The sequence below is a fragment of the Pseudomonas sp. RT6P73 genome (genome assembly GCF_054897715.1).
In genome coordinates this window covers 3756373-3812603 of record NZ_JBUBUV010000002.1, presented here as the reverse complement: position 1 = coordinate 3812603, position 56231 = coordinate 3756373, and the positions used below count along the sequence as shown (strand labels likewise).

The following is a 56231-nucleotide window of genomic DNA, read 5'->3' as shown; positions in this document are numbered from 1 at the left end:
CGCAATCGCGGCTTCCAGACTGATCATCGGCGCGGGCGAGCCATCGGTGCTCACCGGCACGCTCTCACGCGGGACCACGAGCGTCACGGGCGCGGTGGAAATCGACACCTGGTTATCGAACAGGAAGGCTTGAATCAGGAACCAGGTGCTGGTGATCGAAATCACCGCGATGAACCAGATCGACCAGATGCCGCTGAGGCGGTGAAAGTCGCCCCAGAAAATCCGCGCGCCATGACGGATGCGCAACGTCGGTCGCAAGAAACCCTTCCAGAAACGTTTATAGACCACCAGCCCGGTCACCAGCGACGCCAGCAAGGGCAGGCTCAGGAACGACACCAGGTACCAGCCCCAGCTGTAACCGTTGGTGAACGGCACCAGCCACCAGCCATGCAATGCACGGGTGAAGGCCTGAAAATTGAATTGCGGCGCGGTGCCCTGAATCACGCCGGTGTACGGGTTGACGTATACCGTCAACGAGCGACCATCGGGGTAGCTGACACTGACATCGAGCGCGAAGTGCGACTCGTCGGGCCGGCTGATGGCCTCGACCAGCGTGTTCGGTTCCGCCTTCTTGATGGCGGCGATGATCTGGTCATAACTGAGCAGCGGCGCATCGTCCGTGGGTTGGCTGGCGCGCATTTGCGGGTTGGCCAGCCAGACGATTTCCTGACTGACCACCGCCAGCGTGCCGGTGACACAGACGATCAGCACGAAAAACCAGATCGGCAATGCCAGCCAGCTATGGACCAGAAACCAGAGTTTTGAGCGGGATTTCTTCGACATGATTAAAGGTCTTGTATCGATGAGAGGGCCTCTGCTGCGGGCTTCCCAGCGATGAGGTCCATGAAAGGCCGGCCCTTGGCTTTTGCCTACGCGGACTGACTGCATCTATATAGGACGGATGAGGATCGGAAATCCCGAAGCGGCATATGAAAGTAAATGTTTCGCGTTCCCGCCAACCCATAACCCCTGTAGGAGTGAGCCTGCTCGCGATAGCGGTGTGTCAGTCACGTTGATGTTGGCTGAACCACCGCTATCGCGAGCAGGCTCACTCCTACAGGGGATTTGTATGCACGTGGGGCAGCGGGTGTACCGATCCAACACGAACCATGGTTCACGGGATCACTGTCCGGCCATTGATGGCGATGGCCCACTCCCTAAGATGGAGCTCAGACGCCTTTCACCCGCGAGCCTGAGCGAGCCCCTCCATGACGCCAGCAAGAACCCTCTATGACAAACACATCGATTCCCACACGGTGTGTCGCCTCGATGACCAGGGCCACGTCCTGTTGTACATCGATCGCCAGGTCATCAACGAATACACCAGCCCCCAGGCATTCAGCGGATTACGCGAGGCCAAGCGCGGGGTCTGGCGTGCCGGAACCGCGTTGGCGGTGGTCGATCACGTCAACCCCACCGCCCCGGTGCGCGTTGCCGCGATGCCGGACCCCGGTGGCGCGCGGCAAGTGTCGTACCTGGCGGAAAACTGTCGGGACTTCGGTATCGAGTTGCTCGACATCCTCAATAAACGGCAAGGCATCGAACACGTTATTGCGCCGGAGCAGGGCTTCATTCTGCCGGGCATGGTGATCGCCGCTGGCGACAGCCACACCACCACCTATGGCGCCCTCGGTGCGTTCGGTTTCGGCATCGGCACTTCGGAAATCGAGCACCTGCTGGCGTCCCAGACCCTGGTCTACAAACGCCTGAAAAGCATGCGCGTGACGGTGGATGGCGAGTTGGCGCCGAGGCTGACGTCCAAAGACGTGATCATGGCGCTGATCGGCCAGATCGGCGCGTCGGGCGCTACCGGGTACGCCATCGAGTTTTGCGGTTCGACCATCGATGCCTTGAGTGTCGAAGCGCGCATGACCATCTGCAATATGGCCGTCGAGGCCGGGGCGCGAGGCGCATTCATGGCCCCGGACGAGAAAGTCTTCGCCTACCTCAAGGGCAAACCCCGCGCACCCAAAGGCGAGTTGTGGGAGCAAGCGGTCGAGAAATGGCGCGCCTTGCACAGCGACGCGGACGCGCATTTCGACCGTGAAGTTCGGGTGGACGCCAGCACCCTGGAACCGATGGTGACGTGGGGCACCAGCCCGGACCAGGCCTCCCCAATCGGCGCGTGCGTGCCAGACCCGCAAGACATCAGCGACCTGATCCTGCGTCAGGACATGCGCCGTGCCCTGAATTACATGGGCCTCGAAGCGGGTATGCCGCTCAGCGACATCGTCATCAGCCACGCCTTTATCGGCTCCTGCACCAACGCGCGCATCGAGGACCTGCGCGATGCCGCCAGCGTGGTGCGGGGCAAACACGTCGCCGGGCACGTGCGGGCGATGATCGTGCCGGGCTCCACCGAAGTGCGAAATCAGGCTGAAGCCGAAGGCCTGGCGGCGATCTTTATCGAGGCCGGGTTCGAGTGGCGGCAGTCCGGCTGCTCGATGTGCCTGGCGATGAACGACGACGTGTTGGCGCCGGGCGACCGCTGCGCCTCCAGCACCAACCGCAATTTCGAAGGCCGTCAGGGCGCGGGCGCACGCACGCACCTGATGAGCCCGGCCATGGTCGCCGCCGCGGCGATCACCGGCCGCTTGACCGACATCCGTCACTTTGGAGACCGCGCATGAGCTTGCAACCCTTTACTCAGGTCACCGGCAAGGCCGCACCGATGCTCGCGGCCAATATCGACACCGACGTGATCATGCCCAAGCAGTTTCTCAAGGGCATCGACCGCGCTGGGCTGGATCGTGGTTTGTTTTTTGACCTGCGGTTCTTGCCGGATGGGTCGCTTAATCCTGAGTTTGTGCTGAACAAACCGGCATGGCAGGGCGCAAGTTTCATGGTGGTCGGGCCGAACTTTGGCTGCGGGTCGAGCCGCGAGCATGCGGTGTGGGGCTTGAAGCAGATGGGGATTCGGGCGCTGATCGGCAGTAGCTTTGCCGGGATTTTCTATGACAACTGCCAGCGCAATGGGGTGTTGCTGATTACTCTCGATGAGGCGGTGCTACAGCGGCTTGGGCAAGTGTTCAGTGAGCCGGACAGCGCGCTGATCAATGTTGATCTGGAAGCTCAAGAGATTCGGCTCTACGACGGTCGTTTCATCCCGTTCGAGATCGACACCTTGCGCAAAACCGCTTTGCTCCTCGGCCTCGACGCCATCGGCAGCACCCTGCAGCGCAGCGAGCAAATCAAAACCTTCGAACGCAATCACCTAGCCGCCAACCCTTGGCTGAGCTGAAATCGCCTTCGCGGGCAAGCCTCGCTCCTACAGGATCACCGCTGACCCTGTAGGAGCGAGGCTTGCCCGCGAAGGGGCCCGCCCTGACACAACCAATCAAACCGACAACCCTTTGAAATGCTCCTGCAAAAACTCCACACACGCCCGCAGCTTCCCCGAATACGCCAGCCGCGTCGGGTACACCGCCCAGACGTTGGCGCTCTGGGTGTATTCGGGCAGCAACTGCACCAGTCGCCCTTGTTCCAGCAACGGCTTCACATCCCACAACGAGCGCAGCAACACCCCGCGCCCATCCAGGGCCCACTGCAGGACAATCTCCCCGCTGTTGGACGACAACGGCCCACTGACCCGCACGCTCTCCAGAATGCCATCGCGTTCCAGGTTCCAGACGCCGAACGCGTTGTCGCGCTCCTTGAGCACCAGGCAGTCGTGTTGCTCCAGATCGCTCAGCAGTTTCGGCGTGCCCCGGCGTTGCAGATAGGCCGGGGCCGCGCACAGCACCCGCCGATTACTCACCAACTGCCGGCCAATGTGCTGGCCGGGAATGTCATCGCCGACACGGATCTCCAGATCAAAGCCTTCACTGACGATGTCCACCACCCGATCGAACAGGTCGAGGCGAATCTCCAGGTCCGGGTAGCGCTCGGCCAATAACGAGAGGGCCGGCGCCACATGAATGCGGCCGAAGCCGAAACTCGTGCACAAATGCAGGCGCCCGCGAGGGCTGTCGTGGGCGTCGGAGAGTTCGTCGTGCAGTTGCTGGAAGTCATCGAGAATGCGCAGCGCCCAGCGCTGGACCCGTTCACCGTCCTCGGTCAGGGCGATGCGGCGACTGGTGCGATGGAGCAGACGGGTGCCGAGGGTGGTTTCGAGAATCTGGATGCGCTTGCTGACATAGGCGGGCGACAGGCCCAGCTCATCGGCAGCGGCGGCAAAACCGCTCTTGCGGATCACGGTGAGGAGTACACGCAGGTCTTCGGGTAGGGGCACGGTGTCTTTCTTGGTGGTCATGGCAGAACGAACACTGGCGGCATTAGCCGCCAGCATAGCAGCGAGACGCAGCGATCAGCGCAGGAAACCCAGCACTTCGGCGAGCAGCAGTTCGGGGGCTTCTTCGGCGATGTAATGGCCGGCGGGCAGGGCTTTGCCACGGACGTCGGTGGCGACGTGTTGCCATTCCTTGAGCGGCGCGAAACAGCGCCCGACCGTCCCTTCGGCGCCCCACAGGACCAGCAACGGCAGGTGCAGATAATGACCGGCCTTGATATCGGCGCGGTCATGTTCCAGATCGATGCTGGCGCTGGCGCGGTAGTCCTCGCAGATGCCGCGTGCGGTGCCCGGCAGTTTCAGGCAGCGCAGGTATTCGCCGAAGGCCTCGGGCGTGAACGGTTTGAGCCCGGCGCTGCGACTGCCCATCACGCTGCGCAGATAGGCTTCGGGGTCGGCTTCGATCAGGGTTTCCGGCAGCGGTGCCGGACGGATCAAGAAGAACCAGTGCCAATAGGCGCGGGCAAAGGCTTCGTTGGTTTGCGCATACATCGACAGGGTCGGGGCGATGTCCAGCAGCACCATGCGTTGCACGGTATCGGGGTGATCCAGTGCCAAACGATGGGCCACGCGAGCACCACGGTCGTGGGCCAGTACCGAGAACTGTTCGAACCCCAGGGACTTCATCAGCTCGACGGAGTCGCGCGCCATTTCACGTTTGGAGTAGTGGGTATGGTGATCATTGGCCGGTGGTTTGCCGCTGTCACCGTAACCGCGCAAGTCGGCGGCGACCACGGTGAAATGCTCGGCCAGTTGTTCGGCGACCTTGTGCCAGATGACGTGGGTCTGCGGGTGACCGTGCAGCAACAGCAGGCCCGGCCCGCTGCCGCCGATGCGGTAGGCAATGTCCACACCGTTGACGTGGCGCTGGTCTTTCAGGAATCCGGCGAACATGGGGCGAGTCCTTGTTGTAGTTGCCTGCATCCTGAAAGTGTTGCGCGCCGGGGACAAGATGCGAAGCGTGGTGCGCTTGTTCATGAAGTGTGTGCGGTGCCTGTCAGGGCCTCTTCGCGGGCAAGCCCGCTCCCACAGGGTTTTGTGTCGTTCGCAAATATCAGGAACAACACAAAACCTGTGGGAGCGGGCTTGCCCGCGAAGAGGCCCGCTCAGACACCGAAGGACTCAACCCTGCTGAAACATCTCCTTCGCCCGCTGCTCAATCTGTTCCTGAGTCAAATCCTCCTTGCGCGTAGCCAGAAACCACAAATGCCCATAGGGATCTTTCAGCGTCCCCGAGCGGTCGCCATAAAACTGATCCTTGACCTCGGACACCACCGTGCCGCCCGCTGCAATCGCCTGTTTATAAGACTTGTCCACATCATTCACATACAGGTGTAGCCCCACGGAGGGCGACGTGTCGGGATTGCTCAACGGCCCCTGATCGCAAGGCGTACCCAGCATGATCGGGCAATCGCCGATGCGCAGTTCGGCGTGGCCAATGCTGCCATCAGGCATCGACAGGCGCATGACTTCGGTGGCGCCAAAGGCTTTCTTGTAGAACTCGATGGCTTCGGCCGCTTTCTGAATGCCCAGATAGGGTGTGATGCTGTGATAACCCTCTGGAATGGGTTTGACGCTCATGGCGGTGCTCCCTTGTTGTTGTGAGTTGAAGGTGTTCCTTCGCCGATTTCCGGTCGGATAACTATAGGTCAGCGCCTTTTGCCCAACCGAGTGCCCGACGAGCAGCAGCGCCACTGTTCAGCCATCAACCGCGCAGGGTACTAAGCTTCTGTTGACCATGAGGACGCCTTCCCGGGCAAGCCACGCTCCCACAGGTTTTGTGTCGTTTATAAAAATTGCGAACAACACAAAAACCTGTGGGAGCGTGGCTTGCCCGCGAAGGCCGCACCGCTATTTCGGATCTGTCCCCGATTCAAGCAGCTGCGCTCCCGACCCCTGTTCCCCCAGCACATCGCCAAAATTACGCAACGGACACGCCTCCATCGACAAACACCCACACCCGATGCAGCCATTGAGCCGATCGCGCAGCAGCACGAGCTGGTTGATCCGCTCATCCAGATCCCGACTCCACTGCGCCGACAACACCTTCCAGTCCGTCGCCGTCGGCGCGCGGTTATCCGGCAAGGCTTTCAGCGCCTCACCGATCTCCGCCAACGGAATCCCCAACCGCTGTGCCACTTTGATCAACGCCACCCGCCGCAACACTTCCCGTGGATAGCGGCGCTGGTTGCCCTGATTGCGATTGCTTTTGATCAACCCCTTGGATTCATAAAAGTGCAGCGCCGTGACCGCCACGCCGCTGCGCGCTGCCAATTGGCCGACGGTGAGTTCCTTGTGCAGATGTTCCGAGGTGATCATTTAAAAATGCCTCTTGACCTCTAGTTAACTTGAGGTTTTACCCTGCAGGCCTTCGGATCGCAAGGTCCGGCTTTCACGTCAGTGGGGATTCTTCATGCAAGCGCCAGAGAAAAATCGCAGCTTCACCCAATTGATCGAATTCGAGATCGAACCCCATCAGCAGCCCGCGTTGGTGTCGGCATTATCAACGCAGACTGAACGTCTGGCCCAAGGCTATAGCGGGTTCTTGAGTGCGAGCATCCAGGCCAGCGACGACGGCCGGCGGGTGCTCAATTACCTGCAATGGCAAACTCGCGAGGCGGGGGAGGCCGCGTTTCAGAGCTTTGAAAGCGGCGAGCAGGATTTCTGGCAGCTGATTCGCGCCCATCAGGCGAAGACCGTGACGTTCGGCTCGTTCCAGGTGCTGCACAGTCTGGAACGCAGCCACGACGATGCGCTGCACTGCAATCTGGTGCATCAGGGGTAAGCGCTTAGATCGACAACTGCATCAAGCGCTCACCCTGAACGTTTTCCGTGGGCCGGCGTTTGTTCACTGCCAGTTCGCCGATCTTGATCAGCCGCGTGCGCGTGACGTTGCGGCTCAAGCCCAGCAGGGCGGCGGTGTGCACCTGGTTGTAATGGCTGAAGCGATAAGCCGCTCGCAACAAGGCGTCTTCGACTTTCTCGTGGAGCGCACCGGCCTGTTCTTCGAAGAGCTTTTGAAAGGCCCGGTCGAGCAAGGCTTCCGGTGAGTCGTCGACGTTGCTGTGGTGATCGTCCTGACGCTCGATACGCATGTTCGACAAACGCAGGTCATCGCGTTCGATCACGCCGTTGCGGCAGATCAGCAGGGTGTGGTGAATCACGTTTTCCAGTTCACGGATGTTGCCCGGCCAGCTGTAGCTGCGCAGTTTCAGTTCAGCCTCTTTGCTGATGGTGATGGTGCCGTAACCCAGGCGCTGGCTGTAGGCTTCGACGAAATGTCGGGTCAGCGGCAGGATGTCGCCGGGACGGTCGCGCAGCGGGCTCAGTTCCAGGCTGACCACGTCGAGGCGGTAGTACAAGTCCTCGCGAAAATGCCCGGCGTTGATGGCTTTTTCCAGTTGCACGTTGGTCGCCGCCAGCACCCGCACGTCGATGGGAATGCTCTTGCGCGAACCGAGGCGCACCACTTCACGCTCTTGCAGCACGCGCAGCAACTTGACTTGAATCGCCATCGGCAAATCGCCGATCTCGTCAAGGAACAACGTGCCGCCATCGGCCTCTTCGAACCAGCCGGCCTTGGCGCTCAAGGCGCCGGTAAAAGCCCCTTTTTCGTGGCCGAACAACTCGGCCTCGACCAGGGATTCGGAGAACGCGCCGCAGTTCACCGCCACGAACGGTCGGTTGCGCCGGGCGCTGAGGTTATGGATATGTCGGGCCACCAGCTCCTTGCCGGTGCCGGTTTCACCGATGATCAGCACGCTGGCTTCACTCGGCGCGACTTGTTGAATGTGGGCGAGCAAGGCCTGGGATTTAGGGTCTTCGAACACCTGCGCGGTCGCGCGGATCGAAGTGGCCAGAGCGGGCGAGGGCGGTAAGGTCAGCAGTTGCATCAGGCAGGCTCCCTGAATAGAAGGCTATGAATAGAAAGTCGGGATCGGCAGGGACTGGTTCAGCGCCCAGTCACCCAGTTCATGGAGTTTGTAATCCATCGGGTCGTGCAGGGTCTGCGTGCGCAGGTTGCGCCAGTGTCGGTCCAGTCGCAGGGAGGCATGGGTCGAGCGCGCTCCGGTGACTTCAAACAAACGACTACAGATTTCCAGGCCATTGCGTGTTGAGGCGACTTTGGCGGTGGCGATGGCGGTGGCGAGCTGTCCGCGTTCTTCGGCGCTGAGATTCGGGCCTTTGGCCCACGCCTTGTCGAGCAACTCGGCGGCACGTTCCACCAGCAGTCGAACGCCTTCGAGGGCGACCCAGAATTCGCCGTAATGGCCGAGTACATACGGATCCTGACGTACATCCTGCGCGCTGGATTTGTGCCACGGACGGGTTTCGGTGAGCGTGTAATGCCGCGCTTCTTCGAAAGCACCTTCGGCAATGCCGAGGAACATGTGGGTAAAGGTCAGTTGGGCAATCAACGGCCGCAGGCAGGCAAACGGTGTGCTCAGCGGACCCGGATCGAGCAGAAGTTCCGATTCCTCGACTCGTACTCGCTCGAACGTCGCGCTGCCGCTGTCGGTCTGGCGCTGGCCCATGTTGTTCCAGTCATTGTGCAGGGTGATGCCGCTGCGACCGCTGGGGATGGCGGCGATCAACAATTTGCCGCCGGCACTTTCGTCAACGGCCGAGGCGATCAGCATTTCCGAGTCGCTGGCACCGGAGCAGAAACTTTTCTTGCCGGAAAACTCGCGCCAGCCACCGAGGTTTTTCACCACGGTGCGGGTGTCCAGCGGGTTGAGGGCGTTGCCCCAGAACCAGTTCTTGCGCGCGGTTTGTTCAAACCACGGTTGCCACTGCTCGGGCTTGGCGAACAGGCGCACGGTGGCGAGCATCAGGTGATGGAAGCCGAAGACATGGGCGATCGAACTGTCGACCTTGGCGAACTCGCGCACGATGCCCAGGGTGTCACTCCAACTGGCGCCGAGGCCGCCGTACTGGACAGGAATGCTTAACGCGAGCAGACCGCTGTGGCGCAGCGCGTCACGTTCGGCCTTGGGCGTACCGCCGCGCTCGTCGCGCTCGACGGCGGTCAGGGCAAACCCGGCGGCCAATTGGCGGGCGGTCTGCAACGGGGATAACAGTGCGCTTTGCGGCTTGGCAGTCACGCGGGGTTCCTCATAAAAATCGACACAAAACCTCTGTAGGAGCGAGGCTTGCCCGCGAAGAGGCCATCACATTCAACAGAAATGTCGACTGTCAGAACGCCTTCGCGGGCAAGCCTCGCTCCTACAAGGGGCGGGTCAGGCCGTGGCTTTGGTGGGCAGTACGTCATTGGCGATCATTTCGCCAAACGGCCCGGTGAGGTTGGTGACACCGCGTCCCGCGAGACTCGCGTACGGCTCGGGCAGCAACGGGAACACCAGCTCGGCAAAGCGATAAGCCTCTTCGAGGTGCGGGTAGCCAGAGAAGATGAAACTCTCGATGCCCAGGTCCGCGTACTCCTTGATCCGCGCCGCCACTTGCTGCGGATCACCGACCAACGCCGTCCCGGCACCGCCGCGCACCAGACCGACACCGGCCCAGAGGTTGGGCGAGATTTCCAGGTTGTCGCGGCGCCCGTCATGCAACGCGGCCATGCGTCGCTGGCCTTCGGAGTCGAAACGCGAGAACGATTTCTGCGCCGCGGCGATGGTCTCGTCACTGATGTGCTCGATCAGCTTGTCCGCCGCTTTCCAGGCCTCCTCGGCCGTCTCACGAACGATCACATGCAAACGAATCCCGAACTTCACCGTGCGACCGTTTCGCGCCGCACGCTCACGCACATCAGCGAGTTTTTCCGCGACGGCGGCCGGCGGTTCGCCCCAGGTCAGGTAAACATCAACCTGCTCTGCTGCGAGTTCATGGGCAGCTTCGGAGGATCCGCCGAAGTACAGCGGCGGATACGGTTTCTGCACCGGCGGATACAGCGCCTTGGCGTTCTGCACTTGCAGGTGTTTGCCTTCAAAATCCACCGATTCGCCTTGCAGCACGCGGCGCCAGATCTTCAGGAATTCGTCGGTGACTTCATAGCGTTCGCTGTGATCGAGGAAGATGCCGTCACCGCGGTTTTCATCCGGATCACCGCCGGTTACCACGTTAATCAGCAAACGGCCATTGGACAGTCGATCCAGCGTGGCGGCCATGCGTGCCGAGACCGTCGGCGAGATGATCCCGGGGCGGATCGCCACCAGGTAACGCAAGCGTTCGGTCAACGGCACCAACGCCGAGGCAATCACCCATGAATCCTCGCAGGAGCGCCCGGTAGGAATCAGTACGCCGTGATAACCGAGGCTGTCAGCGGCTTGCGCCACTTGTTTGAGGTAGTTGAGGGTCACCGGGCGCGCGCCTTGCGTGGTGCCCAGGTAATGGCCGTCGCCATGGGTCGGCAGGAACCAGAAAACATCCATGAAGAAATCCTTAAGCGATTTTCAGCAGATTTTTGGGGTGCACGCCAAACAGCGGCGCAGCGCGTTCTGCAGCAAGACGAATGCGGGCCTTCAAGGGCTCACTGGTTATTTGGTAATTGGAAAAATCGGCTTCGGTGGCGTAGACGCCAATCGGCAAGGTCAGGGCCTGGAAGAAACTGAACAGCGGCCGCAACTGATGATCGAGCACCAGCGCATGCCGTTCGCTGCCACCGGTGGCAGCCAGCAATACCGGCGTGTCGATCAGCCCATTGAGGTCGATCAGGTCGAACAGATGCTTGAGCAGGCCTGGGTAGGAGCCGCGATAAACCGGCGCGGCGACGATCAGCAGGTCGGCGTTCTCGATGGCTTGCAGCTCGGCTTCGATCTCGGCGCTCAATTCCTGGCGGGACAGTGCGGCGCCCAGTGGCCGGGCGATGTCGCCCAACTCGATCAGCTTGCTCTCGATCGGCAGTTGCTCGGCCAACTCGGCCAATAGCGCTTGGGTCAGCACCAGGGTGCGAGACGGACGCCAGGTACCGCCGGAGAGGGCAACGACTTTCAATGGACGCGACATGATCAGTTCCTTTTTAAACAGTTGCTCAGCGAGCAGTGAAGAGTCACTGACTTGAGCAAGAGCTGTACCAATCCATACAGGCCCCGTTTTACGGGGCTTGCAGCGCATCGGCCAGTTAACGCTGTGCGATTTGGAGTGCTGTTTGTTGAATGACTGTTGCCTGGCAAACAGTTGCGTGAGCAACAGTGCGTGGAGGCGATGGAGCTGTTATAGAGGCTCTCTGTTATTCCGTAAAAGACCATAAATTAATATTTATAGATCATTTGGAGATATAAATGACGCAGGCCGAACGTTATTAGCCAAATTCGATAGCCACTATCGAGAGCGTTGATTTCTGCCCATTGAAGGGCGCGAGTAGCCTGTGTTCATTGCCCCGAACCCAGATACCAGGACGCCACAGATGAAACCTCTACTCGCCACTTTCTTGCTGCTTGCGGTCTCCGTTCTCGCCGGATGTGCCAGCCATGTTTCGCCTGAACTGCGGCCATACACCGCTGAAGAAAGTCGCGAACTGGCGTTGGAAGCCTTGAATCGTCGTGGTTTGTCCTTCGACGAGTACCATGCGAAAAAAGCCGAATTGCTCGGCCAGCCGCAAAAGTCGTTCAGTTTCGACAAACAAGGCGAGATGAACGCCGAACGTGCTGTACAGCTCCACGGTCGTCCAAGCTGATCGCAAACTGTACCGTTCGAAGTTTCACGTAACTGTCCATGGGTTTCCCCCGGGGCGTGCGATAGGGTCAACACCTGACTGACCCTGATTGGACTGCCGCTCATGCTCTCGCTCGATCTGCTGCTGGGCTTCGCCCTGTTTGCCCTCGTCACCTCGATTACCCCCGGCCCCAACAACACCATGTTGCTGGCATCGGGTGTGAACTTCGGCTTTCACCGCACCATCCCGCACATGCTGGGCATTACTTGCGGCTTCTTCGTGCTCGTCGTGGCGGTCGGTTTCGGCCTGGGCGCCGTGTTTCAAACTTATCCATTGCTCTACACGGTGCTGCGTTACGTCGGCGCGGCGTACTTGCTGTACCTGGCGTGGAAAATCGCCCATTCAGGTCCCGTCTCCGAGAGTGAAAAGGGCGACAGCAAACCGATAACCTATCTGGGTGCGGCGGCGTTTCAGTGGGTCAATCCGAAGGCCTGGATCATGGCCATCGGTGCCATCAGTACCTACACGCCGATGCAGGGCTACTTCACCAATGTGATCGTGATTGCCGCGGTGTTTGCCGTGATCAACCTGCCGAGCGTCGGCGTCTGGGCTGGTTGCGGCACGTTGTTGCGCAATGTGTTGAAGGATCGTCGCTGGTTGCGACTGTTCAACTGGGGCATGGCCTTGCTGTTGGTGGCTTCGCTGTATCCGTTGTTGCTCGAGAGCTTTAGCTGACACATCGCTTCAACCGGTTGGCCGATGCCTGTTAAGCTCGACTTCAGGAGCGTTCCTACGCACTTTTAAATGAAGTTGTTCTTCTTTAACGGCCTCCGATCAGGTATTTCTAACGCTCTGAACGATCGGCGCAGCTCACGAGGCTGCGCTTTGATGTTTCAGTGACGAGCCTCCTGATCCCGGAACATGCTCTGCGAGTTTTCTATGAATAAACGTCCTCTGTATTTTGACTATGCCGCCACCACGCCGGTGGATGAGCGGGTCATCAAGGTCATGGTCGAGTGTCTGGGTTTCAACGGAAACTTTGGCAACCCGGCGTCCAGCTCCCATGCCTTCGGCCAACAGGCCCGGCAAACGGTCGAGCAGGCGCGGCGTCAGGTCGCCGAGCTGGTCGGCGCCCAGGCGGAACAGATCGTCTGGACCTCCGGCGCGACCGAATCGAACAACCTTGCCCTCAAGGGCGTGGCCCAGGCCCGCGGGGTGTCCGGTGGCCACATCATCACCAGCCAGATCGAACATAAAGCCATCCTCGACACGGCGAAGCAATTGCAGGACGCCGGCGTTGCCGTGACGTATCTGGTGCCTGACGCCGAGGGGCTGATTACTCCGCAAGCGGTCAGCGAGGCGATGCGTGAGGACACCTTTCTGGTGTCGCTGATGCAGGTCAACAACGAACTGGGCACGGTCAATGACATCTCGGCCATCGGCCAGATCGTGCGTGATCGTGATGCGTTGTTCCATGTCGACGCGGCCCAGGGCGCGGGCAAAGTCGCGATCGATCTTGCTGTATTGCCTGTGGACCTGATGTCGTTTTCGGCACACAAGATTTACGGCCCCAAAGGCATCGGCGCCCTGTACGTCGGCCCGCGTGCGCAGCAGCGTTTGCAGGCGCAGATTCACGGTGGCGGTCACGAGGGTGGTTTGCGCTCCGGGACCCTGGCGACTCATCAGATCGCCGCCATGGGCGTGGCCTTCGCCTTGGCGGCGGCCGCGTTCGAGGAAGAAAAAGCCACGATCGTGCGGTTGCGCGAACGCTTGCTCGAGCAACTGCTGAGCATCCCCGGCGTTCGGCTCAATGGCAGCCCGACCCAGCGCATTCCCCATACCTTGAGCCTGACCTTCAACGAAGGCGAGTTCAATTCCGCGGCGTTGAGCAGCTCGATCGCGTTTTCCGCGACCTCGGCCTGTAACTCCGCCAGCAATGCGCCTTCCCATGTGCTGCTGGCCCTGGGGCATGACGCCCGCTCGGCGAGTCGCACCATCCGCTTGAGTCTCGGCCGGTTCACCACCGAGCAGGACATCGACCAAGCGGTGCAACTGATCAAAGCAGCCTGCGCCAGTGCCCCGGCATTCTGGCAATAAGGCCTGACAGTGCCGGCGTTGATCGGCACTCAACAATAATGATGAAGTGATTAGCAGGAGACATGATGAGTACGCAGCTTTCGATCAATGGATCGGTGCCCGAGCGCCTGGCGCAAACCCGCGAACTGATGAGCCGGGAGGGCATTCATGCCCTGCTGGTGCCGTCGGCCGACCCGCACCTGTCGGAATACCTGCCGGGCTATTGGCAAGGGCGGCAGTGGTTGTCGGGCTTTCATGGTTCGGTCGGCACGCTAATCGTTACCCCGGACTTTGCCGGTGTCTGGGCCGACAGCCGTTATTGGGAACAAGCGACCAAGGAACTCAACGGCAGCGGCATCGAGCTGGTCAAGCTGCAACCGGGCCAGCCAGGCCCGCTGGACTGGCTCGCCGAACAAACCCCTGAAGGCGGCGTCGTCGCGGTGGATGGCGCGGTAATGGCCGTGGCGTCGGCGCGTACACTGGGTGGCAAACTCGAAGAGCGCGGTGCACGTCTGCGCACCGACGTCGACCTGTTGAGCGAAGTCTGGAGTGACCGTCCGACGCTGCCGAATGAGCCGATCTATCAGCATTTGCCGCCTCAGGCGACCGTCAGCCGGGGTGAAAAACTCGCCAAGCTGCGTGAGGTTTTGAAGGCTCGCGATGCTGACTGGCACTTCATCGCCACCCTCGATGACATTGCCTGGCTGTTCAACCTGCGTGGCGGCGACGTGTCGTTCAACCCGGTATTCGTTTCCTTCGCCTTGATCAGCCAGGAACAGGCCACCCTGTTCGTGGCCCTGAGCAAGGTCGATGCCGAGCTGCGTGCGGTCCTCGAACAGGACGGCGTGACGCTGCGCGATTACAGCGAAGTGGCAGACGCCTTGAGTGCCGTGCCGAGTGGCGCGAGCCTGCAAGTCGATCCGGCGCGCGTGACCGCCGGTTTGCTGGATAACCTGAACAGCGGCGTAAAACTGGTCGAAGGTCTGAACCCGACCACCCTGGCCAAATCACAGAAGAGCCTGGCCGATGCCGAGCACATTCGTCAGGCCATGGAGCAGGACGGCGCGGCGCTGTGCGAATTCTTCACCTGGCTGGATACGGCGCTGGGTTGTGAACGCATCACCGAACTGACCATCGACGAACACCTGACGGCCGCGCGTACCCGACGTCCGGGGTATGTTTCGCTCAGTTTCAACACCATTGCCGCCTTCAATGCCAATGGCGCGATGCCGCACTACCACGCCACCGAAGAAGAACACGCGGTGATCGAGGGCGACGGTCTGTTGCTGATCGACTCCGGTGGTCAATACCTGGGGGGGACCACCGACATCACGCGGATGGTGCCGGTCGGTACGCCGACAGATGAGCAGAAGCGCGATTGCACGCGAGTGCTTAAAGGCGTCATTGCGTTGTCCCGAGCTCAATTCCCTCGTGGCATTCTCTCGCCGTTGCTCGATTCGATTGCCCGCGCGCCGATCTGGGCCGAAAGCGTCGACTACGGTCACGGCACTGGCCATGGTGTTGGCTATTTCCTCAACGTGCACGAAGGCCCGCAAGTCATCGCCTATCAGGCCGCCGCTGCACCGCAAACTGCGATGCAGCCGGGCATGATCACGTCGATCGAACCGGGTACTTATCGCCCGGGCCGTTGGGGTGTGCGGATCGAAAACCTGGTGTTGAACACCGAAGCGGGCAAGAGCGAATTCGGCGAGTTCCTGAGATTCGAAACCCTGACCCTGTGCCCGATCGACACCCGCTGCCTGGAGCCATCACTGCTGACTTTGGACGAGAAGCAGTGGTTTAACGCTTACCACGCCGAGGTGCGCGAGCGCTTGAGCCCGTTGCTGGATGGCGCGGCCCTTGAGTGGCTGAACACCCGCACTGCGGCTATTTGATCGGTTGGAGTTCAGGCGCTGTTTCGAGCGCCTGACTCATGTAGTCGACAAAGGCTTTGACCCTGGTGGATTGGCGACGATTCGCCGGACCGGCAAGGGGGGCGAGCATCACGGACAGATTCTTCGGGACGCCGCGCAGTTGATTGAGGCCGGTAAGCTGAAGCCATTGCTCGACCCGCGGCAGTTCACATTGCAAACCGCCGGGGCCGCCCATGAACTGCTCACTACTGGAGCGGCTCAAGGTCGCTTGGTCATCGAGATCTAACTCAGGGCTTCAAGGACGAAGTCCAGCCGATCCTGGCCGAAGAACAACTGGCCACCGACGAACATGCTTGGTGCGCCGAATACACCTCGTTGGACCGCATTCTCGGTGTTGTCCTTGAGTGCAGTTTTGACTTCCTCGTCGGCGGTGAGCGCCAGTACTTCGTTCGGATCGAAACCGTTTTGCATCAGCACGGCTGCAACGGTCGCCGGATCATCGAGGCTGCGTCCCTCGACCCAGAGCGCGTGGAACAGGCAATCGATAAACGCTTGGAAGCGTTCGGGATGACGCAATTGCATACCCGTGACGGCACGCATCAGCATCAGGGTATTGATAGGAAAGTGGGGATTGAACTTCAGTGGCACGCCGTAACGTTTGGCGTAGCGGTCCAGGTCCTGAAACATGTAGCGACCTTTGGCCGGGATGGTCGCCGGTGAAGCGTTGCCGGTGGCTTTGAAGACCCCACCCAGCAGCATCGGTTTGTAGATCAGCTGGCTGTCGGTCTGCTCGCAGATTTTCGGCAACTGGGTATAGGCCAGGTAGGTGGCGGGGCTGCCAAGATCGAAAAAGAACTCCACGGTTTTGCTCATGGTCGGTGCGCTCTGCTTATTGTTGTAGGGGAGGTGGGCTTACCAGCGTTCGTTCCAGGGGCGCAGATCCAGCTCGAAAGTCCAGGCGTCCCGGGGCTGGCTGTGCAAGTACCAATAGTTCTCGGCGATGTGCTCGGGATTGAGGATGCCGTCCTCCTCCTTGGTCGCGTACTTTTCCGGAAAACTGTTGCGAATGAAGTCGGTATCGATGGCGCCGTCGACGACGACGTGGGCGACGTGAATGTTCATCGGTCCCAGTTCGCGAGCCATGCTTTGAGCCAGTGCGCGAATTCCGTGCTTGGCGCCGGCGAACGCTGCAAACCCCGCCGCCCCGCGCAGGCCGGCGGTGGCACCGGTGAACAGAATCGTACCGCGTTGGCGCTTGGCCATCCGTTTGGCCACTTCACGGGCATTGAGAAAACCCGAGAAACAAGCCATTTCCCAGATCTTGAAATACTTGCGGGCGGTTTCTTCGAGAATGCTGCACGGCACATTGGCGCCGATGTTGAAAACGAACGCTTCGATGGAGCCGATCTCGGTTTCAATCTGCTCGACCAGCGCGATCACGTCCTCTTCCTTGCGTGCATCACAAGCAAATCCGTGGGCGTCACCGCCATTGGCCTTGATTGCATCAACCAATGGCTGGAGTTTGTCCGCGCTGCGACGAGTGACGCAGGCAACGAAACCTTCCTGGGCAAAGCGCTTGGCAATGGCGCCGCCGGTGGCATCACCTGCGCCGACAACCAGTACGACCTTCTTGTTATTCATGGGTAGATCCCTTTGCTAAACGATCGTTAACTGAACGAACGTTATGCTAGGATTTGGCAGGCGTCAAGACGATCAATCCAGAGGGCAAGGCAATGCGTTACTCGGCCAATCACAAGCTGGAAACCAAAGAGAAACTGCTGAGCAGCAGCGCGGTGTTGGCCAAGAAATCCGGTTTTTCCACGGTGGGTGTCGACGGCTTGATGAAGGCGATCGGCTTGAGTGGCGGCGCTTTCTATAGTCACTTTTCGTCGAAGGACGAACTGTTCGCCTCGATCGTCGAGCGCGAGTTGTGCCAAAGCCTGGAGCGATTGGGGGCTGATCAGGATCGCGACAGACTGGAACGTTGCCTGAAGCATTATCTGAGCATGGCCCATGTCGAGCACCCGGAGTCCGGTTGTGCGTTACCGGTATTGGGAGCCGAAATTGCCCGTTCAGATATCGCTGTTCGCCAACAGGCAGAGATCTGGATTTGTCAGTTGCAGGAGAGTTGGGCGAGGATTCTGGAAAGCGACAGCCAGGCATGGTCGGTGCTGTCGCAATGCATCGGTGCTTTGGTCGTGGCGCGAATGTTGGCCACTCCAGACATTCAGCGCACCGTGCTGAAGTCCAGCTACGATGAGATTGGCCGCCAGATTGCCGGGCGGCCTCAATCTACTTGCAGATAACGATCATGCTTCGGCTGGTATAACCGGCAGGGTTGAGACCAAATGGATAATCGCCTGGCTCTTCCACGGCATCCCCCGACTTGGCGATGACCTTGTAACCCTTTGGCGCGCACGAGTTGGCGGCGCTGGTGTAGCACTTGTCCCAGGATGACGAGAGCCCTGAACAGTTGATATGCAGCCCTTTCTTGCCATGTTTGACTTGTGTTTTCGATGTCGCCGCGCAGCCCGCAACTGCAAGTACGGCGATCAGTAGCAAAATTCGTTTCATTACTGTCCTTATAGCGTTCCCGGATCTCGTGCCCGGGTCTGGCTGCATTCGCTTTCGATTGAAGCGTTCTGATATCCCTATCCTGAAAAATCCATGCCTGACACTGGGTTACGAGCCTAAACATGGCCTAATTGAGCGGCAAATACCAGACCTGAGTCAAATCCTGTATCAATCCGCCGCTACCGCAGGCTTGGCAGCACTGCCCATGGTCATGGTCGCCCCTACGGAGGCCAAAATGATGCACAGGATCGCCATCCACTGCGACAGCGTGAGGTACTCGTTCAGGAACAGCAGGCCGGACAGCGCGCCAATAGCAGGTTCAATGCTCATCAATGTGCCAAAGGTTCTGGTCGGCATTCGGGTGAGAGCGACCATCTCCAGCGTGTAGGGCAGGGCCGTGGACAGAAGGGCGACACCGATCGCCACGGGGATCAATGACGGAGTCAGCAGGGCGGCACCGGCATGGACGATGCCGATAGGGGCGACGAACAGTGCGGCAATCATCACTCCGAGTGCTGCGGTCTGGACGCCATTGTCGGCGCCCGCTTTCTGGCCGAACAGGATGTACAGCGCCCAGCAGACACCAGCGCCCAAGGCATAACCGGCACCTACTAGGTCGATTCCCGCAGTCGTCGCTCCTATCGGTATCAATAGCAGCAAGCCGATGGCAGCCAGGGCTATCCACAAAAAGTCGATCGCGCGGCGCGAGGCATAGATAGCCACCGCCAGTGGTCCGGTGAATTCCAGGGCTACGGCGATACCCAGGGGGACGGTGCGCAAAGACATATAGAAGAGGAAGTTCATGCCACCCAGTGCCATGCCGTAGACGATGACGGTACGCAGGGACTTTTTGGTGAGCTTCGCCCGCCACGGGCGCAACAGGAGCAGCATGATCACGCTGGCGAAGATCAGCCGCAGGGTAGTAGTCCCTTGAGCGCCGATAATCGGGAACATGCTTTTAGCCAGCGAGGCTCCGGACTGGATCGACGCCATGGCTATTAATAGCAGGCCAACCGAGAACAGGGTCGAGGCGAGGCTGCGGGGATGGTCATTCATTGCGTGGCATCGTCCGAAGTGGGAAGCGAGAGTGTTGTACTGTGTATTGGGCAATATACTGCGCATTCGCGAAGGTTGCGTCTATATGTAAGCATTGATTTTGAACATCCTGATAGAAAGGCGTAATTAGGGGTTGACGGCAGATTCTGGAAGTCTATAATTCGCCCCACTTCCGGCGCAGTCGAAACGGAAAACTCTTTGGTAAACAATGAGTTACGCAGTTTTCGGCAGCGAGTTGCTTCAGGTCATCGAAGCCCAGAAGGAGTTGATCAGGCAGGGTTGTTTGGCTTGATTGACGGTTCGATCTTCTCGGTCGAAAGCGGAGAAAAAGAGGTGTTGACAGCAGCGAGTAACGCTGTAGAATTCGCCTCCCGCTAACGAGAGATCGGAAGCGCAAGTGGTTGAAGTTGCAAAGGAAGCTTTGAAAACTTCTGAAAATAACCGCTTGACAGCAACAGAGGCTGCTGTAGAATGCGCGCCTCGGTTGAGACGAAAGATCTTAACCAACCGCTCTTTAACAACTGAATCAAGCAATTCGTGTGGGTGCTTGTGGAGTCAGACTGATAGTCAACAAGATTATCAGCATCACAAGTTACTCCGCGAGAAATCAAAGATGTAACCAACGATTGCTGAGCCAAGTTTAGGGTTTCTTAAAAACCCAAAGATGTTTGAACTGAAGAGTTTGATCATGGCTCAGATTGAACGCTGGCGGCAGGCCTAACACATGCAAGTCGAGCGGCAGCACGGGTACTTGTACCTGGTGGCGAGCGGCGGACGGGTGAGTAATGCCTAGGAATCTGCCTGGTAGTGGGGGATAACGCTCGGAAACGGACGCTAATACCGCATACGTCCTACGGGAGAAAGCAGGGGACCTTCGGGCCTTGCGCTATCAGATGAGCCTAGGTCGGATTAGCTAGTTGGTGAGGTAATGGCTCACCAAGGCGACGATCCGTAACTGGTCTGAGAGGATGATCAGTCACACTGGAACTGAGACACGGTCCAGACTCCTACGGGAGGCAGCAGTGGGGAATATTGGACAATGGGCGAAAGCCTGATCCAGCCATGCCGCGTGTGTGAAGAAGGTCTTCGGATTGTAAAGCACTTTAAGTTGGGAGGAAGGGCATTAACCTAATACGTTAGTGTTTTGACGTTACCGACAGAATAAGCACCGGCTAACTCTGTGCCAGCAGCCGCGGTAATACAGAGGGTGCAAGCGTTAATCGGAATTACTGGGCGTAAAGCGCGCGTAGGTGGTTTGTTAAGTTGGATGTGAAATCCCCGGGCTCAACCTGGGAACTGCATTCAAAACTGACAAGCTAGAGTATGGTAGAGGGTGGTGGAATTTCCTGTGTAGCGGTGAAATGCGTAGATATAGGAAGGAACACCAGTGGCGAAGGCGACCACCTGGACTGATACTGACACTGAGGTGCGAAAGCGTGGGGAGCAAACAGGATTAGATACCCTGGTAGTCCACGCCGTAAACGATGTCAACTAGCCGTTGGGAGCCTTGAGCTCTTAGTGGCGCAGCTAACGCATTAAGTTGACCGCCTGGGGAGTACGGCCGCAAGGTTAAAACTCAAATGAATTGACGGGGGCCCGCACAAGCGGTGGAGCATGTGGTTTAATTCGAAGCAACGCGAAGAACCTTACCAGGCCTTGACATCCAATGAACTTTCCAGAGATGGATTGGTGCCTTCGGGAACATTGAGACAGGTGCTGCATGGCTGTCGTCAGCTCGTGTCGTGAGATGTTGGGTTAAGTCCCGTAACGAGCGCAACCCTTGTCCTTAGTTACCAGCACGTAATGGTGGGCACTCTAAGGAGACTGCCGGTGACAAACCGGAGGAAGGTGGGGATGACGTCAAGTCATCATGGCCCTTACGGCCTGGGCTACACACGTGCTACAATGGTCGGTACAGAGGGTTGCCAAGCCGCGAGGTGGAGCTAATCCCAGAAAACCGATCGTAGTCCGGATCGCAGTCTGCAACTCGACTGCGTGAAGTCGGAATCGCTAGTAATCGCGAATCAGAATGTCGCGGTGAATACGTTCCCGGGCCTTGTACACACCGCCCGTCACACCATGGGAGTGGGTTGCACCAGAAGTAGCTAGTCTAACCTTCGGGAGGACGGTTACCACGGTGTGATTCATGACTGGGGTGAAGTCGTAACAAGGTAGCCGTAGGGGAACCTGCGGCTGGATCACCTCCTTAATCGACGACATCAGCTGCTCCATAAGTTCCCACACGAATTGCTTGATTCATTGAAGAAGACGATAGAAGCAGCTTTAAGCTCCAAGCTGATAGCTCACAGCTAACAGTTACGCGCTCGAAATTGGGTCTGTAGCTCAGTTGGTTAGAGCGCACCCCTGATAAGGGTGAGGTCGGCAGTTCGAATCTGCCCAGACCCACCAATTTTGTATGGGGCCATAGCTCAGCTGGGAGAGCGCCTGCCTTGCACGCAGGAGGTCAACGGTTCGATCCCGTTTGGCTCCACCATTAACTGCTTCTGCTGTTAGAGTTTAGAAATGAATATTCTGAAGTGAATATTGATTTCTAGTCTTTGATTAGATCGTTCTTTAAAAATTTGGGTATGTGATAGAAAGATAGACTGAACGTTATTTTCACTGGTAACGGATCAGGCTAAGGTAAAATTTGTGAGTTGCTCTTAATTGAGTATTATCGAATTTTCGGCGAATGTCGTCTTCACAGTATAACCAGATTGCTTGGGGTTATATGGTCAAGTGAAGAAGCGCATACGGTGGATGCCTTGGCAGTCAGAGGCGATGAAAGACGTGGTAGCCTGCGAAAAGCTTCGGGGAGTCGGCAAACAGACTTTGATCCGGAGATGTCTGAATGGGGGGACCCAGCCATCATAAGATGGTTATCTTAAGCTGAATACATAGGCTTAAGAGGCGAACCAGGGGAACTGAAACATCTAAGTACCCTGAGGAAAAGAAATCAACCGAGATTCCCTTAGTAGTGGCGAGCGAACGGGGACTAGCCCTTAAGTGGCTTTGAGATTAGCGGAACGCTCTGGAAAGTGCGGCCATAGTGGGTGATAGCCCTGTACGCGAAAATCTCTTAGTCATGAAATCGAGTAGGACGGAGCACGAGAAACTTTGTCTGAATATGGGGGGACCATCCTCCAAGGCTAAATACTACTGACTGACCGATAGTGAACTAGTACCGTGAGGGAAAGGCGAAAAGAACCCCGGAGAGGGGAGTGAAATAGATCCTGAAACCGTATGCGTACAAGCAGTGGGAGCCCACTTTGTTGGGTGACTGCGTACCTTTTGTATAATGGGTCAGCGACTTATTTTCAGTGGCGAGCTTAACCGAATAGGGGAGGCGTAGCGAAAGCGAGTCTTAATAGGGCGTCTAGTCGCTGGGAATAGACCCGAAACCGGGCGATCTATCCATGGGCAGGTTGAAGGTTGGGTAACACTAACTGGAGGACCGAACCGACTACCGTTGAAAAGTTAGCGGATGACCTGTGGATCGGAGTGAAAGGCTAATCAAGCTCGGAGATAGCTGGTTCTCCTCGAAAGCTATTTAGGTAGCGCCTCATGTATCACTGTAGGGGGTAGAGCACTGTTTCGGCTAGGGGGTCATCCCGACTTACCAAACCGATGCAAACTCCGAATACCTACAAGTGCCGAGCATGGGAGACACACGGCGGGTGCTAACGTCCGTCGTGAAAAGGGAAACAACCCAGACCGTCAGCTAAGGTCCCAAAGTTATGGTTAAGTGGGAAACGATGTGGGAAGGCTTAGACAGCTAGGAGGTTGGCTTAGAAGCAGCCACCCTTTAAAGAAAGCGTAATAGCTCACTAGTCGAGTCGGCCTGCGCGGAAGATGTAACGGGGCTCAAACCATACACCGAAGCTACGGGTATCACTTAGGTGATGCGGTAGAGGAGCGTTCTGTAAGCCTGTGAAGGTGAGTTGAGAAGCTTGCTGGAGGTATCAGAAGTGCGAATGCTGACATGAGTAACGACAATGGGTGTGAAAAACACCCACGCCGAAAGACCAAGGTTTCCTGCGCAACGTTAATCGACGCAGGGTTAGTCGGTCCCTAAGGCGAGGCTGAAAAGCGTAGTCGATGGAAAACAGGTTAATATTCCTGTACTTCTGGTTATTGCGATGGAGGGACGGAGAAGGCTAGGCCAGCTTGGCGTTGGTTGTCCAAGTTTAAGGTGGTAGGCTGGAATCTTAGGTAAATCCGGGATTCTAAGGCCGAGAGCTGATGACGAGTGTTCTTTTAGAACACGAAGTGGTTGATGCCATGCTTCCAAGAAAAGCTTCTAAGCTTCAGGTAACCAGGAACCGTACCCCAAACCGACACAGGTGGTTGGGTAGAGAATACCAAGGCGCTTGAGAGAACTCGGGTGAAGGAACTAGGCAAAATGGCACCGTAACTTCGGGAGAAGGTGCGCCGGTGAGGGTGAAGCATTTACTGCGTAAGCCCATGCCGGTCGAAGATACCAGGCCGCTGCGACTGTTTATTAAAAACACAGCACTCTGCAAACACGAAAGTGGACGTATAGGGTGTGACGCCTGCCCGGTGCCGGAAGGTTAATTGATGGGGTTAGCTAACGCGAAGCTCTTGATCGAAGCCCCGGTAAACGGCGGCCGTAACTATAACGGTCCTAAGGTAGCGAAATTCCTTGTCGGGTAAGTTCCGACCTGCACGAATGGCGTAACGATGGCGGCGCTGTCTCCACCCGAGACTCAGTGAAATTGAAATCGCTGTGAAGATGCAGTGTATCCGCGGCTAGACGGAAAGACCCCGTGAACCTTTACTATAGCTTTGCACTGGACTTTGAATTTGCTTGTGTAGGATAGGTGGGAGGCTTTGAAGCGTGGACGCCAGTTCGCGTGGAGCCAACCTTGAAATACCACCCTGGCAACTTTGAGGTTCTAACTCAGGTCCGTTATCCGGATCGAGGACAGTGTATGGTGGGTAGTTTGACTGGGGCGGTCTCCTCCTAAAGAGTAACGGAGGAGTACGAAGGTGCGCTCAGACCGGTCGGAAATCGGTCGTAGAGTATAAAGGCAAAAGCGCGCTTGACTGCGAGACAGACACGTCGAGCAGGTACGAAAGTAGGTCTTAGTGATCCGGTGGTTCTGTATGGAAGGGCCATCGCTCAACGGATAAAAGGTACTCCGGGGATAACAGGCTGATACCGCCCAAGAGTTCATATCGACGGCGGTGTTTGGCACCTCGATGTCGGCTCATCACATCCTGGGGCTGAAGCCGGTCCCAAGGGTATGGCTGTTCGCCATTTAAAGTGGTACGCGAGCTGGGTTTAGAACGTCGTGAGACAGTTCGGTCCCTATCTGCCGTGGACGTTTGAGATTTGAGAGGGGCTGCTCCTAGTACGAGAGGACCGGAGTGGACGAACCTCTGGTGTTCCGGTTGTCACGCCAGTGGCATTGCCGGGTAGCTATGTTCGGAATAGATAACCGCTGAAAGCATCTAAGCGGGAAACTAGCCTCAAGATGAGATCTCACTGGGACCTTGAGTCCCCTGAAGGGCCGTCGAAGACTACGACGTTGATAGGTTGGGTGTGTAAGCGCTGTGAGGCGTTGAGCTAACCAATACTAATTGCCCGTGAGGCTTGACCATATAACACCCAAGCAATTTGTGAGCTCGAAAGGGCACCAGATTGCGGTGTGTGAAGACGAAACGAACCGAAAGTTCGACTGTACTCACAAAAGCAGCACAAAACACCGAAAGCTATCACCTACCCATTCGCTGGAGCGTGAACCTGCAAAGGCCCACGACCTGGCTACCGAATTTCTTGACGACCATAGAGCATTGGAACCACCTGATCCCATCCCGAACTCAGCAGTGAAACGATGCATCGCCGATGGTAGTGTGGGGTTTCCCCATGTGAGAGTAGGTCATCGTCAAGATTAAATTCCGAAACCCCTATCTGCGTATGCAGGTAGGGGTTTTGTTTTGTCCGCAGAAAAGTGACGTGACTAACCAAGGATAGCCCGACGGCTACCCCAGGTTCCAACAGCACCCTTAGTGAAACTTCGGCAGAACGTATTCAGCGATCTCTTCAATAACTTCAGCAACCGGTCGCTCGCTACGGCGCAGATGTAAGCCAACGTGCTGAACGCCCACGTCACGCAGCGCCTGAAGCTCATCAATCAATGCCAACCGTCCACAACTGCCACCGAAACGCACACGTCGCATCGGTGCATGAGGGTCGGCGGATAAATCCAGGTGAACGAAGCTGATGTAGGGTTTATCGCCGCCGATTTCCCGCCACAGTCCGACTCGGCGTCGATGCTCATCCGGAGTGCCTGGATAGGCGAGCCAGCCGTCCATGTGTTGGCCAATCCAGGCAGGGGATTGTGGACCAAGACCCGCAACCAGCAAGGGCACCGGCTGATCTCGCTCCGGCAGCAGACGAGCACCTTCAGGCAAACGGCCCTCACCTTGGCTGCGCAATAGCTCAACCGTGTCGCGAAAGATCTCCCCGCGCTGATCGTAGTCCACGCCAAACAACGGGTACTCCATCGGACGGTCACCACTGGCGACCCCAAGGAGTAGGCGCCCGTCACTCAGTTCATCAACACTGTTCGCGGCCTTGAGCGTTAACCAAGGCTGACGCAACGGCAGCACAACCGCCGCCGTACCCAGCATGATGTTGTCGGTAATTGCGGCCAGATACCCCAGATAGGAAAACGTTTCGAAGACCTGTGCGGCATCGCCAAAGTTGGGGTCGTAAACCGGCACATCGCGTACCCAAAGTGCGCGAAAACCAGCGTTGTCAGCCAAGCGCGCCATCGTCGCGTGCTGCTTCAAATCCGGGACACCGAACGGTCGATCCTCAGCAATCCGCAGCCGCTGTCCATCGCTGGACCAATCGTTATCCAGCGGCAGTTCCAGTCCGATGGAAAACCCATTCGAACCGAGCAATCGTTGAAATCGTGGATGCATGAAAAGACTCCCAAACAACAAAATGGAATGACATGCATCGAGTATCTACAGGCCCATCTGCAAGAAAAATGCATGAATCGGAATATCAATCTTGAGCAAAACGCACGAGTCAGACAAATAGCCAACTGTCGTTTTGGCCCTCAAGGACAGCCGTTCGAGAAAATCGCGCTAAAGTGACCGCATGGTTTTTGGTATGGTGCAGCTCGTTTTTTCACGGACTGATTTCAAGCCTACGGATCGGCACCCCCTTTTTTAGTCAAAGAGCTGCTGCAGAAATGCCTGAACCGATACCCATCAAGGACCACGAAAAAGAGACGCGCCTGGTCAACAAGCGGCTGATCGCCTGCGCCTTGTTCGTCGCCGCCATTTCCTGCGCACTCGTGGTGCGCATGTATGTGTTGCAAGTGGTGGAATTCGACTATCACTCGACGATCTCCGAAAACAACCGCGTACATGTCCTGCCGATCACCCCTACGAGAGGGCTGATCTACGACCGCAACGGTGTCGTCCTCGCAGACAACCGCCCCAGTTTCAACCTGACCATCACCCGCGAACGCGCCTCCGACGTCAATGAAGAACTCGATGAGGTGGTCAACCTCCTGCACTTGCCCGCCGAGGACCGGACACTGTTCGCCAAGGCAATGAAGCAGGCGCGCCACCCGTTCGTGCCGGTCACGCTGTTCTATGAGCTCAGCGAGCAGCAAATCGCGGTACTCGCGGTCAACGAATTCCGTCTGCCGGGGATCGACGTCGAGCCCCAATTCGTCCGCCATTACCCGATGGGCGCACACTTCGCACACTCGATCGGCTACGTCGGTCGTATCAACGAAAAAGAATCCAAAGTCCTCGATACGGTGGAGTACCGCGGCACCCAATCCATCGGCAAGACCGGCATCGAAAAATTCTACGAGTCCGAATTGCACGGCCAAGTGGGTTACGAAGAAGTCGAAACCAATGCTCAGGGCCGCGTGCTGCGAGTGCTCAAGCACACCGATCCGATCCCTGGCAAAAACATTGTCCTGAGCCTGGACGTCAAACTTCAGGAAGCGGCCGAGGAGGCCTTGGGCGATCGTCGTGGTTCAGTCGTCGCGCTCGACCCGTCGACCGGAGAAGTGCTGGCAATGGTCAGCAAGCCCAGCTTCGACCCGAACCTGTTCGTCACTGGCATCAGCTTCAAGGAATACGCGGCGCTGCACGATTCCATCGATCGGCCGCTGTTCAACCGCGTCCTGCGCGGCCTCTACGCGCCGGGTTCGACCATCAAGCCCGAGGTGGCTATTGCCGGTCTCGATGCCGGGGTCGTCACCCCTCAGACCCGCGTCTTCGATCCGGGCTATTACCAACTCCCGGACTTCGATCACAAATACCGTAACTGGAACCACAGTGGCGACGGTTGGGTAGACATGGATGCGGCGATCATGCGCTCCAACGACACCTACTTCTACGACCTGGCCCACAAGCTGGGCATCGATCGCCTGCATGACTACATGGCGATGTTCGGCCTCGGCGAGAAGGTCTCGCTGGACATGTTCGAGGAGTCTGCCGGGCTGATGCCATCCCAGGCCTGGAAGCGTGCCACGCGCCGGCAGGCATGGTTCCCGGGTGAGACCGTGATTCTCGGCATCGGCCAGGGTTACATGCAAGTCACGCCGCTTCAGCTGGCACAGGCCACCGCGCTGATCGCCAACAAAGGTGTGTGGAACCGACCGCGCCTGGCCAGGACCGTGGACGGCGTCGCGCCGGTGGACGAGCACCCGATGCCGAACATCCTGCTCAAGGACCCGCGTGACTGGGAGCAGGTCAACCACGGCATGCAAATGGTGATGCACGACGCTCGCGGGATTGCCCGAGCGGCCGCGCAGGGTGCCCAATATCGCATCGCCGGCAAGAGTGGTACCGCGCAAGTCGTCGCGATCAAACAGGGCGAGCGTTACAATCGGGCGAAAACCCTGGAGCGTAACCGCGACAATGCCTTGTTCGTCGGTTTTGCCCCGGCCGAGCATCCGAAGATCGTCATCTCGGTGATGATCGAAAACGGCGAGGCCGGTGGTCGCGTCGCCGGCCCGGTCGTGCGGCAGATCATGGACGCCTGGTTACTCGATCAGGACGGTCACCTGAAACCGCAATACGCCACTCCGAGTAAAGTACCGGGCGACCCCCACGTCTAAGCAATCAAGGATCGATGGTGTCTTGTCAATCGCCATCGCGAGCAAGCTCGCTCCCACAATGGTCGAGTTGAACCGCAGATTTGCGCACGACGCAAAACCTGTGGGAGCGAGGCTTGCCCGCGAAGAACGATAACGCAGTGCAACGGATGAAACACACTTGCCATCGCCCTGACGTTAACGTAAAGATTGCGCCAGGGCGCTGAATTAAAAAAGCGCAAAGCGGACCGATCCGGAGCGCTTGATGACGCTAATAAAAACAACTCCTCCCAAGCTGCACCGCGAAGCCCGGCTGGCCCGGGAAAAGCTCCATCTCGAGGGCGAAGTCCCCGATGGCGTGCTGCGGGCCGAAATCGATGCGTCGTGGCGGCGCAGTCTCAGCCATGGCGTGCACTTCAATGCCAAGCACGAACTGGCGCTTGAATCGAGCGCGGGTCTCGACGTGCTGCTAGCGAGCAATCGCCTGCTGATCGATGCCGCATTGCCGGCGATCGATTACCTGGCCGAACGCCAAGGCAAGGAAGGCCTGATTATCCTGGCCAATTCCGACGCCACCATTCTTGCCGTCGAAGGTCGCGCTGACCGCCTCAAGGGCAGCGGCCTGCAAGACATCACCCTCGGCGCCTGCTGGAGCGAAGCCGCACGCGGCACCAACGCACTGGGCACCGCACTGGTGGAAGCCCGGCCAACGATGATCGATTGCGGCGAGCATTACCTCGATCGTCTCAGCGATTTCTCCTGCACGTCGGTGCCGATCCATTGCCCCCAAGGCGACATCCTCGGCGTCCTCGACCTGACCCGCGAAGGCCCGCTCGGCCGCGTTCATGACAGCACCGCATTGCTGGCCATGGCCGTCAGCCAGATCGAAAGCCGCGTGTTCAACGCCAGCTATCCGGACGAAATCGTCCTCGCCTTCCACAGCCGTCGGCAATACCTCGAATCTCCTTGGCAGGGCTTGTTGGCGGTGAGCCTCGGCGGACAGATTCTCGCGGTCAGCGCCCAGGCCTGTCAGTTGCTGCGGGCTGAGCGTTCGGCGTTGGTCGGTCGACGTTGCGAAGAGTTTCTGGGGGTCGATGGCCTGCAACTGCTCTCGCGTCTGCATCAGGGCGGCGTTGGCAGTTTGCAGACTGCCAAAGGCGAATTCTTCTACAAAACCCTGCGCGCACCACAGCGTTCGATCAACGTCAGCACGCCGCCGCGCAGCACCGCGAAAACCGCCAAACCGCAACCGGATCTCGAATCCCTCGCCGGCAGCAACGTCCGTTATGCGCGAGCCTTGCGCATGGCCCGCCAAGGGCTGGCCAATGAATTGCCGGTGTTGCTGCTCGGTGAAACCGGCACCGGTAAAGAAGTCATCGCCCGCGCCCTGCACATGGCCGGGACCCGCTGCGACAAACCTTTCGTCGCGGTGAACTGCGCGGCGATCCCCGAAGGCCTGATCGAGTCGGAACTGTTCGGCTACCGCGAAGGCGCCTTCACCGGCTCCCGTCGTGGCGGCATGATCGGACGGCTGCAACAGGCCCATGGCGGCACGTTATTCCTCGATGAAATCGGTGACATGCCATTGGCCTTGCAGGCCCGTCTGCTGCGCGTATTGCAGGACCGTAAAGTGGCGCCGCTGGGTGCCGGCGAAGAGCAAGACATCGATGTGGCGCTGATCTGCGCCACCCACCGCGATCTCAAACGCCTGGTCGAAGAAAAGCACTTCCGCGAAGACCTGTTCTACCGGGTCAACGGCATCAGCGTGATGCTCCCGGCCTTGCGCGAACGCGAGGATTTCAGCGGTTTGGTCGCTCGTTTGCTGGCCAAACTTGATGCCCCGGCGATGGTCCTGCATGACGACTTGAGTCGCTTGCTCGACGGCTACCATTGGCCGGGCAACATCCGCCAACTGGATATGGTATTGCGCACCGCGCTGGCCATGCGCGAACCCGGTGACACAGTGCTCACCCTCGACCATTTGCCCGACAGCATGCTCGACGAACTGACCGCCACTGAACGACCGGCGTCGGGCAGCATTCGCGAAAACGAACTGGAGCTGATTCGCCAGTCCCTGGACAGCCATCAGGGCAACGTCTCGGCCGCCGCCGACGCCTTGGGCATCAGCCGCGCGACCCTGTATCGCAAGCTCAAACAGTTGCGTTCGTGATGCAGCGCCTGATCGTCCGGCTGATCGACAGCCAGAACCCCGAAGCCCTGCAAGCGGCATTGCGTTGGCTCTACAGCTTTGTGCGCCCGCATCGATTGGCGATTGCCGGGCTGCTCGGTTTGTCGGCCTGCGCTTCGTCGCTGGTGCTGGTGCAACCGTGGCTGACCAAGCTGCTGATCGACGATGGCTTGTTGGCGAAAAATTTTCCGATGCTGGTGCTGATTGCCGGGTTGATGATTCTTGCCGGCCTGCTGGGCACCGCGTTGTCGGGGATCAATCGCTACCTGCATACGCGACTGTCCGGACGGATTCTGTTTAGCCTGCGTGATGACCTCTATCGGCATTTGCAAACCCTGTCGCCAAGCTTCTACGGGCAGCGGCGCATCGGTGACTTGATGTCGCGCCTCGATGGCGACGTCGCGGAGATCCAGCGCTTCGCTGTGGATTCGCTGTTCTCTGCAGTTTCCAGCGTCATTGGCCTGGTGGTTGCGGTGGCGATGTTGCTGACCCTGTCGTGGAAACTCTCGCTGCTGGCGCTGGTGCTGATCCCCCTCGATGTGCTCTGGCTGCGCTGGATGCGGCGCAAGGTCGAGCGTGATGTGCGGCAGTTGCGCGAGCGTTCGGCGGACATGTCCTCGTTCATGGTCGAAACCTTGCCGGTGATGAAATTCATCCAGTCTGCCGGCCAGCAACACCGTGAATCGCGACGTCTGGAAACGCTCGGTCAAGGCTACATGAGCCAGTTATTGCGCCTGCAAGTCACCGAGTTTTTCACCCAGGCGGTGCCCGGCACGCTGACGTCATTGTCCCGGGCTTGCGCGTTTTTGATTGGCGGTTATTGGGTGGTGCAGGGGACCTGGCAGTTGGGCGCGCTGATCGCGTTTTCCACCTATCTGGGGATGGCGGTCGGTCCGGTTCAGAGCTTGCTCGGGCTCTATGTCGCCATACAGCGAATGACCGTCAGCCTTGGACGTGTCATGGAGTTGCGCGGTGAAGAACCGACCGTTCTCACACCGGTTGAACCCAAACCGATGCCGACGTCCGGCGAGTTGCGTTTCGACGACGTGCACTTCAGCCACCCGGGTCGCCCAACGACCTTGCGCGGCATCGAAGCGCGAATTCCCTATGGCTTGAAAGTCGCCCTGAGCGGTGGCTCCGGGGTCGGTAAATCAACGCTCATCGATCTGCTGCAACGCCATCACGATCCGCAGTCCGGTCGAGTGCTGCTGGGGGAAGTCGATTTGCGAGAACTGGACCTGTTCCAGCTGCGTCGGCGGATAGCCGTGGTCAGTCAGGACATCGTGCTGTTTCGCGGCAGCCTTGCTGACAACCTCGCTTACGCCGTGCCGGACGCCAGCCGCGAAGCGATTGCCGAAGTCGCACGGCTGGCGCAACTCGACAGCTTGATCGAGTCGTTGCCCGAAGGGCTCGACAGCCCGCTTGGCGAACGTGGCCAGCAACTCTCTGGCGGGCAGAAACAGCGCATCGCCATCGCCCGCGCGTTGTTGCAGGATCCACTGATTTTGGTGCTGGATGAAGCGACCTCGGCGGTGGATGAAGCCACCGAGCGCGAAGTGATCGAGGCCATCGACCGACTGTTTGCCGGGCGTACGCGGATCCTCATCAGCCATCGACCTTCCACGCTGGCCGATGCCGATTTGCGCTTTGAATTGCTCGACGGCGTGCTCACTTCGAAAACGGTGCTGCATGAAGCCTGAGTTGCGCATTGGCGTGGTCGACAGCGGGCATTCGGCGGCGCAACGGGTGCAAGTGATCGCGGGGCGACGCTTTTCGCTGCTGGAGGATGGCTTGGCCGAAAGCGACTTGCGTGACGACCCGCTCGGTCATGGCAGTGCGGTGATCGAAGCGATCGGACGACGGGCGCCTGCGGCGGTTTTTTGTGTGGGGCAGGTATTTGATCAGCGTGGCGTCACCAGTGCCTTGCAGATCGCCACCGCCATCGACTGGCTGGTGGCGCAGGACGTTCGGTTGATCAATTTGAGCCTCGGATTACGACAGGATCGAAGCCTGTTGCGCGAAGCCTGCGCAGCGGCGGTGGCGCGAGGCATTTTGCTGTGTGCCTCCAGCCCGGCGCAGGGAGAGGGCGTGTTTCCGGCGAATTATCCCCAGGTGCTGCGAATCACAGGCGATGCGCGTTGCGCCGAGCATGAGTGGTCGTGGCTCAACAGTGCCCAGGCCGATTTCGCGGCGTGCGTGCATGGGACCTATCCGGGGCAGTCGGGTGCAAGCCTTGGGTGTGCGGCGTTGAGCGGGCACATTGCGGGTTTCCTCGTCGCACATCCTGACGCAAGCAACGAACACGTCATCGAATGGCTGCGCGAGCACGCCCGTTATCGCGGCCCTGAACGGCGTTTCGGCCCATGATTCTGATTCTTGGCGCCGGTCCCGCCGGGGCGGCGGTCGCCCTGGGTTTGCGGCGGCTCGGTTATGTGGTGACGCTGGTCAGCGAGTGGCGCCGGTTTGCGGCACTGGAAGGCGTTTCCGTGCGGGTGCTGGAGGCCTTGCGCGGTGCGGGGTTGCATCAGGCGCTGGCGGATGCGGCGTTGCCTTCCCAGCGGCAGGTGTCGTGGAACGGTCAGCAACATGCGCAGAACATCGAATTTCTCTTGGACCGTCCGAGCTTCGACCGAGGCTTGCGCGAAGACCTGCGACTGGCCGGTGTCGAGTTGATCGAAGGTCGGGTGCTGAGCGTTCAGGCATCTGCTTCGGGGCACCGGGTCGAAATTGAAGGGCGTGAGGCGCTGAACGCCGATTTTCTGGTGGAGGCCCGCGGACGTCAGGCGCCTGCGCTTGGCAAAGGCCTGCGCGGGCCGGAGACGGTCAGTCTGCTCAATCGCTGGCAAGGCACGCCGGGCAGTACCGCCAGCGCGGTGGAAAGCCTTGAGGACGGCTGGGCCTGGATGGCGCGGCGGGCCGACGGTCAGTGTTATTGGCAATGGACGGTGGACGTGGCCAGTGCCGAGTTGCCGGGCAAGGCGACGTTGCTGGATTACTGTCGCGCACGACGTCAGGGCTCGGCATTGGCGCATGAGTTTTTCGGTGCCGGGGCTGAGATCGATCTTCAGTTGCATGCGCGCAGCAGCACGGCGATTTTGAGTCCGCAGGTGTGTGGCGATCGCTGGATTCGGGTCGGCGATGCGGCGATGGCGGTGGATCCGCTGTCGGGCAACGGGATTTTTCAGTCGCTGTCTTCAGCGTTACAGGCGCCCACGGTGATCAACACGTTGTTGCGTAAACCGGAGCGCGCGGCGCTGGCCCAGCGCTTTCATCAGCAGCGGGTGGAGCAGCTGTTTTTGCGCTTTGCGCGGATCGGCCGGGATTTCTATGCCGATGAGCAGAGGTGGATCGATCAGCCGTTCTGGCAGGCGCGGCGGCAGTGGCCGGATGCTGAAGTGGCCCATGCGGAGGCGGATTTTTCCTCGTTGAGCATCGAGCGCGCGCCCGTGCTGCGCGAGGGTTTTGTGGATGAGGCCGAGGTGGTGATCACGGTGGATCAGCCGCTGGGGATCTGGCATGTGCAAGGGGTTGAGCTGGCGCCGTTGGTGCGGCGGTTGCGGACCGAGTCGGCCGAGCAGGCGTTGGCCGGGTTGACGGTGGAGCAGGGGCGGGTGGTTCGGGGTTGGTTGTTGGCCCAGGGGTTCAAACCTTGAATGTTTGGTGACTGGTCTGGCCTCTTCGCGGGCAAGCCTCGCTCCTACAGGCTTGCGCAGCCCTTTGTAGGAGCGAGGCTTGCCCGCGAAGGCGGCCTGAAGAACGCCGCAGATCAGAGCTTGATCAACACCGACTTCAACTCAGTGTAATGCTCAATCGCCGCATACCCCATCTCCCGCCCAACCCCGGACATCTTGTACCCGCCAAACGGCAGCGCCGGGTCCAGGGCGCTGTGGCAATTGACCCACACCGAGCCTGACTTGATCCGTGGAATCATCCGGTGCACCGCCGCCAGATCGTTCGACCAGATACTCGCGCCCAGCCCATAAGGACTGTCATTGGCCATGCGCAAGGCATCGGCCTCATCATCGAATGGAATCGCCACCAGCACCGGGCCGAAAATCTCCTCCTGCACCAGCGAGTGCTTCTGATCGACATCGACGATCACCGTCGGTTTGACGAAGAACCCCGGCCCGAACTGCTCACCACCGCAGGCGATGGTCGCGCCACTTTCCCGGCCTTTTTCGATGTAGCCGTAAACCCGTTCCTGCTGCCGCGCCGAGATCAGCGGCCCCATCTCGACACTCGGGTCCAGCCCGTTGCCGAGTTTCATGGCGTTGGCAATGTCGGCGATGTCCGCCACCACATTGTCGAAATGCTTGCGCTGCACATACAGTCTGGAACCTGCGCAGCACACCTGGCCCTGATTGAAGAAAATCGCGCTGGCGGCACCGGCTGCGGCAGTTTTCAGGTCGGCATCGGCCATGACGATGGTCGGCGATTTGCCGCCCAGTTCCAAGGTGACCCGGGTCATGGACTCCATGGCGATCTTACCGATCTGCTTGCCCACGGCGGTCGAGCCGGTGAAGGTCAGCTTGTCCACCAGCGGGTTGTGGGTCAGCGCCGAGCCTGCAGTGATGCCGGTGCCGGTGACCACGTTGAATACGCCCTCGGGATAACCGGCTTCCAGCACCAGCTCGGCGAGTTTCAGCGCGGTCAGCGGGGTTTCGTCGGCGGGTTTGAGCACCACGGTGCAACCGGTGGCCAGGGCCGGGCCGAGTTTCCAGCAGGCCAGCAGCAACGGGAAGTTCCAGGCGACGATGGCGCCGACGACGCCCACCGCTTCGCGGCGGATGAAGCTGTGGAACTGATCGTTGGGCATCAGCGGCAACGATACTTCAACGCTGGAGCCTTCGATCTTGGTCGCCCAGCCCGCCATGTAGCGCAGGAAATCGATGGACAGTTGAACGTCCATCACCTGGGCCACCGCCGCGCTTTTGCCGTTGTTCAGGCATTCCAGTTGCGCCAGCAGTTCGGCGTCGCGTTCCATCAGGTCGGCGAGTTTCCACAACAGGTTCTGCCGCTCCCGTGGGCGAGTGCGGGTCCAGGCCGAATCATCGAAGGCCTGACGAGCGGCGAGCACGGCGCGGTCGACATCCTCGGGCGTGGCTCGTGGCACCACGCACAGCACTTCGCCGGTAGCCGGGTTGTGCAGGGGCATGGTCTGGCCGTCGGCGGCCTCGACCCAGTCAGCGCCGATGAGCATGCGCGGGGCGCGCTGGATGAACGCGGAAGTGGCGGGAAGCAGATAAGGGAGGGGCATGGCGAGACCTCTTGTTGTTCGTGAAAACGTGGCTTTCTTAACGGCTGGCAATGGCTGTGCCAAGTCCCCGCAAAGGCAGGAACGCCCTTGGCCGGTGGGGTTTTGGGACGCTAAAGGGCATCGCGGACGCTGTGGGGCTGTTGCAAATTGCGACAACCATGAGACGACGAGCGACCCGCCTGCGGTCTTGAGGCGCTCAGTGTTCAGGACTAGAATTTTCAGGCTGGGTGGGTGATATGAAGGAGCATTTACCCGGCCACACATCTGGCGTAAGGGAGGTAACGATGTTCCTTTCAACCCTGGAAATTCAAAACATCATTGAACACAGCATGCTGCCCGGCGTCTGCACATGCAGCGTGGAGGCGGACCAGACACTGACGATTCGGGTCTGTGATTGCATGACTGGCAAAGTAGACCTGGTGGCGACCCATGTTCCGCTATGGGAACTGGACAGCCCCCATGCGATCGCCTCGCTGGTGGCGGACATGCGGCTGGAAATCGAAGCTCACAAAGCCATTCAACCGACGTCTTTTAACTAAAGTGGCGACACGCCGCACCACGAAGGTGGTGCGGCTCGCGCCGACCTTTCAAGATGATATTTTCCGCGAAATTTCTTCGAACGTGGCGCCATCTACGGCGGCCAACAGCTTTTGGTCATCTTTGAGCGTCGCCAGGAAGGTCACTTCGGTTTCCTTGCCGGCCAACATGAATCCAGCAATCGCGCCGATAGGTCCCAGGAACATCGCGCCCGCCACGCCGAAGCCGATGGCGTCCTTGATGTTGTTGATCGATTCCTCGTTGGCGACTTCCACGCGCTTGAACGATGAGAGCGGGAGGGTGATGCCGGGCCACGGGTGAAGCGACGTTCTAAGGGTAAAAACGCCGTCTCGGTACTCTCCATCACCCTGCAGAAAGTCCCCCGCCAGGACAGTGATGCTTGCCATTTTGTAATCCCTCGTGGCAATCGGTGAACACCCATTTCGCACCCGCCTGCAACGGCCGTCAATCGTCGGGCGATGAACTGTTCCGGCCGGGACACCTATGCTTGTCTCAGACTGCAACACCTGTCGCGATATTAGACGCAGGTGAACTCGCCCAGGCGCGATTAAACGGCTTTGTCTTTGCGTAACTGCTTGATAAGAAAGGCTATACGTAAGCTGGCACGCTCCGTGTATTGCTCATCGCAGACGTTTCTCTTGCCTCTGTCAGCGGTGCGCCGCCGGCGGTAGAAACCATAAAAACGATAAGCCAAAAAAATAAGAAAGCACCGTGCGAGGTTCGACGTTGATGAAGAGAAGACTCCGATCAGGCCTGAGCGCCAGTCTGTTGGCCGTGGCCGCGTGTGTGGCGCTGCATTCACCTGACAGCCTGGCAGCCCGCGACGCCCAGACCATCCTCAAGGAAACGTGCCAGGGCTGTCACACTCCCGAAGCCGACAATGCCCTGAGCCGCATCAGCCACCAGCGCAAAACCCCGGAAGGCTGGCTGATGAGCATCGCCCGGATGCAGACCATGCACGGTTTGCAGATCAGCGATGACGACCGCCGCACCCTGGTCAAATACCTGGCCGACACCCAGGGCCTGGCGCCGAGCGAGACCGATGGCGTGCGGTATGCGCTGGAGCGTCGACTCAATACCGTCGAGAAGTTCGACGACCAGACCAGCCAGATGTGCGGCCGCTGCCACTCCGGTGCGCGGGTCGCCCTGCAACGGCGTCCAGCCCAGGAATGGGAACGCTTGGTGAATTTCCACCTCGGCCAATGGCCGTCCCTGGAATACCAGGCCCTGTCCCGCGACCGTGACTGGTTCGACCTGGCCCGAAAAGACATGGTGCCGCTGTTGGCCAAGCGTTATCCGCTGGACAACCCGGCCTGGAAAAAATGGCTGAGCAGCGCGCCGAAATCCCAAGCGCTGGTCGGTGACTGGAGCTTCAGCGGCCACTTGCCGGGTAAAGGCGAACTGGCCGGGGTGATGAGCGTGACAGCCGATGGCAGCGACACCTTCAAGGTCAGCGTCAAAGGCCAATACGCCGACGGCAGCCCGTTCAATGGCGACGGCAGCGCGATTCTCTACACCGGTTACGAATGGCGCGGCAACGTGACCATCGACGGTGTGACCATGCGTCAGGTGTTCGCCGCCCAGGGCAATGCGATGCAGGGGCGGATGTTCGAGGCCGAGCATGATGAGCGCGGGCTGGACTTCGTCGCGGCCAAGCAGGGCAGCAGTCGTTTGCTGGCGGTTCAGCCGGGTTACCTGAAGGCTGGCGTCGAGACTGAAATCACCTTGATCGGCAGCGGTCTCACCGGCAAACCGAATTTCGGCAAAGGCGTGGAAGTGGTCGAAGTGCTGGAGCAAAGTCCTGAGCGTCTGCGCGTCAAACTCAAGGCCGCTGCGAATGCCCTACCGGGCCTGCGCAATGTCACCGTCGGCACGCTGAAAGGCCCGACCCTTTCGGTCTACAGCAAAATCGCCGAGGTCAAAGTCGTGCCCGAGTTCTCGGTGGCCCGCGTCGGTGACGGCGGTGGTTCGACGCCGAAAGTCCAGGGCCGTTTTGATGCCGAAGCCTGGGGCAAGGGCGCTGATGGCAAGCCGTATCGCATCGGCGTGTTCCCGGCGCAGTGGTCGGTCGAAGCCTTCGACGATCGCGCCAAGGAAGACGAGGACGTCAAGTTCGCCGGCACCATGCAGGCCGACAGCGGCGTGTTCACACCGGGCGATGCAGGGCCGAACCCGCAGCGCAAAATGTCCACCAACAATGCCGGCAACCTCAAGGTGATCGCCGCGGTCGACGACGCAGGAAAATCCCTGACCGGCGAAGGCCACATGATCGTCACCGTGCAACGCTGGAACAATCCACCCATTCCATGAGTTGCCTGAAACCACAGGCTTCAGACACTTTTTCGGAATGACCGCAGGCCCCATCAAACGGGGTTTGCACAGGAGGTTGCAATGGGCGCTATTTTGAATCTGGTTGAGCGGAACCTGCACGAAGTGCACGTCGATGCCGACCGCATGCTGTTTCACATTCCCAGCAGTTCGCTGTTCGCCAGCGATGAACTGACGGGCACCATCATCGATACCTTGCGTGGTCCCGGCTGTTCGTCGGATGACCTGATCGAGCGTTTGGCTTCGCGTTTCAACGGCGAGGAAATCACCGAGACCCTGCGCGAGCTGATGTCCCTGGAACTGGTCAGCGACGGCTCGCCGCTGACCCCGGACATCGGCACCAAACGGGTCGAGCGCACGGCGATCAACACCGTGGTGCTCAACGTCAACACCGGCTGCAATCTGAGCTGCACCTACTGCTACAAGGAAGACCTCGACAAGCCGTCGGCCGGCAAGAAAATGGACGTCGAAACGGCGGTGGCGTCGGTGGAAATGCTGCTGCGCGAATCGCCGGATGAAGAGCGTTTCACCGTGGTGTTTTTCGGTGGCGAACCGCTGAGCAATCGCAAGCTGATCGAGTACATGGTCGACTATTGCGAGAAGCGTTTCCGCGAGGCCGGCAAGTTCGTCGAGTTCGTCATGACCACCAATGCCACGCTGCTCACCGAAGAGACCGTGGACTACCTCAACGCTCACCGCTTTGGTTTGTCAGTCAGTATCGACGGACCGAAAACCGTGCACGACCGCAACCGCATCACCGTGGGCGGGCAGGGCACTTACGACGTGGTGCGGCGCAAGGCTGAAATGCTGCTGTCGCGCTACAACAGCCGTCCGGTGGGCGCTCGGGTCACGCTGACCACCGGCGTCACCGACGTCGAAACCATCTGGGATCACTTGTTCAACGAACTGGGTTTTGCCGAAGTCGGCTTTGCCCCGGTGACCTCCGGCGACATCAGCACCTTCAACCTGTCCAGCGACGAGCTGATTGAAGTCTTCGCCAACATGAAGAAGCTCGGTCGGCGTTATCTGGAAGCGGCGCTGGAACACCGCAATATCGGTTTCTCCAACCTGCACCAGCTGATCACCGACATCCACGAAGGCCACAAAAAAGCCCTGCCATGCGGCGCGGGCCTGAAGATGCTGGCGGTGGATCACAAGGGTGAACTGAACCTGTGCCACCGGTTTACCGGTTCGAGTCTGCCGACCTTCGGCAACGTCCACAGCGGAGTGAAGCAGGTGGAGTTGAACGATTTTCTGTCCCAGCGCCTGGACCGCACCAACACCGGTTGCGAAGACTGCCAGATCCGCAATCTCTGCTCCGGCGGCTGCTACCACGAGAGCTATGCCCGTTACGGCGACCCGACCCACCCGACCTATCACTACTGCGAACTGATGCGTGACTGGGTCGATTTCGGCATCGAGGTCTACACCCGGATCATGGCCCACAACCCTGCGTTCATCAGCAGCTACATCACTCCGCGCAAGGCTCACTGATATGAAACATCTCAAGGCAATCAATAACAAAGCGTTGAAACTCGATGAGGCCGCGGCCGAAAACCGTATCGAAGAAGTGGTGGCGATGAGCTCTGTTGCGGGCTGTGCCTCGACCACTGACCCGGGTTGGGAAATCGATGCGTTTGGCGGTGTGTCGTCGCTGTGCCAGCCGATGGAAGCCGACCTTTATGGCTGCTCTGACCCGTGCTGGTGGCCGGCCCAGGTGCCCGACATGATGAGCACCTATCCGGACTGGAACAAGGATGCCCAGGCGTCCAACGATAACTGGCGCAACCTCGGAACTGTCTTTCCAAAAGACAAGTGATCGGATTTCAGAAGGATTCCAGCATGCACAGCATCAAAGCCTGCGGCCTGGCCGCGTTTGCCATCCTGAGCGTCTGTTCGCTCACTGTTCTGGCCGATGAAAACACTGCATTGCAAGCGGGTCACGAGTACATGGTGACCACCAATTACCCGAACAACCTGCACGTCATCGACCTGGCCACCGACACCGTGCTCAAGACCTGCAAGATGCCGGATGCCTTCGGCCCCGGCAGCGTCCAGATGTCGCCGGATCGCAAGACCGCTTACGTGCTGAACAACCACTATGCCGATGTCTATGGCGTCGAGCTCGACAGCTGCAAGCAGGTGTTCCACGCCAGCATCACCCAGAAGACGGGGGAGAAAGCCAAGTCGATGTTCGCCTTCACCCTCAGCCACGATGGCAAGGAACTGTTCGCCATCGCCAACCCGACGTTGATGCTTAACGACCGTTACGAAGTGCAGCAACCACGGCTCGATGTGTACGCCACCGACGCCGGCCTGGACGCCAAACCCATGCGCAGTTTCCCGGCGCCGCGGCAGCTGACGATCATGCAAAGCGGTGACGACGGCACGCTGTACGTGGCGGGGGCGGATGTCTACAAGGTCGACGTGAAGACCGGCAAGTTCGACGTGCTGATTCCCAGCCGCCACTGGAAACGGGCGAACTACAGCGCGCCGGACGTGCTTTACGTGTGGAACCAGCAGACCTATCGCCATGACTTCTCGCTGCTCTACACCGCCGCGAAATTCAAGGACAAGAAACAGGATCCGGCCACCGCTGAATACCTCTACGGGCTGTTCAGCGTCGACCTGAAAACCGGCAAGACCGAAACCACCGACTTCGGCCCGCTGACGGAAATCTACTTCAGCGGCATGCGCTCGCCCAAGGATCCGAACCTGATGTTTGGCGTGCTCAACCGCTTGGCCAAGTACGACATCAAGGAGAAGAAAATGCTGCAGGCGGCAACGCTGGATCATTCCTACTACTGCATTTCCTTCAACAAGGACGGCAGCAAGATCTATCTGGCGGGGACGTTTAATGATGTGGCGATCTTTGATCCCGAGAGCATGAAGCAGATTGGCAACATCAAATTGCCGGGTGGGGATATGGCGATCACGACGGCGCAGATATTTGTCCGGTAATCGCGGCGTCTGAGCTGACGCCTTCGCGGGCAAGCCTCGCTCCTACAGGTCGAAGTCGTACCCAATGGTGCGATCACTCCGAACCTGTAGGAGCGAGGCTTGCCCGCGAAGAGGCCCTCACAGGCACCGAATCATCAAGCCCCAGGCACCGGGCAACTCATATCCCCTTCCTGACACTTCAAATAATTCTTGAAAGTCTCCACCCGCGCCTTGGTCAATTCCGTCACGCAGTTGCTGTAGATCAGCGGATACACACTCCCACCTTCCACCCCGGCGCTCGAAAACTTGCACTCGGCATCCCGAAACGCAATCCACGAACGCTGCGCCCCCAGCAACAGCTTTTTGCTGTCCGGATTGCTCTTCAACCGAGTAGTGATCTGCTGGTAAAGCGCATTCAATTCCTTATCCGCCGCCTTGTGCTGCTGCGCCGCGCACTGGTTCATCGTGGCCTGGTCGGTGGCGTTGTCGCAGTCCGCCGCGTGAACAACGGTGGTGAACAGCAAAGGCGTCAGCGCCAGAAGGAAGCGTGGGGGCATAGTGATTCTCGCTGTGATGGGTAAAAGTTGAGATGCAGTGTATCGAAGAGGGTGGTGAACCAATAACGAAGCCAGGCCCGACCTCTTTAACCATGTGGCTTGCCTGCGTCAACGGGCCGCGCATTTTGCCAGGCATTCGTCCGCGAGCCAGAACTTACCACCGCAAATGCAGCCGAATATTTCAGGCATGCTTGATAACAACTACCCATTGATACAACTTTAGGGTTGGTCTTGTGGTCTTACAGGCCTACTGTTCAGTACAGGAGGTGACTTATGAACCCAGCATCAGATCGCATCGAAAGGAAAATCCTGCTCAAATCGCCGCGCTCGCACGTCTGGCGTGTGGTGGCCAATGCCGAAGCCTTCGGGCAGTGGTTTGGCGTGGCACTGGAGGGCAAGCGCTTCGTCGCCGGTGAATGGACGCAAGGGCAGATTACCTACCCGGGTTATGAGCACTTGCTGTGGAACGTGCTAGTGGAGCGGGTCGAACCGGAGCGGGTGTTTTCGTTTCGCTGGCACCCGTATGCGATTGAGCCCGAAATCGATTACTCCCAGGAACCCACCACGCTGGTGAAATTCGAGCTCGAAGACATGGATGACGGCACCTTGTTGAAGGTCACCGAGTCCGGTTTCGATCACATCCCGCAAGCCCGCAGGCTCAAGGCCTTTCGCATGGACAGCCGTGGCTGGGATGAGCAGATGAACAATATCGAAGACTTTCTGAAAATTAGCGCCAAGGCTCGCGAGGGTCAGGCTGAGTAAAGGCTGCATGTTTGAACCTTGGTTAAAGCGCTGGGCCCTGGTGCCGGATGGCGAACCGATCATCACGCCCGGCAGTCGTTTGCTGCCGGTACGGATGGGTGATTCGCCGGCCATGTTGAAGATCGCCGTCGATGCCGAGGAAAAGTTCGGCAATCTGCTGATGACCTGGTGGGACGGCGAGGGCGCTGCGCGGGTTTACGCTCATTACGGCGATGCGTTGGTGCTGGAACGTGCCGAGGGCGATCGATCGCTGATGCGCATGGCGCTCAACGGTCAGGATGACGAGGCGAGCCGGATCTTGTGTGCGGCGTTGGCCCGACTGCACGCTCCGCGTCCCTCTATGCCACCACCGCTGGTTCCTTTGTCAGCATGGTTCGCTTCGTTGCGCCTGGCAGCCGAGCAGCAGGGTGGCACTTATTTACTCAGCCTGAAAACCGCCGAAGCGATGCTCGCCGAGCCGCAGGATGTGGTGGTTTTGCACGGCGATATGCACCACGACAATGTTCTGGATTTCGGCCCGCGAGGCTGGCTAGCCATCGATCCCAAGCGAGTGATCGGCGAGCGCGGATTCGACTACGCCAACCTGATCTGCAATCCCGAATTGCCGACGGCCACCGATCCGCAGCGTTTCAAAAGACAAATCGATGTAGTGGCCCACGCCGCAGGGCTTGAACGTCGCCGGCTGCTGCAATGGGTGCTGGCGTTTGCCGGATTGTCGGCGGCATGGTTTCTTGAGGATAACGATGACGTAGCGGCGCAAGGTCAGCTGCAGGCCGCTGAACTCGCGGCTTCCCTGCTGTTTGCCTGATGCGTCTAAGGGTTTTCGGAAGGGCGGGTATGGCGAATGTCTTACACGCGATGGTAGCTATGTCGTCTATTGCACATTGGATCCGAAGCGTAATCTAGCCTCATCAACTGAAGCACAGGAAGTGCTTCAGGATCACGGATGATCGACCATTAGCAAGGATTCGCTACCGACAGGGAGTCGACATGGTCTTGGGAAAACCCGCTTCGGCGGGTTTTTTTTCGTCTACGAGTTTGCAGGGTCTACGACTACTGTAGGAGCGAGGCTTGCCCGCGAAGAACGATGACGCGGTCTTCCTCTGAGACCGCAGCGCCTGGTTCGCGGGCAAGCCTCGCTCCTACATTGTCCGTGTAAGTTTTGGGTTCTTATGGTCAAAGGCTTACACCGGCTGACGGGTATATCGTCTTTTGATGCTTCACCGATGCGCTTATTCTGGATCCATCAACTGAAGCACAGGGAGTGCTCAGGATCACGGATGATCGACCATTGGCCAGGATGGCTGCCGACAGGATGTCGAAAATGGTCTTGAGAAACCCGCCGAGGCGGGTTTTTTTTCGCCTGTCGAAAAGTACACCTACAGTTTGGCCGCCGCCCGTTCAGTAATCTGCGTGCGTTGTTGCAGCGATGGCGCCGCTCGCCGATGAGCTTCTGCCAACACGCTCTGCGGTGCTGTTTCAGGGCTGCCTGCCTCGAACGGCGGTGCCGGCGCGTATTCCAGTTGCAACTGCACCAGTTCTGCCATGTCCTTATCGAACAACTCAGCGGCCAAGGTCAGGGCAAAATCGATCCCTGCGGTAATCCCGCCACCGGTGAGCAGATTGCCGTCGCGCACCACTCTATCCTTCACCGGGATCGCCCCCAACGGCGTCAATAATTCGTGATAAGCCCAGTGCGTGGTCGCGTGTTTGCCCTTTAGCAAACCGGCCGCGCCGAGCACCAGCGCCCCGGTGCACACCGACGTGACATAACGCGCGTTGGCAGCCTGAGCCTTGATGAAAGCCAATGTTTCTTCATCCTCCATCAACGGCCCGACACCGCTACCACCGGGAATGCAGATCACATCCAGCGCCGGGCAATCGTCGAAGGTGGTGGTCGGCTTCAGCACCAGCCCGGTGCTTGAGTTGACCGGCACCAGGTCCTTCCAGATCAGATGCACCTTCACGTCCGGCAGTGAGGCCAGCACGTCGTAAGGGCCGGTGAGGTCCAGTTGTTGAACCTGTGGAAACAACAGAAAACCGATCTGCAACGTCATGGTGTTTTCTCATGAAGTGGGTGGACGACTGAACTCTAGGCTCGTAGGATCTGGCGTATACGCCAATCACCCCACGAATTACGCCAAATGTCTAAAACCATTCATGTGCTCGCATTCGCCAACGTGCAATTGCTCGACGTCACCGGGCCGTTGCAGGTGTTCGCCTCGGCCAACGACATCGCCCACCAACAAGGTTTACCGCCGCCCTATGCCCCAACGGTGATTGCCAGCGTTGGTGGGGCGGTGATGTCGTCGGCGGGACTGGCGCTGTTGGCCGAGCCGTTGCCGGAGCAAGGCAGCGACACCTTGATCATCGCTGGCGGCTGGGGTGTTTACGCGGCGGCGGAGGATCTGCCGCTGGTGGCGTGGGTGCGTGAACATGCGACGGCGTGTCGGCGGGTGTCATCGGTGTGCACCGGGGCGTTTTTACTGGCGGCCAGTGGTTGGCTCGATGGTCGGCGGGTGGTGACTCACTGGACCCGCTGCGAGCAATTGGCGCAGAAACATCCCCGATTGCGGGTCGAACCCAACCCGATCTTTATCAACGACGGCCCGGTCTGGACCTCGGCCGGCGTCACGGCCGGCATCGATCTTTCGCTGGCGATGGTCGAGGAGGATCTCGGGCGCACGATGGCCTTGGAAGTCGCCCGGCAACTGGTGGTGTTCCTCAAGCGTCCGGGCGGTCAGTCGCAGTTCAGCGTGACCCTGTCCCTGCAAAAGGAAGGCAACCGGTTCGACGACCTTCACGCCTGGATCAGTGAACATCTCACCATGGACCTTGGCATTCCGACCCTCGCCCTGCAGGCCGGCATGAGCGAACGCAGCTTCGTTCGCCATTACCGCGCCGACACCGGCCAGACGCCGGCCCGGGCTATTGAACTGATCCGGGTCGAGACGGCGCGACGCTTGCTCAGTGATACCGGCCTGCCGATCAAACGGGTGGCGGTGCAGTGCGGGTTCGGCAGTGAAGAGACGCTTCGACGCAGTTTTCTGCGGGCCATGGGCGTGACGCCGCAAGCGTATCGCGAGCGGTTTTCTGTCAGCGCTGAAGCAGATCCAGTAATGCCTTGAGTGTGGCTTCGGACGCTTCTTCGGGAATGTTATGACCGACGGCCGCCAGTACTCGCCGCTCGTAAACTCCAGTGAAATGCTCGGTGTCGTCATCGACCTCCGGTGCCGGACCGACGCCATCGTCAGCCCCACACAGGGAAATCGTCGGAACGCTGATTGGCGGCTGTCGGGTCAGCGCTTCTTCCATCCACTCCAGAGCTGGATCGCCGGGCGTGTACATGAATCGGTGACGGTACGAGTGAATCACCACGTCGACGAAATCCGGGTTGTCGAAGGCCGGCGCGCTCAGCGGGTAGCGCTGGGGGCCTTTGGCCCAGGTCGGCGACCACAACTTCCAGAGTAACTCGCACAAATCCTGGCGATTTTTCGTCAGCCCTGCGACCCCGCGCGGGGTGTGAAAGTAATACTGATACCAGAGGCGATGCTCGGTCTCTGGGGCGCGCGGCTGGGTGGAATGGGGAATGTCCTGAAGGTTGTATCCATCCCCGGTCACCAGACAACGAACCCGCTCCGGCCAAAGCGCCGCCACGATGCACGCCGCCCGACCGCCCCAGTCGTAGCCGCAGAGGGCGGCTTTTTTTATGGCCAACGCGTCCATCAAATCAAGCAGATCCTGAGCGAGAGCAGCTTGCTGGCCGGAGCGCAGGGTGTCGGGGCTGTTGAAACGGGTCGCACCGTAGCCGCGCAGGAACGGGACGATGACGCGGTAGCCCTTTGCTGCCAGGGCCGGGGCGATTTCGTCGTAGCCGCGGGGGGAGTAGGGGAAGCCGTGGAGGAGGATGACCGGGTCGCCAGTGCTGGGGCCGTGTTCTTCGTAGGCGACCGTCAAAACCGGGGTTTTGGCGAATTGGATCAACGCTTCATTGTTCATCGGACACTCCCAGCGGTGTTTTTTGAAACGGATGAAATTGGCGGTCTCAGGCTTCGACTTCCGCCACCTGATTGAAATACTTCGTCCGGTCCGGCGTAAACGTCACCACCATCCTGGTCCGCGAACACGTCAACGCCCGCTCCTCATCCAGATCAACATCCAGATCTTCTCCACGCAAGCCCTGCCATTGGGCGAGGTATTTGAGGGATCCGTATTTTTCGAGTTTCTTCAGGCTGCGGCTGACGCCACCTTTCCAGCCCAGCACGGGGAGTTCGCCGGCAAGGCTGCGTCGGGCGAGTTCGGGGAAACGGGCCGCGCGTTGGCGGCCGATTTCCCAGCATTTGATCAGGCCTTTGTCGTGGGCTTCCCACAATTCGCTGCGGTTCAGGCCTGAACGGAGTGGGGAGTCGATGTGGCGGTGGATACGCTGGCTCATTCTGGTTCCTTGAATTCGGGTTTTATTGGGCAGCTCCGCTGCACCCGTTGAGCGTGGATGTTAGGGGGGGATGTAACGGCTGGCAACAAGGTATTTCCGGGTGTAGGAACCCGGTGTTGCTTGGGTAAACAGCAGGTTCTGTTTAGATTTGTCGGCGTTAAGCCTATTCACGCTTGTGGCGAGGTGTGTTTTGTCAGATAGGCGATGTTTAAGTTCTTCGCGGATTAGCATTGTTCCTACAAGCTGCGTCGTGAAAAGCGACGTTTCTGACACGTTTTGGCGGACATGGGCATTCAGTTGGGTTTGTGTTGAGGCTGATGGCCTCTTCGCGGGCAAGCCTCGCTCCTACAGGGTTTGTGTCGTTCGCTAACAATGTGTTCGACGCAAAAACCTGTAGGAGCGTGGCTTGCCCGCGAAAGGGACGGCTCGGTCTCAAGGCTGCCAGTAATTCTTCTCCCCGCTCAATTTCCGATCCAGAAAACTCGCCGCGCTGATCAGCGCCAGGTGCGTCAGCGCTTGCGGCGTGTTGCCCAGATGCCGCGCATGGCTGTCGAATTCTTCGGCGTACAACCCCAGCGGGTTGGCGTACCTCAACAACTGTTCAAACTCCAGATGGGCCTTTTCCACCTGACCCGCCCGGGCCAGGCATTCGACGTACCAGAACGAACACGCGGCAAAGGCGCCTTCGGTGCCGTCGAGGCCGTCGATCTGGCTGTCTTCGTTGCGATAGCGGTAGACCATGCCGTCGCGCACCAGGGTTTTCTGGATGGCTTCGAGGGTCGAGAGCCAGCGCGGGTCCTTGGCGCTGACGAAACGCACCAGCGGCATCAGCAGCATCGAACCATCCAGCGCGGTGCCGCCGATGTGCTGCACGAAATGCCCGCGCTCTTCGTTCCAGAAGTTGTCCCAGATGTCGGCGTAGATCGCTTGACGGGTCTGGTCCCAACGGGCGAACGGGGCGGGCAGGGAGCGTTTGGAGGCGAGGCGAATGGCCCGGTCCAAGGCGACCCAGCACATCAGTCGCGAGTGCAGGAAGTGATGCTGCTCGCCGCGCATTTCCCAGATGCCCACGTCTTTTTGCTGCCAGGTTTCGCAGACCTGATCCACGACCTCAACCGCGTGTTTCCAACCCTCATGGGAGATGGCGTCGCCGTACTTGTTGACCAGGTACACCGCGTCCATCAGCTCGCCGAAGATGTCGAGCTGAACCTGATCGTACGCCTGATTGCCGATGCGCACCGGCGTCGCGCCGCCGTGGCCGGACAGGTGCGAAAGCTCGGTTTCGGGCAGTTCCTGACGGCCGTCGATGGCATAGAGGATATTGAGTTTCGTCGGTTTGCCGTGACAATCGCTGACCCGCCCGCGCAGCCAGCGCATGTAATCGTTGGCCTCTTGAACGAAGCCCAGGCGCATGAACGCGTAGACGGTGAACGAGGCGTCGCGGATCCAGGTGTAGCGGTAATCCCAGTTGCGTTCGCCGCCGGGCGTTTCCGGCAGGCCGAACGTGGCCGCGGCGAGGATCGCGCCGTGTTTGCGCGAGGTCAGCAGCTTCAGGGCCAGGGCCGAGCGATTGACCATTTCCCGCCAGCGACCGCGATAGTTGGATTGACCACTCCAGTCGCGCCAGAACTTCAGCGTGCGTTCCATACACAACCCGGCGGCGCCTTCCTTGAAACGCGGGTCGTCGATGCCGCCGAGAAGAAATTGCGCGCTCTGGTCTTGTTCGAGGGTGAAATCGGCCACTGCCGAGTTTCCATCAAGACTCAACACTTGGTCTGAAGACAGGCGCAGTGAGGGCTGACCGTCAGCCTCGAACGCCACGTCTTTTTCATCCATGCGCGCGCGAGTCTTGGCGCGAGCGTAGTCATGCCGCACGGCGCAACGCATGTGAAACGTTGCCTGGCCGCTGACCACCCGAACCCGGCGCATCAGTACCGGCAGATCATCTTCGCTGTCGCCGATCGGCAGCAGGTCGGTGACTTCAACCACAGCTCGGTCGCTGAGCCAGCGGGTTTGCAGCACGTTGGTGTCGGGCAGGTAAATCTGTTCGCGGCGGGCGTCGGGCAGGTCCGGCGACAGTTGAAAAATACCGGCCTCGGGCGTGTCCAGCAGCGAGCAGAAGATCGAAGGGCTGTCGAATTCGGGCCAGCAGAAAAAGTCGACGCTGCCCTTGTCATTGACCAGTGCCGCGCTGCGCATGTCGCCGATGATGCCGTGGGCGTCGATGGCGCTTTGTCGTTCGAGATGATGATCAGCCATTGCCGCGAAACTCCGGATAGAGGCTCATGCCGCCGTCGATGAACAGGGTGGTGCCGACAATGTAGTCGGAGGCATCGGAGGCGAGGAAGACCACCGCGTTGGCGATATCCTCGACGTCGCCGATTCGGCCGTAAGGGATCAGTTTGAGCAGCTCTTCGGCGGCCGCGCCTTCGGTGGCGGCGCGATTGATCGCCGTGCGAATCGCTCCCGGAGCGATGCCATTGATGCGGATACGCTGGTGGCTGACTTCCTGGGCGAGGGTTTGCATCAGCATGTCAACGCCACCCTTGGACGCGGCGTAATTGACGTGACCGGCCCAAGGAATCCGCTGGTGCACCGAACTCATATGAATGATTTTGCCAGCAGCCCGGGACACGCCTTCACGAATACCTTGTCGGTTGAAAATCCGCAGGGCGGCGCGGGCGCAGAGGAACTGGCCGGTGAGGTTGACGCCGATCACCTGGTTCCAGTCGGCGAGGCTCATGTCCACCGCATTGGCGTCTTTTTGCAGGCCGGAGTTGGCGACCAGAATGTCCAGTGAACCAAAAGCCTCCACAGTTTGTGCGAACAGCCGTTCGACGTCCGCTTCTTGAGAAACGTCGGCCCCGATGGTGATGGCACGACCGCCTTCAGCGTTAATTTGCCGGGCCAGCTCCTCGGCGGGCGCGGGCTGGGAATTGTAGTTGATCACCACTGCCGCCCCAGCGGCGGCCAAAGCCTTGGCGGCGCCCGCGCCGATGCCGGAACTGGCGCCGGTGACGAGGGCGACTTGTTGGTCGAGAGTTATCAGCATGAACGTTAGCGCCTTAAAGTGAGGGCCTAATTAGCTGACTGGTTTGCGAGGCGCAGAGTTCACCTTGGGTCTTCGCCTTCACGCCCATTTGCTCTTCTTCAGTGAACATTTACGCGTAACGTTGAGTGTCGTTTTCGATCCAGTCCTGATACCCGCGCAGCCAATCCTGCATGGCCGTGATGGAGTGATAAATGCCTGGCGACCCATGGGTGCCTACGGATTGAGAGAGGCGGGAAAAGTGGCTGATTTCATCGCGTACCCGCTGCGCGACAACGTCGACACTCACCTGCAACGTATGGCCAAGAGCGGCGTGACAGGTCACCAGGTTCCCATGCGGACCCGGTTCATGAAGCTCTTTGGCCAGGCTTTGGATATCGTTACTCCAGCTGGCAATGTTGTTGGCATGTAGCCGCAGTTGTTGCAGGTCGGCTCGAAAGTATTCATCGGGCGACAGGGGGCTATGGCTGGCAATGTCGGCCAGCACCATGCAGGCATCCACGCCACTCGTATGACGACGCAGGGTCTCGTGTTGGCGAGTGTCCACCGGTTGGCGGTGAATCTGATTGAGCAGCAGCAGGCTGCAGGTGCTTGTCCACACTCGCATGGACTGGGCGAATCGTTGGAACTGTTCACCGGACAGCTGCTGTTTCAGCCGTTGGCAGATATCCAGCCAGGCGACTTCCTGTGCAATGGGGAACGAACTCAGTTGATTCAGATCGAGTACGTCGATGATGGCGGTCAAGTGAGTGATCGTCGTCGGCGAAAAAGTACTGACGCGATCAACGAGATCATCGAAGAGGAAAAACCAGGCAAGGTAATCAGCGATGGTTTGTAGCAGCGTCGGTTCGGCGTGGGGGTAGCAGCGTGCCGCAAGCCAGCCATATCGGGCTCTGGCGACCTTGGCGGCGCAGTGTTCGTGCGCAATGACCCCGTGCTTGTGTAGCCAGGCATTGGTTTGCTGTTCAATAGTGGCCGCAAAGGGGGAGCAGTGACCAGACCATGGAAACTCGAAGACCGGGATGCGCAACTCAGCAAGCTTTTCAGGGACGGTAGTGGCCGACATGATCGTCTCCTGAGACGGTTGACGAGATTTGCGGGGCAGGGGCTGTACCGTCAATCAGCGGTGAGTCCAATGTCCTGGTCAGTTCCTGCCGGGGGCTACTGGTCATGACTGGTCTCTTTGTTGAGGAGCAGTCCGGAAACTCGCTTGTGCGAGGTCTTTCCAGGCGCTTAGCCCGGTGGGTCCGATGGTTTCGAGCAGCCGGCGAAACCAGATCGTGAAAGTCTCCTGTGCGGCGGCAATGCGCACGGGAAGCTCGGACAGTGTTTGCCATTGCCAGTCATTGGCTTCTTCGGTATTGGCGACGGGTTCGCAATCGCAGGTCCCGACGAATATGTGGCCGTATTCGTACTCGATGAGCTGGTTTGAAACCGGCTCACGGTAGAGAAGGGTGAAGACTTTACGCAGCTGACAGGTGATGCCCATTTCTTCGAACAAGCGGCGTTTTGCTGCGGCAGCGGTCCGTTCCCCTGGGCGGGGATGACCGCAGCAGGTATTGCTCCACAAACCTTCGGAATGGTATTTGCCGAACGCGCGCTGTTGCAGCAGCAAACGGCCTTCGCTGTTAAAAATGAAGATTGAGAAAGCGCGATGCAAAAGGCCCTGTTGATGGGCTTGCAACTTCTCGGCGATGCCTTTTTTGCGGTCTTGTCGGTCGACCAGAATAAGAAATTCGTCCATAGCCAGACTCCATGGTGTCTTCGCTACCGGACCTTTACCGCTGACCAGACGACGTAGGGAAATTCAGACGTGTACCCGTATGAATCGAAATCTAGTCAAGGCTTTTACCCCCTGCAAATTTTTATTAGATCGTTTTCAAAGCCTCGTTAAAGTGCCTGAGGGTGTGCCGACCTAAGTGTTTTGTACAAGGTTTGAGCGACGTTCACATTCAACCAACAAATACTCACTTTGCCCTCGATCAGTCTTATGGCAATTTGCACGCCCTATTTGAGACCTGACCTCATGGCCAATCCCTACCGCGAGCTGTTCAAGGCCCCAGGCAGCAGAGCCTTTGTACTGGCCGGCATGATCGCGCGCATGCCGATTTCCATGACCGGTATCGGCCTGATCACCATGCTCTCGCAACTGCAAGGCGGCTACGGTCTGGCCGGTGCGGTGGCGGCGACGTTTGCCTTGGCCACGGCGTTTTGTGCGCCGCAAGTCTCGCGGCTGGTGGATCGCTTTGGCCAGGGCCGGGTTCTGCCGATCTCGGCGCTGATCGGTGGTGGGGCGTTGTTGCTGGTGTTGCTGTGCACTCGCTTGCAGGCGCCGCAGTGGACGTTGTTTGTGTTCGCCGCGCTGGCCGGTTGCATGCCGAGCATGTCGGCGATGGTCCGGGCGCGCTGGACCGATGTGTATCGCGGCGAGCCGGAACTGCAAACCGCCTATGCGCTGGAGTCGGTACTGGACGAAGTCTGCTTTATCGTCGGGCCGCCGCTGTCGGTGGGACTGTGCGTGGTGGCATTCCCCGAGGCCGGGCCGTTGGCGGCGTTGCTGATGCTGGCGATCGGGGTGACGGCGTTTGTGTTGCAACGCGATACCGAGCCGGCGATTCATCCCCATGAAGAACACCATCAGGGCTCGATCATCCGTTCGCTCGACATTCAATTGCTGATGCTGTTGATGGTCGCCATGGGCACCATCGTTGGCGTGGTGGATGTGGTCAGCGTCGCCTTCGCTCAACAACAGGGCCAGCCGGCGGCGGCGAGCATTGTGTTGTCGGTGTATGCCATCGGTTCCTGCCTCGCGGGATTGGCGTTCGGGGCGTTGCGCTCGAAAGTGCCGCTGCCTCGATTGTTTCTGTATGGCGGGGTGGCGACGGCGGTGACCACGCTGCCGTTGCTGCTGGCGACGAACATTCTCGGGCTGTCGCTGGCGGTGTTTGTCGCCGGGCTGTTTTTTGCGCCGACGCTGATTGTGGCGATGGCATTGGTGGAGCGAATTGTGCCGCCGGCCAAACTGACGGAAGGCCTGACATGGTTGGTCACCGGGTTGAGCATTGGCGTGGCGATTGGTGCGGCGAGTTCGGGTTGGCTGATCGATGCATTCGGCGCGCGCAGCGGTTTCTGGGTGTCCGTCGCTGCTGGCGCCGTGGTCCTCGGTTCCGCAGTCCAAAGCTTCCGCCACTTGAAATAAAGAACCCCTGCAGGAGTGAGACCTGTGGCGATGGGATTTATCCCCGTTGGGCTGCGGAGCGGCCCCTGCATTTCAAAGTTAAACCGCGTTTACGACTGCTTCGCAGCCGAACGGGGCGATGCGGCGTTCCGACAAGCCCCCTCGCCACAGGGCTCACTCCTACAGGGGTATCGGCACGACTAATTCCCCGCGGCGCTCATCCGTTCTCTATTACAGACAACTTTTCGAGGTAAGCCCGGTGACCCAGCTGACATTGCTGTGCCTGCCCTATTCAGGCGCGAGCGCCATGGTCTACAGCCGCTGGCGGCGCAAATTGCCGGAGTGGCTGAAGTTGCAACCCGTTGAGCTGCCAGGGCGCGGCGCACGGTTTGGCGAAGCACTGCAGACCGATATGCGCGCGTTGGCCCGCCAATTGGCGGCAGAGTTGCAAACGTCCTTGCGCGCGCCTTATGCGTTGTTCGGCCATAGCCTGGGTGCGTTGCTGGCTTGTGAACTGGCCCACGCCTTGCGCGCGTTGGGTTGCCCGGAACCGGTGGCACTGTTCGCCTCGGGCACCGCCGCGCCGACGATGCGCAGTGATTACGACCGAGGTTTTGGCGAGCCGAGGAGCGACGCAGAACTGATCGATCAGTTGCGCACGCTCAATGGCACCAGCGAAGAAATTCTGGCCAACGAAGAGTTGATGAGCCTGACGTTGCCGGTCCTGCGTGCCGACTTTTTGCTGTGCGGACGTTTTGAGCCGTTGCCGCGTCCATTGCTCAAATGTCCCGTGCACGTGCTCGGTGGCACCACCGACCGTGCCACCACCGAGCAGTTGATCGGCTGGAGCAAGGAAACCCACGGCAGCTTTTCCGTGGACATGCTGGCCGGCGGGCACTTCTTTATCCATGAGCACGAGGCCAAGGTGCTGCGGGTGATCAAGGACCAGCTCGACGTGCATCATCGCCGACACGCCATGGCCGCCAGCGCCTGATCCTATCTCCAACATCACCCCATCCCCTGTGGGAGCGAGCCTGCTCGCGATTGCGGCGGCACATTCAATATGGATGTGACTGACAGACTGCTTTCGCGAGCAGGCTCGCTCCTACAATGGTCTTCATCGCTCTGACACCCCGCGTTCTACCTCCTTGCTGACACTTGTTCTCATTCGCTAATTTTTCCGGTCTGCATTCGTTTTATAGGGACGACGTGCCTTTGTGCTTCCTGCCAACGATCCGGATGCTTAGAAATGAATGCTGAAGACTCCTTGAAACTTGCTCGCCGGTTTATCGGGCTGCCCCTGGAAAAGCGGCAGATGTTCCTTGCGGCCTTGCAAAAGGAAGGCGTTGATTTCGCCCGGTTCCCCATTCCTGCCGGTGTAGCCGCCGAGGATCGCCAGGCGCTGTCGTACGCCCAGCAACGTATGTGGTTTCTCTGGCAACTGGATCCGCACAGCGGCGCCTACAACCTGCCGGGCGCGGTGCGTCTGACCGGGCGTTTGAACCTGCCGGCGCTGGAGCAAGCCTTCGCCAGCCTGGTGGCGCGTCACGAAACCCTGCGCACGGTGTTCCAGCAGCAGGCCGATGACACCTTGCTGCAAGTGCCGGCCAGCGCGCCGCTGGTCATCGATCATGTGGATTTCAGTGCGTTACCGGCCACTGAGCGCGAAGTGGCAGTCGCCCACGCAGCCGAGCAGCAATCGGTGTTGCCGTTTGATCTGTCGGTCGGCCCGCTGCTGCGCGTCACCTTGCTCAAGCTCGCCGACGAAGAACACGTCTTGCTGTTGACCCTGCACCACATCGTTTCCGACGGCTGGTCGATGAACGTGCTGATCGACGAATTCATCCGCTGCTACGACGCCTTTGAGGCGGGCACGCAACCGCAACTTGCGGCGTTGCCGATCCAGTACAGCGACTACGCCTTGTGGCAGCGCCGCTGGCTGGAGGCGGGCGAACAGGCGCGCCAGCTCGATTACTGGCAGGCACAACTGGGCGACGAACACCCAGTGCTGGAGCTGCCGCTGGACCATTCGCGCCCGGCGATGCCGAGCTATCGCGGCACCCGCTATGAATTCGCGGTCGACAGCCATCTGGCCGAGCAACTGCGCAGCACGGCACAGAAACACAACATCACGCTGTTCATGCTCTTGCTTGGCGCATTCAACGTGCTGCTGCATCGCTACACCGGGCAGACCGATATCCGCGTCGGCGTGCCGATCGCCAACCGCAACCGCGCCGAGATCGAAGGCCTGATCGGTTTCTTCGTCAACACCCAGGTGCTGCGCACTCAACTCGACGGCCAGACCCGGGTCGACGACTTGCTGCAAGCGATCAAAGAAACCGCCCTCGGTGCCCAGGCCCATCAGGACTTGCCGTTCGAACGCCTGGTCGATGCGCTGAAACTG

The 56231-nt window shown here is 59.3% G+C and carries 48 protein-coding genes, 2 tRNA genes, 3 rRNA genes and 2 pseudogenes (2 of these 55 only partly in view); 30 read left to right on the top strand and 25 right to left on the bottom strand.

Translation table 11 applies throughout. The annotated features are described in order from the left end of the window. Nucleotides 1-783 carry the 5' portion of a PepSY-associated TM helix domain-containing protein gene (locus ACYZT6_RS17880; RefSeq protein WP_462028032.1) on the bottom strand. 411 nt of this gene lie to the left of the window's left edge, so 783 of the gene's 1194 nt are visible here — the first part of the coding sequence; the start codon lies at nt 781-783; its stop codon lies off the left edge, out of view. Nucleotides 784-1208: 425 nt separating this feature from the next. Here ACYZT6_RS17880 and leuC point away from each other — a divergent pair, with 425 nt between their 5' ends. Together leuC and leuD are read left to right on the top strand one after the other, a co-directional pair. Further along, nucleotides 1209-2630, top strand: coding sequence for a 3-isopropylmalate dehydratase large subunit (gene leuC, locus ACYZT6_RS17875; RefSeq protein WP_462028031.1), 1422 nt, complete (start codon nt 1209-1211; stop codon nt 2628-2630). Continuing rightward, on the top strand, nt 2627-3241 hold the full coding sequence (gene leuD / locus ACYZT6_RS17870) for a 3-isopropylmalate dehydratase small subunit (protein ID WP_462028030.1): 615 nt from the start codon (nt 2627-2629) through the stop codon (nt 3239-3241). The genes leuC and leuD overlap by 4 nt, the downstream gene beginning before the upstream one ends. 96 nt (nt 3242-3337) lie before the next feature. Here the strand turns inward: leuD and ACYZT6_RS17865 are convergent, their stop codons facing one another. The 4 genes from ACYZT6_RS17865 to soxR form a co-directional block, all read right to left on the bottom strand. Beyond that, on the bottom strand, nt 3338-4288 hold the full coding sequence (locus ACYZT6_RS17865; RefSeq protein ID WP_462028029.1) for a LysR substrate-binding domain-containing protein: 951 nt from the start codon (nt 4286-4288) through the stop codon (nt 3338-3340). 18 nt (nt 4289-4306) lie between these two features. Further along, a complete protein-coding gene (locus ACYZT6_RS17860; RefSeq protein ID WP_462028028.1) occupies nt 4307-5182 on the bottom strand; it encodes an alpha/beta fold hydrolase in 876 nt (291 codons plus the stop codon). A 228-nt stretch (nt 5183-5410) separates the two neighbouring features. Next, entirely contained in the window at nt 5411-5869 is a 459-nt protein-coding gene (locus ACYZT6_RS17855; RefSeq protein ID WP_461953861.1) for a VOC family protein, read from the bottom strand. 270 nt (nt 5870-6139) lie between these two features. Continuing rightward, nucleotides 6140-6607 (bottom strand): redox-sensitive transcriptional activator SoxR, encoded by a 468-nt coding sequence (gene soxR / locus ACYZT6_RS17850; RefSeq protein WP_462028027.1) that lies wholly within the window; start codon nt 6605-6607, stop codon nt 6140-6142. 94 nt (nt 6608-6701) lie between these two features. Here soxR and ACYZT6_RS17845 point away from each other — a divergent pair, with 94 nt between their 5' ends. Beyond that, nucleotides 6702-7073 (top strand): antibiotic biosynthesis monooxygenase, encoded by a 372-nt coding sequence (locus ACYZT6_RS17845; RefSeq protein WP_462028026.1) that lies wholly within the window; start codon nt 6702-6704, stop codon nt 7071-7073. Nucleotides 7074-7077: 4 nt separating this feature from the next. On the opposite strand, the gene ACYZT6_RS17840 is transcribed toward ACYZT6_RS17845, so the two are convergent. The 4 genes from ACYZT6_RS17840 to msuE all read right to left on the bottom strand — a co-directional run bounded on the left by ACYZT6_RS17840 (nt 7078) and on the right by msuE (nt 11248). Then, nucleotides 7078-8181 carry a sigma-54 interaction domain-containing protein gene (locus ACYZT6_RS17840; protein ID WP_131060111.1) on the bottom strand — a complete coding sequence of 368 codons (1104 nt, stop codon included), beginning with the start codon at nt 8179-8181 and terminating at the stop codon, nt 7078-7080. A 24-nt stretch (nt 8182-8205) separates the two neighbouring features. Next, entirely contained in the window at nt 8206-9393 is a 1188-nt protein-coding gene (locus tag ACYZT6_RS17835) for an acyl-CoA dehydrogenase family protein (RefSeq protein ID WP_462028025.1), read from the bottom strand. Between the two features lie 135 nt (nt 9394-9528). Continuing rightward, nucleotides 9529-10674, bottom strand: coding sequence for an FMNH2-dependent alkanesulfonate monooxygenase (ssuD, locus tag ACYZT6_RS17830; protein ID WP_033059220.1), 1146 nt, complete (start codon nt 10672-10674; stop codon nt 9529-9531). 10 nt (nt 10675-10684) lie between these two features. Further along, nucleotides 10685-11248, bottom strand: coding sequence for an FMN reductase (gene msuE, locus ACYZT6_RS17825; RefSeq protein WP_462028024.1), 564 nt, complete (start codon nt 11246-11248; stop codon nt 10685-10687). A gap of 400 nt (nt 11249-11648) precedes the next feature. Here msuE and ACYZT6_RS17820 point away from each other — a divergent pair, with 400 nt between their 5' ends. From ACYZT6_RS17820 to ACYZT6_RS17805, 4 genes are all read left to right on the top strand, one after another. After that, nucleotides 11649-11918 carry a hypothetical protein gene (locus tag ACYZT6_RS17820; protein ID WP_462028023.1) on the top strand — a complete coding sequence of 90 codons (270 nt, stop codon included), beginning with the start codon at nt 11649-11651 and terminating at the stop codon, nt 11916-11918. 102 nt (nt 11919-12020) lie between these two features. Next, nucleotides 12021-12632: a LysE family translocator gene (locus tag ACYZT6_RS17815; protein WP_462028022.1), complete on the top strand. Its 612-nt coding sequence runs from the start codon at nt 12021-12023 to the stop codon at nt 12630-12632. Nucleotides 12633-12836: 204 nt separating this feature from the next. After that, nucleotides 12837-13994: an aminotransferase class V-fold PLP-dependent enzyme gene (locus tag ACYZT6_RS17810; protein ID WP_462028021.1), complete on the top strand. Its 1158-nt coding sequence runs from the start codon at nt 12837-12839 to the stop codon at nt 13992-13994. Nucleotides 13995-14059: 65 nt separating this feature from the next. After that, complete coding sequence (locus tag ACYZT6_RS17805; RefSeq protein ID WP_462028020.1) at nt 14060-15868, top strand: aminopeptidase P family protein; 1809 nt, start codon at nt 14060-14062, stop codon at nt 15866-15868. Here ACYZT6_RS17805 and ACYZT6_RS17800 read toward each other — a convergent pair. Then, nucleotides 15861-15956, bottom strand: a pseudogene (locus ACYZT6_RS17800) (LysR family transcriptional regulator); the annotation flags it as partial. The gene ACYZT6_RS17805 and the pseudogene ACYZT6_RS17800 sit on opposite strands and share 8 nt — an antisense overlap. On the opposite strand from ACYZT6_RS17800, the pseudogene ACYZT6_RS17795 reads away from it, so the two are divergent. Beyond that, nucleotides 15957-16133 (top strand): annotated as a pseudogene (locus tag ACYZT6_RS17795) (zinc-binding dehydrogenase); the annotation flags it as partial. On the opposite strand, the gene ACYZT6_RS17790 reads toward ACYZT6_RS17795, so the two are convergent. Both ACYZT6_RS17790 and ACYZT6_RS17785 read right to left on the bottom strand, forming a co-directional pair. Continuing rightward, nucleotides 16130-16720, bottom strand: a complete 591-nt coding sequence (locus ACYZT6_RS17790) for a 2-hydroxychromene-2-carboxylate isomerase (RefSeq protein ID WP_462028019.1) — start codon at nt 16718-16720, stop codon at nt 16130-16132. The pseudogene ACYZT6_RS17795 and the gene ACYZT6_RS17790 overlap by 4 nt on opposite strands. Nucleotides 16721-16759: 39 nt before the next feature. Continuing rightward, on the bottom strand, nt 16760-17488 hold the full coding sequence (locus ACYZT6_RS17785; RefSeq protein WP_462028018.1) for an SDR family oxidoreductase: 729 nt from the start codon (nt 17486-17488) through the stop codon (nt 16760-16762). Nucleotides 17489-17580: 92 nt separating this feature from the next. On the opposite strand from ACYZT6_RS17785, the gene ACYZT6_RS17780 reads away from it, so the two are divergent. Continuing rightward, nucleotides 17581-18153: a TetR/AcrR family transcriptional regulator gene (locus tag ACYZT6_RS17780; protein ID WP_462028017.1), complete on the top strand. Its 573-nt coding sequence runs from the start codon at nt 17581-17583 to the stop codon at nt 18151-18153. On the opposite strand, the gene ACYZT6_RS17775 is transcribed toward ACYZT6_RS17780, so the two are convergent. Both ACYZT6_RS17775 and rhtA read right to left on the bottom strand, forming a co-directional pair. Beyond that, nucleotides 18140-18421: a hypothetical protein gene (locus ACYZT6_RS17775; protein ID WP_222587803.1), complete on the bottom strand. Its 282-nt coding sequence runs from the start codon at nt 18419-18421 to the stop codon at nt 18140-18142. The two genes, ACYZT6_RS17780 and ACYZT6_RS17775, sit on opposite strands and share 14 nt — an antisense overlap. A gap of 168 nt (nt 18422-18589) precedes the next feature. Continuing rightward, on the bottom strand, nt 18590-19477 hold the full coding sequence (gene rhtA / locus ACYZT6_RS17770; protein ID WP_462028016.1) for a threonine/homoserine exporter RhtA: 888 nt from the start codon (nt 19475-19477) through the stop codon (nt 18590-18592). Between the two features lie 670 nt (nt 19478-20147). Between rhtA and ACYZT6_RS17765 the strand changes: the two genes are divergently transcribed. The 5 genes from ACYZT6_RS17765 (at nt 20148) to rrf (ending at nt 25392) form a co-directional block, all read left to right on the top strand. Then, nucleotides 20148-21686, top strand: a 16S ribosomal RNA gene (locus ACYZT6_RS17765). A 123-nt stretch (nt 21687-21809) separates the two neighbouring features. Next, a tRNA-Ile gene (locus ACYZT6_RS17760) sits at nt 21810-21886 on the top strand. A gap of 9 nt (nt 21887-21895) precedes the next feature. After that, nucleotides 21896-21971, top strand: a tRNA-Ala gene (locus ACYZT6_RS17755). Nucleotides 21972-22210: 239 nt separating this feature from the next. Then, nucleotides 22211-25102, top strand: a 23S ribosomal RNA gene (locus ACYZT6_RS17750). A gap of 174 nt (nt 25103-25276) precedes the next feature. Further along, nucleotides 25277-25392, top strand: a 5S ribosomal RNA gene (rrf, locus tag ACYZT6_RS17745). Together the 16S, 23S and 5S rRNA genes with 2 tRNA genes alongside form the textbook arrangement of a ribosomal RNA operon. Before the next feature lie 115 nt (nt 25393-25507). Here rrf and ACYZT6_RS17740 read toward each other — a convergent pair. Then, a complete protein-coding gene (locus ACYZT6_RS17740) occupies nt 25508-26431 on the bottom strand; it encodes a TIGR03571 family LLM class oxidoreductase (RefSeq protein ID WP_462028015.1) in 924 nt (307 codons plus the stop codon). Between the two features lie 275 nt (nt 26432-26706). On the opposite strand from ACYZT6_RS17740, the gene mrdA reads away from it, so the two are divergent. The 5 genes from mrdA (at nt 26707) to qhpG (ending at nt 34416) form a co-directional block, all read left to right on the top strand. Next, nucleotides 26707-28599: a penicillin-binding protein 2 gene (mrdA, locus tag ACYZT6_RS17735; RefSeq protein ID WP_462028014.1), complete on the top strand. Its 1893-nt coding sequence runs from the start codon at nt 26707-26709 to the stop codon at nt 28597-28599. A gap of 241 nt (nt 28600-28840) precedes the next feature. Further along, nucleotides 28841-30745, top strand: a complete 1905-nt coding sequence (locus tag ACYZT6_RS17730; protein WP_462028013.1) for a sigma-54-dependent Fis family transcriptional regulator — start codon at nt 28841-28843, stop codon at nt 30743-30745. After that, nucleotides 30745-32463: an ABC transporter ATP-binding protein gene (locus ACYZT6_RS17725; RefSeq protein WP_462028012.1), complete on the top strand. Its 1719-nt coding sequence runs from the start codon at nt 30745-30747 to the stop codon at nt 32461-32463. The genes ACYZT6_RS17730 and ACYZT6_RS17725 overlap by 1 nt, the downstream gene beginning before the upstream one ends. Next, a complete protein-coding gene (gene qhpE / locus ACYZT6_RS17720; protein WP_462028011.1) occupies nt 32453-33130 on the top strand; it encodes a subtilisin-like serine protease QhpE in 678 nt (225 codons plus the stop codon). Before ACYZT6_RS17725 ends, qhpE begins: the two co-directional genes overlap by 11 nt. Beyond that, on the top strand, nt 33127-34416 hold the full coding sequence (gene qhpG / locus ACYZT6_RS17715; RefSeq protein ID WP_462028010.1) for a flavin-dependent monooxygenase QhpG: 1290 nt from the start codon (nt 33127-33129) through the stop codon (nt 34414-34416). Before qhpE ends, qhpG begins: the two co-directional genes overlap by 4 nt. Before the next feature lie 113 nt (nt 34417-34529). Here the strand turns inward: qhpG and ACYZT6_RS17710 are convergent, their stop codons facing one another. Beyond that, a complete protein-coding gene (locus tag ACYZT6_RS17710) occupies nt 34530-36020 on the bottom strand; it encodes an aldehyde dehydrogenase family protein (protein WP_462028009.1) in 1491 nt (496 codons plus the stop codon). 284 nt (nt 36021-36304) lie between these two features. On the opposite strand from ACYZT6_RS17710, the gene ACYZT6_RS17705 reads away from it, so the two are divergent. After that, on the top strand, nt 36305-36559 hold the full coding sequence (locus ACYZT6_RS17705) for a DUF1652 domain-containing protein (RefSeq protein ID WP_462028008.1): 255 nt from the start codon (nt 36305-36307) through the stop codon (nt 36557-36559). Nucleotides 36560-36607: 48 nt separating this feature from the next. Here the strand turns inward: ACYZT6_RS17705 and ACYZT6_RS17700 are convergent, their stop codons facing one another. Beyond that, nucleotides 36608-36964 (bottom strand): hypothetical protein, encoded by a 357-nt coding sequence (locus ACYZT6_RS17700; protein WP_462028007.1) that lies wholly within the window; start codon nt 36962-36964, stop codon nt 36608-36610. 343 nt (nt 36965-37307) lie between these two features. Here ACYZT6_RS17700 and peaA point away from each other — a divergent pair, with 343 nt between their 5' ends. From peaA to peaD, 4 genes are all read left to right on the top strand, one after another. Next, complete coding sequence (gene peaA / locus ACYZT6_RS17695; protein ID WP_462028006.1) at nt 37308-38888, top strand: quinohemoprotein amine dehydrogenase subunit alpha; 1581 nt, start codon at nt 37308-37310, stop codon at nt 38886-38888. Nucleotides 38889-38969: 81 nt separating this feature from the next. After that, nucleotides 38970-40400, top strand: coding sequence for a quinohemoprotein amine dehydrogenase maturation protein (gene peaB, locus ACYZT6_RS17690; RefSeq protein WP_462028005.1), 1431 nt, complete (start codon nt 38970-38972; stop codon nt 40398-40400). A 1-nt stretch (nt 40401) separates the two neighbouring features. Beyond that, nucleotides 40402-40725, top strand: coding sequence for a quinohemoprotein amine dehydrogenase subunit gamma (qhpC, locus tag ACYZT6_RS17685; RefSeq protein WP_008027961.1), 324 nt, complete (start codon nt 40402-40404; stop codon nt 40723-40725). A gap of 23 nt (nt 40726-40748) precedes the next feature. After that, nucleotides 40749-41867: a quinohemoprotein amine dehydrogenase subunit beta gene (gene peaD / locus ACYZT6_RS17680; RefSeq protein WP_462028004.1), complete on the top strand. Its 1119-nt coding sequence runs from the start codon at nt 40749-40751 to the stop codon at nt 41865-41867. A 134-nt stretch (nt 41868-42001) separates the two neighbouring features. Here the strand turns inward: peaD and ACYZT6_RS17675 are convergent, their stop codons facing one another. Next, nucleotides 42002-42403 (bottom strand): lysozyme inhibitor LprI family protein, encoded by a 402-nt coding sequence (locus tag ACYZT6_RS17675; protein WP_462028003.1) that lies wholly within the window; start codon nt 42401-42403, stop codon nt 42002-42004. Between the two features lie 273 nt (nt 42404-42676). Here ACYZT6_RS17675 and ACYZT6_RS17670 point away from each other — a divergent pair, with 273 nt between their 5' ends. Further along, entirely contained in the window at nt 42677-43165 is a 489-nt protein-coding gene (locus ACYZT6_RS17670) for an SRPBCC family protein (RefSeq protein WP_462028002.1), read from the top strand. Nucleotides 43166-43172: 7 nt separating this feature from the next. Further along, entirely contained in the window at nt 43173-43973 is an 801-nt protein-coding gene (locus ACYZT6_RS17665; RefSeq protein ID WP_462028001.1) for an aminoglycoside phosphotransferase family protein, read from the top strand. Between the two features lie 571 nt (nt 43974-44544). Here the strand turns inward: ACYZT6_RS17665 and inhA are convergent. Next, entirely contained in the window at nt 44545-45222 is a 678-nt protein-coding gene (gene inhA, locus ACYZT6_RS17660; RefSeq protein ID WP_462028000.1) for an isonitrile hydratase, read from the bottom strand. A gap of 87 nt (nt 45223-45309) precedes the next feature. On the opposite strand from inhA, the gene ACYZT6_RS17655 reads away from it, so the two are divergent. Continuing rightward, complete coding sequence (locus tag ACYZT6_RS17655; RefSeq protein WP_462027999.1) at nt 45310-46293, top strand: GlxA family transcriptional regulator; 984 nt, start codon at nt 45310-45312, stop codon at nt 46291-46293. Here ACYZT6_RS17655 and ACYZT6_RS17650 read toward each other — a convergent pair. The 6 genes from ACYZT6_RS17650 to idi all read right to left on the bottom strand — a co-directional run bounded on the left by ACYZT6_RS17650 (nt 46262) and on the right by idi (nt 52393). Next, a complete protein-coding gene (locus ACYZT6_RS17650; protein WP_462027998.1) occupies nt 46262-47164 on the bottom strand; it encodes an alpha/beta fold hydrolase in 903 nt (300 codons plus the stop codon). The two genes, ACYZT6_RS17655 and ACYZT6_RS17650, sit on opposite strands and share 32 nt — an antisense overlap. Nucleotides 47165-47210: 46 nt before the next feature. Continuing rightward, nucleotides 47211-47600 (bottom strand): hypothetical protein, encoded by a 390-nt coding sequence (locus tag ACYZT6_RS17645; RefSeq protein WP_462027997.1) that lies wholly within the window; start codon nt 47598-47600, stop codon nt 47211-47213. Nucleotides 47601-48032: 432 nt separating this feature from the next. Continuing rightward, nucleotides 48033-49859, bottom strand: coding sequence for a glycoside hydrolase family 15 protein (locus tag ACYZT6_RS17640; protein ID WP_462027996.1), 1827 nt, complete (start codon nt 49857-49859; stop codon nt 48033-48035). Beyond that, nucleotides 49852-50652 (bottom strand): glucose 1-dehydrogenase, encoded by an 801-nt coding sequence (locus ACYZT6_RS17635; RefSeq protein ID WP_462027995.1) that lies wholly within the window; start codon nt 50650-50652, stop codon nt 49852-49854. Before ACYZT6_RS17635 ends, ACYZT6_RS17640 begins: the two co-directional genes overlap by 8 nt. Before the next feature lie 109 nt (nt 50653-50761). Continuing rightward, nucleotides 50762-51715, bottom strand: coding sequence for a terpene synthase family protein (locus ACYZT6_RS17630; RefSeq protein ID WP_462027994.1), 954 nt, complete (start codon nt 51713-51715; stop codon nt 50762-50764). A gap of 102 nt (nt 51716-51817) precedes the next feature. Further along, complete coding sequence (idi, locus tag ACYZT6_RS17625) at nt 51818-52393, bottom strand: isopentenyl-diphosphate Delta-isomerase (RefSeq protein ID WP_462027993.1); 576 nt, start codon at nt 52391-52393, stop codon at nt 51818-51820. Between the two features lie 282 nt (nt 52394-52675). Between idi and ACYZT6_RS17620 the strand changes: the two genes are divergently transcribed. The 3 genes from ACYZT6_RS17620 to ACYZT6_RS17610 all read left to right on the top strand — a co-directional run. Continuing rightward, on the top strand, nt 52676-53848 hold the full coding sequence (locus tag ACYZT6_RS17620) for an MFS transporter (protein ID WP_462027992.1): 1173 nt from the start codon (nt 52676-52678) through the stop codon (nt 53846-53848). 238 nt (nt 53849-54086) lie between these two features. Continuing rightward, nucleotides 54087-54821 carry a thioesterase II family protein gene (locus tag ACYZT6_RS17615; RefSeq protein WP_462027991.1) on the top strand — a complete coding sequence of 245 codons (735 nt, stop codon included), beginning with the start codon at nt 54087-54089 and terminating at the stop codon, nt 54819-54821. A 255-nt stretch (nt 54822-55076) separates the two neighbouring features. Next, nucleotides 55077-56231, top strand: the 5' portion of a protein-coding gene (locus tag ACYZT6_RS17610; RefSeq protein WP_462027990.1) for a non-ribosomal peptide synthetase. The gene runs 14421 nt beyond the window's last position; 1155 of the gene's 15576 nt are visible here — the first part of the coding sequence; the start codon lies at nt 55077-55079; its stop codon lies off the right edge, out of view.

Excerpts from the sequence above, each read along its gene's own strand:
- leuC (WP_462028031.1), top strand. The coding sequence starts at position 1,209 with ATGACGCCAGCAAGAACCCTCTATGACAAACACATCGATTCCCACACG.
- leuD (WP_462028030.1), top strand. The coding sequence starts at position 2,627 with ATGAGCTTGCAACCCTTTACTCAGGTCACCGGCAAGGCCGCACCGATG.
- ACYZT6_RS17865 (WP_462028029.1), bottom strand. The coding sequence starts at position 4,288 with ATGCTGGCGGCTAATGCCGCCAGTGTTCGTTCTGCCATGACCACCAAG.
- ACYZT6_RS17860 (WP_462028028.1), bottom strand. The coding sequence starts at position 5,182 with ATGTTCGCCGGATTCCTGAAAGACCAGCGCCACGTCAACGGTGTGGAC.
- ACYZT6_RS17855 (WP_461953861.1), bottom strand. The coding sequence starts at position 5,869 with ATGAGCGTCAAACCCATTCCAGAGGGTTATCACAGCATCACACCCTAT.
- soxR (WP_462028027.1), bottom strand. The coding sequence starts at position 6,607 with ATGATCACCTCGGAACATCTGCACAAGGAACTCACCGTCGGCCAATTG.
- ACYZT6_RS17845 (WP_462028026.1), top strand. The coding sequence starts at position 6,702 with ATGCAAGCGCCAGAGAAAAATCGCAGCTTCACCCAATTGATCGAATTC.
- ACYZT6_RS17840 (WP_131060111.1), bottom strand. The coding sequence starts at position 8,181 with ATGCAACTGCTGACCTTACCGCCCTCGCCCGCTCTGGCCACTTCGATC.
- ssuD (WP_033059220.1), bottom strand. The coding sequence starts at position 10,674 with ATGGATGTTTTCTGGTTCCTGCCGACCCATGGCGACGGCCATTACCTG.
- msuE (WP_462028024.1), bottom strand. The coding sequence starts at position 11,248 with ATGTCGCGTCCATTGAAAGTCGTTGCCCTCTCCGGCGGTACCTGGCGT.
- ACYZT6_RS17820 (WP_462028023.1), top strand. The coding sequence starts at position 11,649 with ATGAAACCTCTACTCGCCACTTTCTTGCTGCTTGCGGTCTCCGTTCTC.
- ACYZT6_RS17815 (WP_462028022.1), top strand. The coding sequence starts at position 12,021 with ATGCTCTCGCTCGATCTGCTGCTGGGCTTCGCCCTGTTTGCCCTCGTC.
- ACYZT6_RS17810 (WP_462028021.1), top strand. The coding sequence starts at position 12,837 with ATGAATAAACGTCCTCTGTATTTTGACTATGCCGCCACCACGCCGGTG.
- ACYZT6_RS17805 (WP_462028020.1), top strand. The coding sequence starts at position 14,060 with ATGAGTACGCAGCTTTCGATCAATGGATCGGTGCCCGAGCGCCTGGCG.
- ACYZT6_RS17790 (WP_462028019.1), bottom strand. The coding sequence starts at position 16,720 with ATGAGCAAAACCGTGGAGTTCTTTTTCGATCTTGGCAGCCCCGCCACC.
- ACYZT6_RS17785 (WP_462028018.1), bottom strand. The coding sequence starts at position 17,488 with ATGAATAACAAGAAGGTCGTACTGGTTGTCGGCGCAGGTGATGCCACC.
- ACYZT6_RS17780 (WP_462028017.1), top strand. The coding sequence starts at position 17,581 with ATGCGTTACTCGGCCAATCACAAGCTGGAAACCAAAGAGAAACTGCTG.
- ACYZT6_RS17775 (WP_222587803.1), bottom strand. The coding sequence starts at position 18,421 with ATGAAACGAATTTTGCTACTGATCGCCGTACTTGCAGTTGCGGGCTGC.
- rhtA (WP_462028016.1), bottom strand. The coding sequence starts at position 19,477 with ATGAATGACCATCCCCGCAGCCTCGCCTCGACCCTGTTCTCGGTTGGC.
- ACYZT6_RS17740 (WP_462028015.1), bottom strand. The coding sequence starts at position 26,431 with ATGCATCCACGATTTCAACGATTGCTCGGTTCGAATGGGTTTTCCATC.
- mrdA (WP_462028014.1), top strand. The coding sequence starts at position 26,707 with ATGCCTGAACCGATACCCATCAAGGACCACGAAAAAGAGACGCGCCTG.
- ACYZT6_RS17730 (WP_462028013.1), top strand. The coding sequence starts at position 28,841 with ATGACGCTAATAAAAACAACTCCTCCCAAGCTGCACCGCGAAGCCCGG.
- ACYZT6_RS17725 (WP_462028012.1), top strand. The coding sequence starts at position 30,745 with ATGCAGCGCCTGATCGTCCGGCTGATCGACAGCCAGAACCCCGAAGCC.
- qhpE (WP_462028011.1), top strand. The coding sequence starts at position 32,453 with ATGAAGCCTGAGTTGCGCATTGGCGTGGTCGACAGCGGGCATTCGGCG.
- qhpG (WP_462028010.1), top strand. The coding sequence starts at position 33,127 with ATGATTCTGATTCTTGGCGCCGGTCCCGCCGGGGCGGCGGTCGCCCTG.
- ACYZT6_RS17710 (WP_462028009.1), bottom strand. The coding sequence starts at position 36,020 with ATGCCCCTCCCTTATCTGCTTCCCGCCACTTCCGCGTTCATCCAGCGC.
- ACYZT6_RS17705 (WP_462028008.1), top strand. The coding sequence starts at position 36,305 with ATGTTCCTTTCAACCCTGGAAATTCAAAACATCATTGAACACAGCATG.
- ACYZT6_RS17700 (WP_462028007.1), bottom strand. The coding sequence starts at position 36,964 with ATGGCAAGCATCACTGTCCTGGCGGGGGACTTTCTGCAGGGTGATGGA.
- peaA (WP_462028006.1), top strand. The coding sequence starts at position 37,308 with ATGAAGAGAAGACTCCGATCAGGCCTGAGCGCCAGTCTGTTGGCCGTG.
- peaB (WP_462028005.1), top strand. The coding sequence starts at position 38,970 with ATGGGCGCTATTTTGAATCTGGTTGAGCGGAACCTGCACGAAGTGCAC.
- qhpC (WP_008027961.1), top strand. The coding sequence starts at position 40,402 with ATGAAACATCTCAAGGCAATCAATAACAAAGCGTTGAAACTCGATGAG.
- peaD (WP_462028004.1), top strand. The coding sequence starts at position 40,749 with ATGCACAGCATCAAAGCCTGCGGCCTGGCCGCGTTTGCCATCCTGAGC.
- ACYZT6_RS17675 (WP_462028003.1), bottom strand. The coding sequence starts at position 42,403 with ATGCCCCCACGCTTCCTTCTGGCGCTGACGCCTTTGCTGTTCACCACC.
- ACYZT6_RS17670 (WP_462028002.1), top strand. The coding sequence starts at position 42,677 with ATGAACCCAGCATCAGATCGCATCGAAAGGAAAATCCTGCTCAAATCG.
- ACYZT6_RS17665 (WP_462028001.1), top strand. The coding sequence starts at position 43,173 with ATGTTTGAACCTTGGTTAAAGCGCTGGGCCCTGGTGCCGGATGGCGAA.
- inhA (WP_462028000.1), bottom strand. The coding sequence starts at position 45,222 with ATGACGTTGCAGATCGGTTTTCTGTTGTTTCCACAGGTTCAACAACTG.
- ACYZT6_RS17655 (WP_462027999.1), top strand. The coding sequence starts at position 45,310 with ATGTCTAAAACCATTCATGTGCTCGCATTCGCCAACGTGCAATTGCTC.
- ACYZT6_RS17650 (WP_462027998.1), bottom strand. The coding sequence starts at position 47,164 with ATGAACAATGAAGCGTTGATCCAATTCGCCAAAACCCCGGTTTTGACG.
- ACYZT6_RS17645 (WP_462027997.1), bottom strand. The coding sequence starts at position 47,600 with ATGAGCCAGCGTATCCACCGCCACATCGACTCCCCACTCCGTTCAGGC.
- ACYZT6_RS17640 (WP_462027996.1), bottom strand. The coding sequence starts at position 49,859 with ATGGCTGATCATCATCTCGAACGACAAAGCGCCATCGACGCCCACGGC.
- ACYZT6_RS17635 (WP_462027995.1), bottom strand. The coding sequence starts at position 50,652 with ATGCTGATAACTCTCGACCAACAAGTCGCCCTCGTCACCGGCGCCAGT.
- ACYZT6_RS17630 (WP_462027994.1), bottom strand. The coding sequence starts at position 51,715 with ATGTCGGCCACTACCGTCCCTGAAAAGCTTGCTGAGTTGCGCATCCCG.
- idi (WP_462027993.1), bottom strand. The coding sequence starts at position 52,393 with ATGGACGAATTTCTTATTCTGGTCGACCGACAAGACCGCAAAAAAGGC.
- ACYZT6_RS17620 (WP_462027992.1), top strand. The coding sequence starts at position 52,676 with ATGGCCAATCCCTACCGCGAGCTGTTCAAGGCCCCAGGCAGCAGAGCC.